General features: G+C 68.2%; 55 protein-coding genes and 2 riboswitches (1 of these 57 cut by a window edge). Of the genes, 37 read left to right on the top strand and 18 right to left on the bottom strand.

Features of this window, described 5'->3' with window-relative positions; all coding sequences use genetic code 11:
* From FBQ73_RS03865 to FBQ73_RS03840, 6 genes are all read left to right on the top strand, one after another.
* Positions 1-279 carry the final stretch of an ABC transporter substrate-binding protein gene (locus FBQ73_RS03865; protein ID WP_138398200.1) on the top strand. The gene continues 906 nt to the left of window position 1, outside the view, so only the last 279 of its 1,185 coding nucleotides appear in the window; its start codon lies off the left edge, out of view; its stop codon occupies positions 277-279.
* 320 nt (positions 280-599) lie between these two features.
* On the top strand, positions 600-1,472 hold the full coding sequence (locus FBQ73_RS03860; protein ID WP_138398199.1) for a branched-chain amino acid ABC transporter permease: 873 nt from the start codon (positions 600-602) through the stop codon (positions 1,470-1,472).
* Positions 1,472-2,434 (top strand): branched-chain amino acid ABC transporter permease, encoded by a 963-nt coding sequence (locus tag FBQ73_RS03855; protein WP_138398198.1) that lies wholly within the window; start codon positions 1,472-1,474, stop codon positions 2,432-2,434. Before FBQ73_RS03860 ends, FBQ73_RS03855 begins: the two co-directional genes overlap by 1 nt.
* Positions 2,431-3,219, top strand: coding sequence for an ABC transporter ATP-binding protein (locus FBQ73_RS03850; RefSeq protein WP_138398197.1), 789 nt, complete (start codon positions 2,431-2,433; stop codon positions 3,217-3,219). The genes FBQ73_RS03855 and FBQ73_RS03850 overlap by 4 nt, the downstream gene beginning before the upstream one ends.
* Complete coding sequence (locus FBQ73_RS03845; protein ID WP_138398196.1) at positions 3,206-3,907, top strand: ABC transporter ATP-binding protein; 702 nt, start codon at positions 3,206-3,208, stop codon at positions 3,905-3,907. Before FBQ73_RS03850 ends, FBQ73_RS03845 begins: the two co-directional genes overlap by 14 nt.
* Before the next feature lie 394 nt (positions 3,908-4,301).
* Positions 4,302-5,033: a type 1 glutamine amidotransferase gene (locus tag FBQ73_RS03840; RefSeq protein ID WP_246089552.1), complete on the top strand. Its 732-nt coding sequence runs from the start codon at positions 4,302-4,304 to the stop codon at positions 5,031-5,033.
* On the opposite strand, the gene FBQ73_RS03835 is transcribed toward FBQ73_RS03840, so the two are convergent.
* Complete coding sequence (locus FBQ73_RS03835) at positions 5,015-6,394, bottom strand: glutamine synthetase family protein (RefSeq protein WP_138398194.1); 1,380 nt, start codon at positions 6,392-6,394, stop codon at positions 5,015-5,017. The genes FBQ73_RS03840 and FBQ73_RS03835 overlap by 19 nt on opposite strands.
* A gap of 192 nt (positions 6,395-6,586) precedes the next feature.
* Positions 6,587-6,784, top strand: a riboswitch (cobalamin riboswitch).
* 106 nt (positions 6,785-6,890) lie between these two features.
* On the opposite strand from FBQ73_RS03835, the gene FBQ73_RS03830 reads away from it, so the two are divergent.
* From FBQ73_RS03830 to FBQ73_RS03810, 5 genes are read left to right on the top strand one after another with little or no spacing between them, the layout of a single operon-like run.
* On the top strand, positions 6,891-8,921 hold the full coding sequence (locus FBQ73_RS03830; RefSeq protein WP_138398193.1) for a TonB-dependent receptor plug domain-containing protein: 2,031 nt from the start codon (positions 6,891-6,893) through the stop codon (positions 8,919-8,921).
* Between the two features lie 7 nt (positions 8,922-8,928).
* Positions 8,929-9,849 carry an ABC transporter substrate-binding protein gene (locus FBQ73_RS03825; RefSeq protein WP_138398192.1) on the top strand — a complete coding sequence of 307 codons (921 nt, stop codon included), beginning with the start codon at positions 8,929-8,931 and terminating at the stop codon, positions 9,847-9,849.
* A complete protein-coding gene (locus tag FBQ73_RS03820) occupies positions 9,846-10,850 on the top strand; it encodes a FecCD family ABC transporter permease (RefSeq protein WP_138398191.1) in 1,005 nt (334 codons plus the stop codon). The genes FBQ73_RS03825 and FBQ73_RS03820 overlap by 4 nt, the downstream gene beginning before the upstream one ends.
* Positions 10,847-11,632, top strand: a complete 786-nt coding sequence (locus FBQ73_RS03815) for an ABC transporter ATP-binding protein (protein ID WP_138398190.1) — start codon at positions 10,847-10,849, stop codon at positions 11,630-11,632. The genes FBQ73_RS03820 and FBQ73_RS03815 overlap by 4 nt, the downstream gene beginning before the upstream one ends.
* Positions 11,629-12,351 (top strand): DUF6925 family protein, encoded by a 723-nt coding sequence (locus tag FBQ73_RS03810; protein WP_138398189.1) that lies wholly within the window; start codon positions 11,629-11,631, stop codon positions 12,349-12,351. Before FBQ73_RS03815 ends, FBQ73_RS03810 begins: the two co-directional genes overlap by 4 nt.
* Before the next feature lie 100 nt (positions 12,352-12,451).
* On the opposite strand, the gene FBQ73_RS03805 is transcribed toward FBQ73_RS03810, so the two are convergent.
* The 4 genes from FBQ73_RS03805 to FBQ73_RS03790 form a co-directional block, all read right to left on the bottom strand.
* The gene (locus FBQ73_RS03805; protein WP_138398188.1) at positions 12,452-14,695 is read right to left on the bottom strand and encodes a TonB-dependent receptor; all 2,244 of its coding nucleotides are present in this window, start codon (positions 14,693-14,695) and stop codon (positions 12,452-12,454) included.
* A 221-nt stretch (positions 14,696-14,916) separates the two neighbouring features.
* Positions 14,917-15,303, bottom strand: a complete 387-nt coding sequence (locus tag FBQ73_RS03800) for a DUF2946 family protein (RefSeq protein ID WP_138398187.1) — start codon at positions 15,301-15,303, stop codon at positions 14,917-14,919.
* Positions 15,304-15,461: 158 nt separating this feature from the next.
* On the bottom strand, positions 15,462-16,139 hold the full coding sequence (locus FBQ73_RS03795; protein ID WP_138398186.1) for an energy-coupling factor ABC transporter permease: 678 nt from the start codon (positions 16,137-16,139) through the stop codon (positions 15,462-15,464).
* 36 nt (positions 16,140-16,175) lie between these two features.
* A riboswitch (cobalamin riboswitch) is annotated at positions 16,176-16,404 on the bottom strand.
* An 80-nt stretch (positions 16,405-16,484) separates the two neighbouring features.
* Positions 16,485-18,092, bottom strand: coding sequence for a copper resistance CopC/CopD family protein (locus tag FBQ73_RS03790; RefSeq protein ID WP_246089551.1), 1,608 nt, complete (start codon positions 18,090-18,092; stop codon positions 16,485-16,487).
* A 271-nt stretch (positions 18,093-18,363) separates the two neighbouring features.
* Between FBQ73_RS03790 and FBQ73_RS03785 the strand changes: the two genes are divergently transcribed.
* Positions 18,364-19,575: an ABC transporter substrate-binding protein gene (locus FBQ73_RS03785; protein ID WP_138398184.1), complete on the top strand. Its 1,212-nt coding sequence runs from the start codon at positions 18,364-18,366 to the stop codon at positions 19,573-19,575.
* A 269-nt stretch (positions 19,576-19,844) separates the two neighbouring features.
* Entirely contained in the window at positions 19,845-20,348 is a 504-nt protein-coding gene (locus tag FBQ73_RS03780) for a copper chaperone PCu(A)C (protein ID WP_138398183.1), read from the top strand.
* A gap of 37 nt (positions 20,349-20,385) precedes the next feature.
* Here the strand turns inward: FBQ73_RS03780 and FBQ73_RS03775 are convergent, their stop codons facing one another.
* From FBQ73_RS03775 to FBQ73_RS03765, 3 genes are all read right to left on the bottom strand, one after another.
* The gene (locus FBQ73_RS03775) at positions 20,386-21,048 is read right to left on the bottom strand and encodes a response regulator (RefSeq protein ID WP_138398182.1); all 663 of its coding nucleotides are present in this window, start codon (positions 21,046-21,048) and stop codon (positions 20,386-20,388) included.
* Between the two features lie 132 nt (positions 21,049-21,180).
* Positions 21,181-22,659 carry an ATP-binding protein gene (locus FBQ73_RS03770; RefSeq protein WP_138398181.1) on the bottom strand — a complete coding sequence of 493 codons (1,479 nt, stop codon included), beginning with the start codon at positions 22,657-22,659 and terminating at the stop codon, positions 21,181-21,183.
* Positions 22,656-23,105, bottom strand: a complete 450-nt coding sequence (locus tag FBQ73_RS03765) for a hypothetical protein (RefSeq protein WP_138398180.1) — start codon at positions 23,103-23,105, stop codon at positions 22,656-22,658. The genes FBQ73_RS03770 and FBQ73_RS03765 overlap by 4 nt, the downstream gene beginning before the upstream one ends.
* A gap of 748 nt (positions 23,106-23,853) precedes the next feature.
* Here FBQ73_RS03765 and FBQ73_RS03760 point away from each other — a divergent pair.
* The 13 genes from FBQ73_RS03760 (at position 23,854) to FBQ73_RS03700 (ending at position 35,565) form a co-directional block, all read left to right on the top strand.
* The gene (locus FBQ73_RS03760) at positions 23,854-25,740 is read left to right on the top strand and encodes a methanol/ethanol family PQQ-dependent dehydrogenase (protein WP_138398179.1); all 1,887 of its coding nucleotides are present in this window, start codon (positions 23,854-23,856) and stop codon (positions 25,738-25,740) included.
* Positions 25,741-25,903: 163 nt separating this feature from the next.
* Positions 25,904-26,821 carry a methanol oxidation system protein MoxJ gene (gene moxJ / locus FBQ73_RS03755; RefSeq protein ID WP_138398178.1) on the top strand — a complete coding sequence of 306 codons (918 nt, stop codon included), beginning with the start codon at positions 25,904-25,906 and terminating at the stop codon, positions 26,819-26,821.
* A gap of 50 nt (positions 26,822-26,871) precedes the next feature.
* A complete protein-coding gene (moxG, locus tag FBQ73_RS03750) occupies positions 26,872-27,474 on the top strand; it encodes a cytochrome c(L), periplasmic (protein ID WP_138398177.1) in 603 nt (200 codons plus the stop codon).
* A 17-nt stretch (positions 27,475-27,491) separates the two neighbouring features.
* Positions 27,492-27,812: a methanol dehydrogenase [cytochrome c] subunit gene (locus tag FBQ73_RS03745; protein ID WP_138398176.1), complete on the top strand. Its 321-nt coding sequence runs from the start codon at positions 27,492-27,494 to the stop codon at positions 27,810-27,812.
* Between the two features lie 187 nt (positions 27,813-27,999).
* Entirely contained in the window at positions 28,000-29,031 is a 1,032-nt protein-coding gene (locus FBQ73_RS03740) for an AAA family ATPase (protein WP_138398175.1), read from the top strand.
* Positions 29,028-29,906 (top strand): DUF58 domain-containing protein, encoded by an 879-nt coding sequence (locus FBQ73_RS03735; RefSeq protein WP_246089550.1) that lies wholly within the window; start codon positions 29,028-29,030, stop codon positions 29,904-29,906. Before FBQ73_RS03740 ends, FBQ73_RS03735 begins: the two co-directional genes overlap by 4 nt.
* Positions 29,875-30,855, top strand: coding sequence for a nonribosomal peptide synthetase MxaA (locus tag FBQ73_RS03730; RefSeq protein ID WP_138398174.1), 981 nt, complete (start codon positions 29,875-29,877; stop codon positions 30,853-30,855). Before FBQ73_RS03735 ends, FBQ73_RS03730 begins: the two co-directional genes overlap by 32 nt.
* A complete protein-coding gene (locus FBQ73_RS03725; protein ID WP_138398173.1) occupies positions 30,852-31,898 on the top strand; it encodes a vWA domain-containing protein in 1,047 nt (348 codons plus the stop codon). The genes FBQ73_RS03730 and FBQ73_RS03725 overlap by 4 nt, the downstream gene beginning before the upstream one ends.
* The gene (locus tag FBQ73_RS03720; RefSeq protein WP_138398172.1) at positions 31,895-32,488 is read left to right on the top strand and encodes a hypothetical protein; all 594 of its coding nucleotides are present in this window, start codon (positions 31,895-31,897) and stop codon (positions 32,486-32,488) included. The genes FBQ73_RS03725 and FBQ73_RS03720 overlap by 4 nt, the downstream gene beginning before the upstream one ends.
* The gene (locus FBQ73_RS03715; RefSeq protein WP_138398213.1) at positions 32,488-33,465 is read left to right on the top strand and encodes a vWA domain-containing protein; all 978 of its coding nucleotides are present in this window, start codon (positions 32,488-32,490) and stop codon (positions 33,463-33,465) included. Before FBQ73_RS03720 ends, FBQ73_RS03715 begins: the two co-directional genes overlap by 1 nt.
* Entirely contained in the window at positions 33,462-33,989 is a 528-nt protein-coding gene (locus tag FBQ73_RS03710) for an SRPBCC family protein (RefSeq protein ID WP_138398171.1), read from the top strand. The genes FBQ73_RS03715 and FBQ73_RS03710 overlap by 4 nt, the downstream gene beginning before the upstream one ends.
* Complete coding sequence (locus FBQ73_RS03705; RefSeq protein WP_138398170.1) at positions 33,986-34,951, top strand: YncE family protein; 966 nt, start codon at positions 33,986-33,988, stop codon at positions 34,949-34,951. Before FBQ73_RS03710 ends, FBQ73_RS03705 begins: the two co-directional genes overlap by 4 nt.
* A gap of 203 nt (positions 34,952-35,154) precedes the next feature.
* A complete protein-coding gene (locus tag FBQ73_RS03700; RefSeq protein WP_138398169.1) occupies positions 35,155-35,565 on the top strand; it encodes a DUF983 domain-containing protein in 411 nt (136 codons plus the stop codon).
* 39 nt (positions 35,566-35,604) lie between these two features.
* On the opposite strand, the gene FBQ73_RS03695 is transcribed toward FBQ73_RS03700, so the two are convergent.
* Positions 35,605-36,969: an aminotransferase-like domain-containing protein gene (locus FBQ73_RS03695; protein WP_246089549.1), complete on the bottom strand. Its 1,365-nt coding sequence runs from the start codon at positions 36,967-36,969 to the stop codon at positions 35,605-35,607.
* A gap of 287 nt (positions 36,970-37,256) precedes the next feature.
* Here FBQ73_RS03695 and FBQ73_RS03690 point away from each other — a divergent pair, with 287 nt between their 5' ends.
* Together FBQ73_RS03690 and FBQ73_RS03685 are read left to right on the top strand one after the other, a co-directional pair.
* Positions 37,257-38,324: a catalase family peroxidase gene (locus tag FBQ73_RS03690; protein ID WP_138398212.1), complete on the top strand. Its 1,068-nt coding sequence runs from the start codon at positions 37,257-37,259 to the stop codon at positions 38,322-38,324.
* The gene (locus FBQ73_RS03685; RefSeq protein ID WP_138398167.1) at positions 38,321-38,899 is read left to right on the top strand and encodes a cytochrome b; all 579 of its coding nucleotides are present in this window, start codon (positions 38,321-38,323) and stop codon (positions 38,897-38,899) included. Before FBQ73_RS03690 ends, FBQ73_RS03685 begins: the two co-directional genes overlap by 4 nt.
* A 368-nt stretch (positions 38,900-39,267) precedes the next feature.
* On the opposite strand, the gene FBQ73_RS03680 is transcribed toward FBQ73_RS03685, so the two are convergent.
* On the bottom strand, positions 39,268-39,555 hold the full coding sequence (locus tag FBQ73_RS03680) for a hypothetical protein (protein ID WP_138398166.1): 288 nt from the start codon (positions 39,553-39,555) through the stop codon (positions 39,268-39,270).
* Between the two features lie 265 nt (positions 39,556-39,820).
* Here FBQ73_RS03680 and FBQ73_RS03675 point away from each other — a divergent pair, with 265 nt between their 5' ends.
* Positions 39,821-40,699 carry a YoaK family protein gene (locus FBQ73_RS03675; RefSeq protein WP_170218736.1) on the top strand — a complete coding sequence of 293 codons (879 nt, stop codon included), beginning with the start codon at positions 39,821-39,823 and terminating at the stop codon, positions 40,697-40,699.
* Between the two features lie 14 nt (positions 40,700-40,713).
* Here FBQ73_RS03675 and FBQ73_RS03670 read toward each other — a convergent pair whose 3' ends face one another.
* The 7 genes from FBQ73_RS03670 to FBQ73_RS03640 form a co-directional block, all read right to left on the bottom strand.
* A complete protein-coding gene (locus FBQ73_RS03670) occupies positions 40,714-41,247 on the bottom strand; it encodes an HPP family protein (RefSeq protein ID WP_138398164.1) in 534 nt (177 codons plus the stop codon).
* Positions 41,248-41,553: 306 nt separating this feature from the next.
* Positions 41,554-42,780, bottom strand: coding sequence for an ABC transporter substrate-binding protein (locus FBQ73_RS03665; RefSeq protein WP_170218735.1), 1,227 nt, complete (start codon positions 42,778-42,780; stop codon positions 41,554-41,556).
* A 5-nt stretch (positions 42,781-42,785) separates the two neighbouring features.
* Complete coding sequence (locus FBQ73_RS03660) at positions 42,786-43,715, bottom strand: branched-chain amino acid ABC transporter permease (RefSeq protein ID WP_138398162.1); 930 nt, start codon at positions 43,713-43,715, stop codon at positions 42,786-42,788.
* Between the two features lie 5 nt (positions 43,716-43,720).
* A complete protein-coding gene (locus FBQ73_RS03655; RefSeq protein ID WP_138398161.1) occupies positions 43,721-44,578 on the bottom strand; it encodes a branched-chain amino acid ABC transporter permease in 858 nt (285 codons plus the stop codon).
* Complete coding sequence (locus tag FBQ73_RS03650; RefSeq protein ID WP_138398160.1) at positions 44,578-45,288, bottom strand: ABC transporter ATP-binding protein; 711 nt, start codon at positions 45,286-45,288, stop codon at positions 44,578-44,580. The genes FBQ73_RS03655 and FBQ73_RS03650 overlap by 1 nt, the downstream gene beginning before the upstream one ends.
* Positions 45,285-46,073: an ABC transporter ATP-binding protein gene (locus FBQ73_RS03645; RefSeq protein ID WP_138398159.1), complete on the bottom strand. Its 789-nt coding sequence runs from the start codon at positions 46,071-46,073 to the stop codon at positions 45,285-45,287. Before FBQ73_RS03645 ends, FBQ73_RS03650 begins: the two co-directional genes overlap by 4 nt.
* Positions 46,070-46,759 (bottom strand): TetR/AcrR family transcriptional regulator, encoded by a 690-nt coding sequence (locus tag FBQ73_RS03640; RefSeq protein WP_138398158.1) that lies wholly within the window; start codon positions 46,757-46,759, stop codon positions 46,070-46,072. The genes FBQ73_RS03645 and FBQ73_RS03640 overlap by 4 nt, the downstream gene beginning before the upstream one ends.
* A gap of 395 nt (positions 46,760-47,154) precedes the next feature.
* Here FBQ73_RS03640 and hutI point away from each other — a divergent pair, with 395 nt between their 5' ends.
* Complete coding sequence (gene hutI / locus FBQ73_RS03635; RefSeq protein ID WP_170218734.1) at positions 47,155-48,456, top strand: imidazolonepropionase; 1,302 nt, start codon at positions 47,155-47,157, stop codon at positions 48,454-48,456.
* Entirely contained in the window at positions 48,453-49,349 is an 897-nt protein-coding gene (locus tag FBQ73_RS03630) for an MBL fold metallo-hydrolase (protein ID WP_138398156.1), read from the top strand. The genes hutI and FBQ73_RS03630 overlap by 4 nt, the downstream gene beginning before the upstream one ends.
* Here the strand turns inward: FBQ73_RS03630 and FBQ73_RS03625 are convergent, their stop codons facing one another.
* On the bottom strand, positions 49,350-50,249 hold the full coding sequence (locus FBQ73_RS03625; RefSeq protein ID WP_138398155.1) for a LysR family transcriptional regulator: 900 nt from the start codon (positions 50,247-50,249) through the stop codon (positions 49,350-49,352). It lies immediately after the preceding gene.
* 83 nt (positions 50,250-50,332) lie between these two features.
* On the opposite strand from FBQ73_RS03625, the gene FBQ73_RS03620 reads away from it, so the two are divergent.
* The 6 genes from FBQ73_RS03620 to FBQ73_RS23490 all read left to right on the top strand — a co-directional run.
* Positions 50,333-51,502: an aminotransferase-like domain-containing protein gene (locus FBQ73_RS03620; protein ID WP_138398154.1), complete on the top strand. Its 1,170-nt coding sequence runs from the start codon at positions 50,333-50,335 to the stop codon at positions 51,500-51,502.
* 3 nt (positions 51,503-51,505) lie between these two features.
* Positions 51,506-52,411 carry an AEC family transporter gene (locus FBQ73_RS03615; protein WP_138398153.1) on the top strand — a complete coding sequence of 302 codons (906 nt, stop codon included), beginning with the start codon at positions 51,506-51,508 and terminating at the stop codon, positions 52,409-52,411.
* Between the two features lie 556 nt (positions 52,412-52,967).
* Positions 52,968-53,486 (top strand): TOBE domain-containing protein, encoded by a 519-nt coding sequence (locus FBQ73_RS03605; RefSeq protein WP_138398152.1) that lies wholly within the window; start codon positions 52,968-52,970, stop codon positions 53,484-53,486.
* A gap of 120 nt (positions 53,487-53,606) precedes the next feature.
* A complete protein-coding gene (locus FBQ73_RS03600; protein WP_170218733.1) occupies positions 53,607-53,831 on the top strand; it encodes a hypothetical protein in 225 nt (74 codons plus the stop codon).
* The gene (locus FBQ73_RS03595) at positions 53,825-54,571 is read left to right on the top strand and encodes a flavin reductase family protein (RefSeq protein WP_170218732.1); all 747 of its coding nucleotides are present in this window, start codon (positions 53,825-53,827) and stop codon (positions 54,569-54,571) included. The genes FBQ73_RS03600 and FBQ73_RS03595 overlap by 7 nt, the downstream gene beginning before the upstream one ends.
* Positions 54,572-54,710: 139 nt before the next feature.
* Positions 54,711-54,883: GCG_CRPN prefix-to-repeats domain-containing protein (locus FBQ73_RS23490; protein WP_392567220.1), on the top strand; the 173-nt coding region annotated here is incomplete at its 3' end.

The following is a 54,883-nucleotide window of genomic DNA, read 5'->3' as shown; positions in this document are numbered from 1 at the left end:
GCCTACAAGGCGTCCTACGAGAAGGCCACGGGCCAGAGCGTCTCCACCTTCGGCGGCTACGGCTTCGACGGCATCCAGCTGGTGACGCAGGCCATCGACAAGGCGAAGTCCGCCGAGCCGAAAAAGATCCGCGACGCGCTGGAAGCCACCAAGACTTACGTGGGCGTGACCGGCGTCTACAGCTTCTCGCCCACCGACCATCTGGGCCTCGGCACGGATTCCTTCCGCATGCTGGAGATCCGCGGCGGTGACTGGACGCTGGACGCCCCCACGCGCTGAGGCGCCGCTCTCGCAGGTGCTTTTATCACCGTCATGGCCGGGCGTGTCCCGGAAGTCGGCTGTTGCCGACTTCCGCCCTTGCGAACGGAACCCGCAAGCATGCGGGTTCCGGCCATCCACGCGGGAAGGCTGGGACTGACTTCCGTACGCCCTCCCAAGCGGTTCGGCGTGGATGCCGGAACTCGGGTGTTCCCGAGTTCCGCTTCCGGGGAGCCGAAGCCGGCAACAGCCGACTTCGGGGACAAGCCCGGGCATGACGGAAGTGATTGCGATTATCCCCTTTTGATCTTCCAGACAGGCGCTAAAGGCCAGGCCCGACCATGTCCGAATTTCTCCAGCTGGTGTTTTCCGGGCTGACGGTGGGCGCCATCTATGCGCTCATCGCCCTCGGCTTCACCCTCATCTACAACGCCTCCGACGTGATCAACTTCGCCCAGGGCGATTTCGTCATGATCGGCGGCATGGCCACCGTGTTCCTCATGTCGGCCGGCCTCGCATTGCCGGTGGCGGCCTTCATCGCGGTGGTGGCGTCCGTGGGGGTGGGGCTGCTGCTTCACCGCCTCGCCATCGAGCCGGCACGCGGCGCCTCGCCGGTGACGCTGATCATGATCACCATCGGCGCCTCCATCTTCATCAAGGGGGTGGCGCAGATCGTGTTCGACAAGCAGTTCCATTCCCTGCCCGCCTTCTCGGGCGACACCCCCATCCCGGTGGGCGGCGCCACCCTGCTGCCGCAGAGCCTGTGGGTGCTGGGCACCACGCTCGGCCTCGTGGTGGCGCTCTATCTCTTTCTTGAGCACACACTGTCGGGCAAGGCGCTGCTCGCCACCGCCGCCAACCGGCTCGCGGCGCGCCTCGTGGGCATCAACGTCACGCTCATCCTCGCCATGGCGTTCGGCCTGTCGGCGGCCATCGGCGCGCTGGCCGGCGTGGTGGCCACCCCCATCACCCTGACCCGCTACGACATCGGCACTCTGTTCGCACTGAAGGGCTTTGCCGCCGCCATGCTGGGCGGCATGGGCAATCCGGTGGGCGCGGTGGTGGGGGGCCTCCTCATCGGCCTGCTGGAGACCTTCGGCGCCGGCTATGTCTCCTCCACCTACAAGGACGCGGTGGCCTTCCTGATGATCCTGTTCGTGCTGTTCTTCCTGCCGCGCGGCCTGTTCGGCGGCCGCAGCGTGGAGCGCGTGTGATGGCCGCGACGGCAACCCTCGCCCGCGTGCTGCGGGCCCGCTTCACCCCGCTCATTGTGCTTGCCGCGCTGATGGTGTTGGTGCCGGTGCTGGCGCCCTCCTCCTTCCACCTGCGGGTGGCGGCATTGGTGTGGATCTTCGCGCTGGCCGCCCTCGGCCTCACCATCCTCATGGGCTATGCGGGACAAGTGAGCCTCGGGCACGCCGGCTTCGTCGGCATCGGTGCCTATGCGGTGGCTATCGGGCCGGCGCGGCTGGGGCTCGATCCCCTGCTGTGCCTCGTGCTCGGCGCGGTTCTGGCGGGCGCCATCGCCTATGGGGTGGGCCGGCCCATCCTGAAGCTGAAGGGCTATTACCTCGCCATCGCCACCTTGGGCTTCGGCGTCATCGTGGCCCTGGTGCTGCACAGCGAGGCCGAGATCACCGGCGGGCCGGACGGCATGGCGGTGTCGCGCCTCTCCCTGTTCGGCTGGCGGGTGACGGGTGCGCTCAACTGGTACTGGGTCACGTCCGGTGCGCTGCTGATCGGCGCCCTGCTGGCCCTCAACATCGCGGCGAGCCCCACCGGCCGGGCGCTGCGAGCGCTCCACGACAGCGAGGTGGCCGCCGCCGGCACCGGCATCGATGTGGGCGCCAAGAAGCTCGCCGCTTTCGTGGTGGCGGCGGTCTACGGCGCGGTGGCGGGCGGGCTGCTTGCTGCCATGAACGGGCTGATCACGCCGGAAGCGGCGCGCTTCTCCCATTCCATCGAGCTGGTGGCCATGGTGATCATCGGCGGCCTCGGCTCGGTGTTCGGCACCGTGGTGGGCGCGGCCTTCCTGGTGGTGCTGCCCCAGATGCTCACCGCGCTGCAGGAGTACGAGCAGGCGGTGCTGGGCCTGCTCATCATGGTGTTCATGATCTTCCTGCCCCAGGGCATCGTGCCGTCCATCCGCGCCTATTTCCTGGAGCGCCTGCCATGAGCCTCCTTGAAGTCCGCGACATGGGCATCTCCTTCGGCGGCCTGAGGGCGGTGGACGGCGTGTCCTTCTCCGTGGAAGCCGGACAGGTGTTCTCCATCATCGGGCCGAACGGGGCGGGCAAAACCACCCTGTTCAACCTCGTCACCGGCATCTACCGCCCCTCGCGGGGGAACGTGACGCTGGCCGGCGAGGACATGACCGGCCTTGCCCCGCACCTTCTGGTGCGCCGGGGCATGGCGCGCACCTTCCAGAACCTGCAGGTGTTCTTCCGCATGACCGCGGTGGAGAACGTGATGGTGGGCTGCCACCTCGCCGAGCGCACCTCCTTCCTCGCCGACCTGCTGGGCCTGCCGGCCGTGGCGCGGCAGAACAAGGTGACGCGGGAGCACGCGCTCGGACTGCTCGGCCGGGTGGGCCTTGCCCATCTGGCGGATGCGTCCGCCGGCGCCCTGCCCTATGGCGCGCTGAAGCGGCTGGAGATCGCCCGCGCGCTGGCGGCTAACCCCAAGGTGCTGCTCCTCGACGAGCCCGCCGCCGGCTGCAACGCGGTGGAGACCGAAGCCATCGACCATCTCATCGCCGACATCGCCAAGGGCGGCGTCGGCGTGGTCCTCATCGAACACGACATGAAGCTGGTGATGAAGATTTCCGACCGGGTGCTGGTGCTGGCCCAGGGCCGCCCGCTCGCGGAAGGCGCGCCGCGCGCGGTGCGCGAGAACCCTCAGGTCATCGCCGCCTATCTCGGCGACCACGGCGCGCGGGAGGCCGATCGTGCTCACGGTTGAAGCCATCACCTCCGCCTATGGCCGCATCAACGTGCTGCACGAGGTGTGGCTTGAGGTGAAGGCCGGCGAGATCGTCGCCCTGGTGGGCTCCAACGGCGCCGGCAAGACCACCTTGCTGCGCACCCTCTCCGGCGTGCAGCCGGCGCGCTCGGGCCGAATCGTGTTCGAGGGCGAGGCCATCGAGCGGCTGGAGCCCCACCAGCGGGTGGTGCGCGGCATCTCCCAGTCGCCGGAGGGCCGGCAGGTGTTCGGGCCGCTGAGCGTGGAGGACAATCTGCGGCTCGGCGCCTACCGCCGGCAGGATGCGGGCATGCGGGCGCGTCTCGATCACGTCTTCGCCCTGTTCCCGGTGCTGGCGGAAAAGCGCAGGATCGCGGCCATGAGCCTGTCCGGCGGCCAGCAGCAGATGCTGGCCATCGGCCGCGCGCTGATGGCCGCCCCCAAGCTGCTGCTGCTGGACGAGCCCTCGCTCGGACTTGCCCCGCTGCTGGTGGACCAGATCCTCGCCGCCGTGCGCGCGCTGCGGGCGGAGGGCATCACCGTGCTGCTGGTGGAGCAGAACGCCTCGGCGGCGCTGGCCATCGCCGACCGCGGCTATGTGCTGGAGACCGGCCGGGTGGTGATGGAAGGCACCGGCGCCGCCCTGCTCGACGACCCCAAGGTCCGCACCGCCTATCTCGGCCTGTGAACCGCGCCGGGGCTGGGTCGCAGTTTGAAAGAAGCGCGCCCTGCTCTCATCCCGACGCAGGCCCGCCCCCTCTCCCGCTTGCGGGGGAGGGCTGGGGAGGGGGCACGGCACCGGGGCAGAACACCAACTGGCGGGAAGGCGGAGATATCCCGCCCCCTCCCTGCCCTCCCCCGCCCGAACTCGGCTCTTGCCGAGTTCGGCTCCCCAGAGCTGAAGCCGGAAACATCCGGCTTCAGTGCGGGAGAGGGTTCCGCAGCGCGCCCGGTCAAAGCCGCACATCTTCAAACGGAGACGCCGCCGGGGCGGGTTGCCCCGGACATTTCTTTTGTCGCATGGTCCTTGCGCGTTTCCATGCCCATCTAGATAGGGAATAGCGCAAGCTGAGGACCGCGGCATGAAGATCGGCATCCTGCAAACCGGGCGCGCGCCGGAGGATCTGCACGAGCAGCACGGCGACTATGACGCCATGTTCCGGCGCCTGCTCGCCGGGCGGGGGTTCGAATTCGTCACCTATCCGGTGCTCGACGGCGTCTTTCCCGACAGCGTGAACGATGCCGAGGGCTGGCTGATCACCGGCTCGCGCTTCGGCGTCTATGAGCCCCATCCGTGGATCGCGCCTCTGGAAGACTTCCTGCGCCGCGCCTATGCGGCCGGCGTGCCTCTAGTGGGCATCTGCTTCGGCCACCAGATTTTGGCGCAGGCGCTGGGCGGCAAGGTGGAGAAATTCGCCGGCGGCTGGTCCGTGGGCGTCGAGCGCTATGCGGTGGAAGGCCTGCTGGACGACGCGCGCCTCGTGGCATGGCACCAGGACCAGGTGGTGGAGAAGCCGGCCGATGCCGAAGTCATCGCCACCTCGCCCTTCTGCCGGTTCGCGGCGCTGGCCTATGGCGACAAGGCGCTGTCGTTCCAGCCCCATCCGGAATTCACCCCGGCCTTCGGCGCCGATCTTCTGAAGGCACGCGGCAAGGCGCTGCCTGAGGAGCTCGCCGCGAAGGCCGCCGAAAGCCTTGAGGGCGAGACCTCCACCCCGGCCATCGCCGACATGATCGACGCCTTCCTGCGGCGCGGGCAGCCGGGCAAGGCTGCGGCTGAGGTGGAGCCTGCCGCTCAAACCGTGAAGCCGTAAAGCTCCCACTCGGCGTCGGACACGTCCAGCGCGAGGCGCAGCCACTCCGCGCGCTTGATGGCGGCGAAGCTGTGGTGCAGGTCCGTCCCCAGAGCCTCTTTCGCGAAGGCCGATTGCGCGAAGCAGTCGATGGCGTCCAGCCAGCTGCGCGGCAGATGGGCCGCCCGCGCGCCCGCATAGGAATTGCCCACCGCCGGCGGGCCGGGATCGCGCCGCTGGGCGATGCCGTCGAGCGCGCCGGCCAGCGTCACCGCCGCCACCAGATAGGGGTTCGCATCCACCCCCGCCACCCGGTGCTCGAAATGCCGGCCCTTGGCGCTACCCGAGGGCACGCGCACCGCCACCGTGCGGTTCTCCACGCCCCAGGTGTCCGAGACCGGGGAATAGACCACGGAGGCAAAGCGCCGCCAGGAATTCAGGAACGGCGCCAGCACCAGCATGGTATCGGCGATGGTGGCGCGGATGCCGCCGATGGCGTGGAGCATGAGCGGGCTCAGCTCGCCCGAGGGCAGGTCGGCGAACAGGTTGGCGCCGCCCTCCCCGGCCAGCGACAGATGCAGGTGCATGCCCGAGCCGGAGCGATCGCCGAAGGGCTTGGCCATGAAGCAGGCTTCCATTCCGAAGCGGCGCGCGGTGGCGCGGATGAGCCGCTTGGCGATGATCACGTCGTCGGCCGCCCGCGTGAGGTCGCGATAGCGGATGGTCAGCTCATACTGGCCCGGCGCATATTCGGAGATGAGCGATTCCAGCGGCACGCCCAGCTCCGCCGCGCCGGCATAGATGGCGTCGAACAGGGGCGACATCTCGTCCAGCTCGTCCACCGACATGGTGTTGGTGGCAAGCGACCGCCGCCCGGTGAGGGCATAGCGCGCCGGCTGGTATCGCCCGCCGGCATCCCTCTCACGGTCCACCAGATAGAATTCCAGCTCCAGCGCCCCCATGGGCTCAAAGCCGGCGGCGCGGGCGCGGGCCACCTGCCGGCCCAGGGCGTGGCGCGGCTCGACGGCGAGGGGCGTGCCGTCGGCGCCGTACATGCTCACCAGCACCTGGCCCCGCCCGGTGGCGGGCATGAGGCCGAGGGTGCCGGGGATGGGCCAGCAGACCTGGTCGCCGCCGCCATCGGTGAGGATGAGGCCGCTCTCCTCCACGTCGTCGCCGGCCACATCCTGCCCGAACAAAGAAGCGGGCATGCCCCGGCCGGTGCTGTAGAGCGCCTCCAGCTCATGGCGCCGGATGGTCTTGCCGCGGCCGATGCCGTGGTAGTCGGTCAGGATGATGTCGATGGCCTTCAGATCCGGATGGCGCGCAAGGAAAGCCTTGGCTTCATCGAGATCCGAGCCGCTGGGAGAAGCCGTGCCCATTCCTGTTCCTGACGCTGGAGCGCGAGCCCGGCAGAGGGGCGTCATATGTCCGATGAATCGCGCTCGCAATTCAACAAGGTGCTGATTTAGCCGATGATCGCGGGCCTTGAGAACCGCATTGTGGGCGCCCGGCCGTCCCGGACGACGCGCCTTAAGCCCAAGTTACCGGTTGACGCCTCCGGAGCGCGCACGCTAGCGTTTGCGGTGACGGTTCCCGCAAGGGATCAAAAGGGAACGCGGTGAGTCGGGCAACCGGCGATGCCGCGGCTGCCCCCGCAACTGTAAGCGGCGAGTCCTCTGCCATCAGCCACTGGGCCTCACGGTCTGGGAAGGCGGCAGAAAGGACAATGACCCGTGAGCCAGGAGACCTGCCGTCAGCCGTGGTCACGCGCGAGCACATTGGGCGGGGTGTCCTGATGGTGGTTGATCCTTGAGGCCTTGCGGCCGCGAGGATGCCTCGTTCGCGGTGACGGACCACTCGTCCCGCCGAGGCCTTATGCCTGCCGCCTTCCCGTTCCCGATTGCCGGCGCCACGCGCGCCGTTCGCATCCCTTTGCGCCGCGCCAAGCTGCGCCGCGCCGCCGCTCGCCTCGCTCCCGCGCTTTTGCTGCTCGCCGGCGCGGGCGCTCCCGCCCTGGCCCAGTCCACCGACGACCAGAACGCCGTCGACCTGCCGGAGCTGGTGGTCAGCGCCACCGGCATTCCGACCCCGGAGAAGGAGGTCGCAAGCTCGGTCAGCATCGTCACCGCCGAGGATATCGAGCGCCGCCAGCAGCGCACCCTGCCCGACGTGCTCCAGTCCCTGCCCGGGCTCAACGTGGTGCAAACCGGCGGGCCGGGCGGGCAGACCTCGGTGTTCATCCGGGGCACCAATTCCAACCATGTGAAGGTGCTGATCGACGGCATAGAGGCCGGCAATCCCTCCACGCCCAATGGCGCCTTTGATTTCGGCCAGTTGCTGGCCACCGACCTGGCCCGCGTGGAGGTGCTGCGCGGCCCCCAGAGCGGCCTCTACGGCTCCGATGCCATCGGCGGCGTCATCTCGGTCACCACCAAGAAGGGCGACGGGCCGGCCAAGGTCATGGGCTATGTGGAGGGTGGTGCGCTCGGCACCTTCAACCAGGCGGCGGCGCTCTCGGGGTCCACGGAGAAGCTCGCCTATTCCTTCAACGTCACCCATTTCGCGTCCACCGACATCCCGGTGACGCCGCAAAATCTGGTGCCGTTCGGCTACCCCATCAATGGCAACGCCTACGACAACTGGACCTATTCCACCCGCCTCGACTACCAGGCGACGGAGGCGCTCGCGGTCAATTTCATCGCCCGCTACATCGACAGCCGCCTCGCCTTCACGCCGGATACCTATCCGCCGCCCACCTACGAGGGCATCCCGGCGGCGCAGACCTCCACCAGCCTTGCCAGCATGTTCTTCACCAAGGGCGAGGGGGTGTGGAACGCGTTCGACGATCGCCTCGTCACCACCTTCGGCGTCAGCGCCATGACCACGTCGAACCCCACCTATGGTCCCAACCCCGCGGTGAACGGGCAATATGAGGGCGACCGGCAGATCTATTACCTGCACTCGAACCTTGCCCTCGCGCCCGGCCAGAACCTGCTCATGGGCCTCGAGCGGCGCAACGAGGCGATGACCTCCGAGACCGCCTACAGCGAGGTGGACGCCTCCACCGGCGACACCGGCGTCTATGGCGAATTCCAAGGCTCCATCGGCGAGCGCTTCTTCGGCGTGGCCAACATCCGCTACGACGATGACGACACCTTCGGCGACCACACCACCTTCCGCCTCGCCCCGGCCATCCTGTTCCCGGAGACGGGGACCAAGCTGAAGGCAAGCTACGGCACCGGCTTCAAGGCGCCCTCGCTCTACCAGCTCTATGCGCCCTATTATGGCAACGCGGACCTGAAGCCCGAGGAGAGCACCGGCTACGATGCCGGCTTCGAGCAGGAGCTGTGGGGCGGGCGCGTGACCTTCGGCGCCACCTACTTCCACAATGATATCACCAACCTCATCAGCTACGATCCGGCGACGTACCAGAACGTCAACATCTCGAGCGCCACCACCCAGGGCGCGGAGACCTTCGTCGCTGTGGCGGTGACCGACCGCATCGACGTGCGGGTCGACTACACTTATACTTACGTGGTGGGCAACATGCCGGTGGGCCAGCCGTTTGGCGCCGCCTGCGCGCCCATCGACGCCACCTCCTGCACCCCGCTGCGCCGCCCAAACAACAAGGTGAGCCTGACGCTGGGCTGGCGGCCCACGGACGAACTCGACCTCTCGGCGAGCCTCGTCTATGCCTCGTCATGGTGGGATATCGTGCGGCTCACCTCGAACTACATCGACCAGCCGGGCTATACGGTGGTCAATGTCGCCGCCAACTACAAGCTCAACACCAATGCCACGGTGTTCGCGCGCATCAACAACCTGTTCGACCAGACCTACGAGAACCCCAACGGCTTCCTCGCTCCGGGCTTCGGCGCCTATGGCGGACTGCGGCTCACCTATTGAGGACGGCATGAAACAGCTGGCGGTGGCGCTGGTCGCCCTTCTGTTCTGCGCCGGGGCCACGCAGGCCAAGCCCGCCCGCGTCGCCTCGCTCAACCTGTGCGCGGACGAGCTGGTGCTGCGCCTTGCGGACCCGGGACAGGTGGCATCCGTCACCTTTCTCGCCCGCGATCCCCGCAGCTCCAACGTGGCGGCGCTGGCGCGGCAGGTTCCGGTGAACCGGGGCCTTGCGGAGGAAATCGTGCCGCTGGCGCCCGATCTCGTCATCGTCGGCGCCTACACCACCCGCACCACCACCGCTCTGCTGCGCCGGCTGGGCCTTGAGGTTCTGGAACTGGGCGTGCCGCAGACCCTGGATGAGGCCTATGACCAGATCCGGCTCGTCGCCGCGCGCCTCGGTACGCCGGAGCGCGGCGCGGCGCTGGTGGACGAGATGGAGGCGGCATTCGCCCACCTGCCCGCGCCGGCGGCGCAACCGCCATCGGCCATCGTGCTGCGGCCCAACGGCTTCACCGCCGGCCGCGGCTCCCTGCCCGGCGAAGTGATGGCGCGGGCCGGCCTCGACAATCTGGCGGCGCGGCTCGCCACCGACCGCCTCGGCCAGCTTGCGCTGGAGGAGGTGGTCTGGGCTCAGCCCGACGTTCTCGTGGTGAACGCCGCGCCCGACGCGCCGCCTTCGCTGGCCGACGATCTGCTCACCCACCCCGCCCTCGCCGCCTTCCGCAGCTCGGGACGGTCCGTGTCCCTGCCCATCCGCCTGTGGACCTGCGTGGGGCCGCAACTGGCAGAAGCGGCGGCCCGGCTGGCGGCGGCGGCCGACACCGTCGCGAAAGCCGCGACAGAAACGGCGGCCCCGCCGCCCGGCGGCCCCCCGTCAGCCCCTTCCCGCATCCAGACTGCCCTGCCCACCACGGGGGAGGCGGCCCGATGACCGCCTCTCCCTTGTCCCACAAAGCGCTGATCGCGACCCTCTGCGTCGGCGTCGCTGTGCTGCTCATCGCCTCCGTGGCGGTGGGCTATGCGCCCCTCGACCTCGGTGCGGCGATCGCCGACCTCGCCGCCGGGCGGCAGACCCTGCCCGCCCTCGTGCTGGCCGAACTGCGGCTGCCCCGCGCCATCCTGGGGGCGGCGGTGGGCTTCAGCCTCGGCATCACCGGCGCGGCGCTGCAAGGGCTCATGCGCAACCCGCTGGCCGATCCCGGCGTGGTGGGCGTCTCGGGCGCGGCGGCGCTGGGCGCGGTGGTGGCCTTCTATTTCGGCTTCTCCTCCGCCTTCGCCCTGGCTTTGCCGCTGGGCGGCCTAATCGGCGCGGGGCTGTCGACCGCCTTCCTGCTGACACTGGCCGGGCGCGGCGCCGGCACCGCCACGCTCATCCTCGCCGGCGTGGCGCTGAGCAGCCTGTCCGGCGCCCTCACCGCGCTGGCATTGAACCTCGCCCCCAGTCCCTATGCGGCGCTGGAGGTGGTGTTCTGGCTCATGGGCTCCCTATCGGATCGCAGCCTCGCCCATGTGGCGCTGGCCCTACCCTTCATGGCGGTGGGCTGGGCACTGGTGCTCACCACCGGCCGCGCCCTCGATGCGCTGACCCTCGGCGAGGATGCGGCGGCGAGCCTCGGCTTTCCCCTGCGCCGGGTGCGGCTCCTTGTCATCGGCGGCACGGCGATGGCTGTGGGGGCGAGTGTAGCGGTGGCAGGCGCCATCGGCTTCGTGGGCCTCGTGGTGCCGCACCTCATGCGACCCTTCGTGGGCCATCGGCCCGGGCGCCTGCTGCTGGCGAGCGGGCTGGCCGGCGCGGCGCTGACGCTGGGGGCTGACATCGCGGTGAGGCTCATCCCGACCCGGCCGGAGCTGAAGCTCGGGGTGGTCACCGCCCTCATCGGCGCGCCCTTCTTCCTCGCCCTGCTGCGACACCTGAAGGTGGACGGCGAATGATGCTGGAGGCGCGCCACATCAGCGTGAACCGGGGCGGCACCCTGGTGGTGCGGGACCTCTCCCTCGCCGCGCGGCCGGGTGAGATGCTCGGCCTCATCGGCCCCAATGGCGCCGGCAAGACCAGCGTGCTGCGCGCCCTTGCCGGCCTCGATCCGATCGCCGCCGGCACCATCACCTATGGCGGACGCACGGCGGACGAGATCGGGCGCAGGGTGCTGGGCCGCACCCTCGCCTATTTGCCGCAGAACGGTCGCATCCACTGGCCCCTGCCGGTGGAGGAGGTGGTGGCTCTAGGCCGGCTGCCCCATGGCGCCGCCAGCGTGGATGACGCCGTCGAACGCGCCATGGATGCCGTGGAACTGGCGCCTCTGCGGCGGCGCTCCGCCGGCACCCTGTCCGGCGGCGAGCGCGCCCGCCTGCTGCTCGCCCGCGCGCTGGCCGTGGAAGCCCCGGCGCTGCTCGCCGACGAGCCGGTGGCGGCCCTCGACCCCTACCACCAGCTCCAGGTGATGGAACTACTGCGCGCCACCGCCCGCGCTGGCACCGCGGTGGTGGCGGTGCTGCATGACCTCACCCTCGCCGCCCGCTTCTGCGACCGTATCGCCCTGATGAAGGACGGCAGACTCATCGCCGAGGGTCCGCCCGCTGCCGTGCTGACGGCGGACCGGGTCGGCGAGGCCTATGGCGTCACGGTGGAGCGCGGCGAAATCGGCGGCGAACCTTTCATTCTGCCCTGGCGGCGCCACGACCGGGCGCCCGACCGCAAGGAGCCCGAGGCATGACCCAAGACGCCACTCAAGACACGGCTCAAGATCCCTTCGACGCCCTGAAGATCCACGCGCGCGATCCGCACACCGGCTGGAGCCTCGGCATCTTCGGCGCCATCGCCGAGTTCATGCGCGACCCGGAGGAGCCGGCCGCCATGGGGGCCGGCGCCGAAGCGCTGACGGTGGTCACGGCGCGCGGCGGCCTTGCGGTGCGGCACCATCCCGCCACGGTCCTCGTCGATTACGAGATGCCTTCGCGCCACGCAGAGCGGCGGATCCGCGCCCGGGCGGCCTGCCTGCCGGAGACCGCCGCCGCCCGCGCCGGACGCGCCGTGGTGACGCAGATCGGCCCCGACAGGGACGCCCTGCGGGATGAGGATCGCGACGGCCTGCTGTTCGATCTGGGCATCGGCCTTGGGAGCGTGGAGGCCTGCGTGCGCACCCGCGCCCCGGCGCTCATCGCCGCCCTGCGCGCGGCCGAAGGGATGCCCGCCTTCCTGGCGCCCGGCCTCATGGCGGCGATGGTGGAGCACAGCCCGCACCGCGTGTTCACCTCCGCCCTCGGGCGCATCGAGGTGTTCCAGCCCATTCCACCGCCCGGCGGCGTGAGCCCGGATGGCCCGCACACCCATGTGCTGCCGAAGCTCATCGCCCACCAGCGCACCCACGCGGCGAGCGTGCCCATCCCCGACGGGCTGGTGCCGTGCCTGTCCATCCACCCGCCGCAGGGATAATGCAGCCACGCGGCGGCGCGATAGAACCAATGTCCCGACGGCCGCGGTGGGAAAGGCAGCGCCGGCGCAAACGGCGCTGCCTTTCAAGGTGTTGCGCGCTCTAGAACCTCACCGTTACCCGGGTGTTGAAGGAGCGGCCCATGCCAGCGACCGGATAGCCCCACGCGGCGGACGATCCCATCATGCTCGCCACCTGGTAGTTCACCAAGTTTGCACCACCCAGGGGCAGGTCGTAGTTGGTGTCGAAGATATTATCGACGCCGAAATCCACCTTCACCATGTCCAGCTCGTAGCTGGTGCGGAAGTTGAGCAGGGCATAGGCCGAAGTCTCAAGCTCGTTGCGCACCTGGCTCACCAGCGTCTTCGATGACACCAGCTGGAGTTCCAGGCTGGAGGACCAGTGGCCGAGGGTATGGTCGATGGCCACGACCCCGTTCAGCGGCATCATGTGGTAGAGGTTGACGCCGTCGGTCCTCTGGCCCTGCACGAAGTTCAGGCTGCCGCGAAACGCGCCCTGCCCATAGGCAGCGTCATCCCACAGCGCCAGCTTGCCGTCGATGTTGACGCCATAGAGCCAGGCATCGTGGTTGGCGAACTGCAGGTAGACGAAGTTGTTGGTGGTGGTCAGGTTGCTGGGCAGGTTGGGGCAGGTGGACAGGGCGCAGCGGTCGGCATCGATATAGTCCACCACATAGCTGTAATAGGGCGAGACCCGCAGCTCCCACACCTTTTTCGCCGGATCGTGCCAGGTGGCGGTGAAGCTCACCGTATGGGCTGCCTCCGGCACCAGATCGAGATTGCCCACATAGCCGTTGCCGTCGCCGAACCAACCGATCATGCTCATGGCCATGGCATTGGTGGACCAGGCATAGCGCTCGTAAAAGTTGGGCGAGCGCGTCTTGCGGGCAAGGCCCAGCTCGTAAAGGCTGGAGGTGTTGGCCTCGTAGCGCAGGATCGCCGAGGCATCCACGTTGAAGTCGGTGCGGGCATGGTCCTGCGCATTGAAGAGCGCGGCATTCTGCCCATACATCATTTCGTTGTAGCCCTGCACGTCGCCGGTATTCATCCAGACGATGTCGTTGCGCAGGCCGAACACCGCAGTCCACTTGTCGTCGATGTGTCGCTCCCACTCGCCGAAGGTTCCGAGGCGCAGCCGCTGGCCGTTGTTGATATTGATGAAGGTGTCAGGCCCCATCATCATGGAGCCCTCCACCGGCGGCCACCAGTCGTCGAGGTTGTTGTAGTAAAGCTCATTGCCGAGGCGGACGATGTCGTGGGCCGATACCCCGAACGTCCCCTTCACCGCATAGCCGAGATCGGTGGTGCGCGTATCCATGGGCATGTCGCCGCTCTTGTCCGGCTCGATGAAGCCCATGGTGTGCCGCACCCGATTGGCGAACACGGTTGCCTCCAGCTTGCCCCAGTCGAACAGGCCCTCGTAGCGGGCGTTACCGTAGATGCTCTTGTTGTCCACCAGGTCCATGTACTGGTTGACGTAGCCCTCCGAGGGAATGAACTGCCCGCCGATCTGGAAGGTGAAGAGCTGGTCCTGCAGCTTCTTCGAGACGCTCAGGGCATGGTTCTGCGTCTCATACATGGTGGACTTGATGGTGGTGCCATCGCCCGCCGTATAGTCGCTCGCCCGCGCCCAGCCGCCGGTGTAGGTCACGCTGGTGTCCTCGTTGGACACGGTGACGTTGGCATCCATGCCATAGCCGTCGCCGTTGCTGCGGTAGAAGCCGGACACGCTGCCATGGGTCGTCAGCGCCTGGCCCGGCGTGAACTGCGCCGGGGCGACGGACACATCCACCTTCGCGCCCGTGTAGTCGCCGCCGACGCTCACCGGCGCGGTGCCCATATAGACCCGCGCCCCGGCGATCATCGCCGGGTTGACGAAGGACAGGGGCGGATTCATCTCGTTGGGGCAGGCGAGGCCAAACAGCATGCCGTTGATGGAGACCTGCACCCGGTCCGCCCCCATGCCGTTGACCGCCGGCAGGCTCGACACGCCGCCGGCGCCCCAGGCCGCGCCGCCCGGAATCCGGCTGATCAGCGAGCCCGAATCGCTGGTGGAAAGGGTCGCGCCCTGGGCCTCCTCGCCCGAGATGGTCGCGGTGTCGGCCGGGGTGAACGGACCGTCGGCGGCACCTCGGACGGTGCTCGAGGGAGCATCGGAGCGGACCACGACCGTGGGCAGCTCCGGCACGGTCTGCGCCCTGGCCGCCGACGTCGCGAGCGGAGCCACGCACAGGGGCGCCACACACAGCGCGGCGATCGAAGGACGCACCAGCGCGCTCGTCAGTTGCAGGGCGCGGCGCAGGGTGTTTCGGGAATGGATCGGCATTGTAATATCCAGACTGCCGACGGCAAGACGTGCGGCGGCGCTGGCTGCCATGAGCCGCGCTCACGCCGTGTCTTCCGACGTCTTCGGCGATACGGTGATGAATTGAATATTGCGCGCGGCATGCGCGCGACGGTCCCGGAACACTGGCCCATGGGGCAATGCGCCCGTGTCCGATGGAGCGGCGGATCGATCAGGCTGATGTCGCCTGACTCAATCCAGCTCTAGGCCAGGGACGGAGGCGCGCGGGGCTGGAACGGGAGGCCGAAAGACTGGCCCTGAAGGGAACTGCGCAGAACCGCCCGGAAATGCAGTTCGATCGCGACGCGGTCGGTCAACGCCACCATGACCGGCGGCGTCAGCACCGCCACATCGGTCCGGGACAGGCAGAGCGGGCAATGAACAATGGAACTGGAGGTCTTGCCCCCCTCGTCCGCGTGCGCGTCCGCTGACGCGCCGGAGAGGCAAAGCGGGGTCGCTGCATCGGCGCCGACGGTCGAGACAGATGCCAGGAGGGCGCTGGTCAGGACGATCTGGAAGACAAGGGCGTATGCCGCTGCGAACGCAGCGATCCAGCCGATCGCCCATTTCCGATCCCGCCGCCCGACCATCTGATCCCACCCCCCAGTGGAAGATCTAACATAGCACCTGCCGGAAGGAAACGACGAGACCCGCGCCCGATCAAGCAGGGGCGACGCGAACCCGGCTCAGCACGCGCGATGCGGCGATATCACGAGGGATGCCGCCGCATCGCGGGACTGAACAGTGATCAGGCGGCGTCGAAGAGCCGGCGCTCGAACAGGGGGCTGCCCTTCAGGCCATTCAGCGCCTTGGCGGCCGCGAGCACGGCGAGATCCACCAGCGGCTCGACGATGATGACGAGCAGGTAGGCACCGCCGAACGAGGCGATCGAGGCGGCATTCTCGGCGGTGAAGCCCTGGCCGTAGAACGCCCAGAACGCCACCCAGGCGACGATTCCGGCCTGGTAGGTGGTGGAGAGCGCGAGGGCCTGGCGATACTTCAGGTCCACATAGGCGGTGTTCGGCGCGATGACCCGGGGCGCCAGCGCCGTGAGCGCGAACAGCGGCACCAGAAGGGTGGTCACGTTCATGCCGAACTGCGGCAGGTCGAAGGGCGCAAAGAACAGGCCCTGGACCAGCAGGCCGAGGGCAAGGCCGAAGGCGGCGGGCGCGGCCCCGAGAATCAGGAACAGGGTCGATCCGAGGATGAGATGCACCTCGGAGACGCCGACCGGATAGTGCGGCAGCACCTCGAAGAAGGAGAAGACCAGCGCGGTCGCCACGGCGCTGCGCGACAGCAGGGACACGGCGCCGCGCTCGCGCAGCGAGTCGAAGGCGAGCTTCAGCGTGTAGCCGCCGGCACCGGCCGCCGTCACATAGCTCAGCCAGATCTTTCCGCTGTCCACAAGGCCGGGTTCGATATGCATGGAAGACTCCGTTGCCGTCTCACCCGACGGCCTGAGGGTGAACATATGCCCATGGTCGGTCTCCTGACTTGCGGGTCGTCGCAACCATCCGCCTTCCCAGACCCGGCCTCGAAAGGCAAAGGTCCAGTGGCATCGTGGAAGGCCACTCGCCGCTCACAGTCGCGGGGGCGGTCGGGGCTTCGGGCGGTCAGGCCCTACCCCATTCCCTTATCCATCGGAACGCGTCACCGCGCGCCGATGGAAAACCATGTGCAGGTGCAGCAGCGGGCAATCGGCGCCTCCTGTCAAGCCTGATCGCGGCGGCAGGCCCGCGCGGCGGGCGTCCCGAGGGCCTGCCGTCATGGGTCAGGGGCGGATATCGATCTCGCCGGCCAGCTCGCTGGGCGCGCCATCCGGGCCGAGGATCTCCATGCCGACGGACCAGCGGCCGGCTTGGGGAAGGGTGAGGCCGTCCACGCGCCAGGTGCCGTCGCCGGGCTTTGTCGCCGGCCACCGGATCGGCCCGATGCCGGCCGCGGGATTGGACAGGATGAGCGTCACCCCCTTGGCATCGAGGGGGCCGAACTCCCCGGTCATGATGACGATGGAGGCGCTGACGGGTCCGGCGCGGCCCGGCGAGATGGACAGATCCACCATGGCCGCGCTGGTGTGGATGTGCACCGAGGCCGGCTCCGCCCCGATCACCGCCAGCACGCGCGGCGGCGGCGTGAAGCGCCACACGGCGGCCACGGCGAAAATCACGAGAATGAGGGCCATCTCGGCGCGGATGGAGCAGCGCAGCTTCGCGATAGCCCTCGCCTCTCCCCGCTCGGCCGGTGCCGTCAGCCTGATCCGGTTGACGACGGCGAGCCCGAACAGCGGAACCAGAAGGGCAAGCTTCACCAGGAGCACCGCGCCATAGGCGGTGGTCCAAAGCGCTTGGAGGCTCTCCAGCTGGATAACCGCCAGCAGCAGGCCCGCCACCCCCAGGGGCAGCACCGCAAATGGCGCAAGGACCGAGAATCGACGCAACGCCACCGCCGCGTCGGACGATCGGGACGCGAACGCGGTGCCCAGGGGAACGAGCGCGCCGGCCCAGAACGCGATCCCCACGGCGTGCAGGGCTACGGCCGGCCGGGTCAATGTCTGCGGAGGCGCCGCGCCGGCATGGCCGCTGGCGGCGAGCGCGCATCCCATCAGGATCAGCGCGGCCAGCGACAGCAGCCGCCCCGCGATGCCCTTCAGGCCGAAGGCGCCCAGCCCCATGGCAAGGGCGGCCAGCGCCAGTTGCGCGGCAAGACCGTAGCTGGTTGCGAAGCCGGTTCGCCACACCACAAGCTCCGGCAGGTTGCGCAGCGTCGCGCCGAGGGCATCAAGCCCCTGGAAGCTGACCGAAACCGGCACCGCGACAAGGCCCGCGAGGATCAGGCCCATGCCAAGGCGCGCGGCCGACCTCGACCGCCCGCCGATCCAGTTCATGAAGAAGGCCCCGCCAATTCCCAGAAACAGCGCGGCATAGATGACGAGCCGCGCGCTCCAGATGGCGGTGCGCACCGGCCAGTCGATGATCTCCACGGCGGCGGCGGAAACGCCGGGGCTCGGCGCTCCGATGGAAAACACCACCGCGCCCCCGACCGGGTGGCCGTCGTCCGAGACGACGCGCCAGGTCAGCACATGAGTTCCGGTTTTGAGTCCCGCCGGCGCGGCGATATCGAGGGTGGGTCCCCGCTGTACGTAACGGTCGAGGGTGACGGCGGTCCCGTCCGGCGCCACCAGCCGCAGCACCAACGGCGCGATGGGCTCGCTGAAAGTCAGGGAGAAGGCGTCGGGTTGGCTGGCAACCATGGCGCCGTCGGCGGGCGAGGTGCGAATGAGTGTGGCATGGGCGAAGGCGTCGGTGGCGCACAGCAGCACGCCGGCCATGACCAGCACGGCTTGCAGAATGCGGCGTGACCAGTCGGTCAAGGCAGGCATCTTGATCATCCCCAGGCGGATCCTTTGCGCTCAAGGCCAGCAGTCCGCGTGTGAAGACTCAGGATCGGGCGAACGGCTGCCCTTGAATGCCAGATCGGACACCGCGCCGGCCATGGGAGCGAAGGCCAATGCCATCTGCCAACGCGAGTCCACGGCCACCATAAACCACATATATTATACGTATAATGTTATTATTATCAAAATTATGTGTTTTATAGATTGATCCACAGTACAGTATCGGGTAAGTGAGGCTGCCCTTATGGAGATCCCCATGCGCCTCGCCCTTGCCCTTGCGGCCGTTGTACTCGCTGGCGGCGTGGTCCGCGCCGACGAAAAGCCGCTGCGGATCGGCGTCCTCAACGACCAGTCCGGCATCTATGCCGACATGGCCGGCCCCGGCTCCGTGATCGCGGCGAAGATGGCGGTGGAGGATTTCGGCGGCACGGTGCTCGGGCGGCCCGTCGAGATCATCGCCGGCGACCACCAGAACAAGCCGGATGTGGGCTCCGCCCTCGTCAACCGCTGGATCGACGAGGACGGCGTGGACGTCATCACCGACATCCCCACCTCCTCCGTGCTGCTGGCGGTGCAGGAGATCGGCCGCAAGAAAAACAAGCTGGTGCTGGCTTCCACCGGCGGCTCGTCCGACTTCACTGGCAAGGCCTGCGCGCCCACCGGCATCCACTGGACCTACGACACCTATGCCCTGGCCGCCGGCACCGGCAAATCCCTGGCGAAGGACGGGCCGTGGTTCTTCATCACCGCCGACTACGCCTTCGGCGCCGCGCTGGAGCGCGACACCTCGAAGGCCGTGGAACAGAGCGGCGGCAAGATCGTGGGCGCCGTGAAGCATCCCCAGGGCACCACCGATTTCTCCTCCTACCTGCTCCAGGCCCAGGGCGCGGGGGCAAAGCTCATCGCCTTCGCCAATTCCGGCGCCGACCAGGTGAACGCCATCAAGCAGGCGAACGAGTTCGGCATTCCCCAGTCGGGCATCAAGCTCGCCGGGCTCTACCTGCACATCACAGACATCCACGCCATCGGCCTGCCCACTGCCCAGGGGCTGATCCTCACCCAGGGCTTCTACTGGGACCTGAACGACGAAACGCGCGCCTGGTCCAAGCGCTTCTACGAGCGCCACAAGGCCATGCCCACCATGGGGCAGGCCGGAACCTATTCGTCGATCCTGCACTATCTGAAGGCGGTGAAGGCGACCGGCGCCACCGACACCGCCAAGGTTGTGGTCGAGATGAAGGCCACGCCGGTGGACGATTTCTTCTCCCACGGCGGGCGCATTCGCGAGGACGGGCGCATGGTCCACGACCTCTATCTGCTGCAGGTGAAGGCGCCGGCCGAACAGAAGTATCCGTGGGATTACCTGAAGCTGATCCGCGTCATCCCCGGCGACGAAGCCTTCCGCCCGCTCAACGAGGGGGATTGCCCCCTGGTGACCAAGGAGGCGGCCAACCGGACCGCCCAATAGGGCGCCCAGATCGGGACGCCCGTCAGGGACGCTCACAAGCCTGCCGCTCCACCAGCCGAAGGGCCATCCGCTGCCCGGCTCTCCGCCGCAGGTGCGCGGCGAGAGCTGTGCGCCGACGCAGCCACCGGTCGTATCCCCTGTGGAGAGCGGGCGCATCACCGCTCCATGGGCCATCCGTCCCGCTCACCCCATTTTCGCCCACACCCCGGTGTTACCCCTGTGTTCGTCGGCGCCGGAATACCGGCGGCGGCCAACCTGAGGAGTTTTCCATGTCCACCAGCTTTCCATCCCGGCGCGGCGTCCTGACTGCGGCGGCGCTGGCTGTCGGCGCGCTCATGCTCACCGCTCAGGCGCCCATGGCCCATGAGTTCAAGGCCGGCGCCATCGAGGTCGACCATCCCTGGTCCCGCGCCACGCCCGGCGGCGCCACCGTGGCGGCAGGCTACCTGACGCTCAAGAACACCGGCGCGACGCCGGACAAGCTGATTTCGGCCACTGCCCCCTTCGCCGGCAAAGTGGAGATCCACGAGATGGCGGTGAAGGACGGCGTGATGACCATGCGCGCCCTGCCGGACGGCCTTGCCATTCCCGCCGGCGGCTCCGTGGCCCTGAAGCCCGGCTCCTACCACATCATGTTCCTCAACCTGAAGGAACCGCTGAAGGAAGGCACCAAGGTGGACGGCACCCTGACCTTCGAGAAGGCCGGAACCGTCGCCGTCCAGTATCAGGTGGAAGGCGTCGGCGCCTCCAACAGCGGGCATAAAAGCCACTAAACCGCCGAGAAGGCCGGGCAGCCCCCGACCTTCCGGCCTATGCCAGGCTGCTGTTCTTGCCTCCGGCGGGCGAGCCGGCCACATATTGGATGGCGCGGTGGATCAGCTCGGCGAGGTTTGTCGCCCCGAGCTTGGTCTTGAGGTGGGAACAGGTGTTCGCCACCGTCTTGTAGCTGACGCCCAGCTCTTCCGCGATCTGCCCGTAGGCCTTGCCCTCGGCCAGCAGCGCCAGCGCCTGCAGCTCCCGCTGTGTCAGGTCGGCAAGCATGCCGGTCCGCCCGCGCGTCCCCAGCAGCGCCACCTCCAGCGCCAGGTCATGGCTGATGTAGGACTGGCCGCGCCGCACCTTCTCGAAGGCATCGATGAGATCGGCCGCCGACGTGTCCTTGACCAGATAGCCGGTCGCCCCGGCCTCCAGCGCTCGGCTCGCGATCACCGGGTCGGCATGCATGCTGAAGACGAGAATCGGCATGCGCGCGGCATGCACCCTGAGCCGCCGCACCAGAGAGAGACCGGCAAGGCCGTTGCCGTTGAGCGCCAGGTCCACGATCACCATGTCTGGCCGCTGGCGACGGAACTGGCGATAGCCCGCCACGGCGGTCTGCGCTTCGATCAGCTCGCACGCCCCCGTATCCTCCAGCAGGTGCCGGCAGCCCTGGAGCACGATGGGGTGATCGTCGATGATGAGGACACGGGTCATTCGTCTGTGTTTGCCTTCCTGCAAGGGCACCCGCTGGTCAGCCAGCATGGCGACTTGACCAGATAACGCCTCACTTTCCTAAAGGTTTGGTGGCCGATCCGATGAGATCGCTTCGCTCTCCCCGGCTCCGTCCTAGCTCGGGGGCGGCACGGAAATCTCGGCCACGAAACGGGCGCCCCCCTTGGGTCCCCGCTCGAAGCGGAAGGTGCCGCCAAGCGCCCGCACCCGCTCGCGCATCCCGGCAAGGCCGAGCCCTTCGACGATGCGATCGGGCGGACCCGGCCCATCATCGGTGACCACGAGGCGAAGCAGCACCCCCCCTTCGGGCCCGGCCGCCCCGGCAACCTCGCCGATTTCGACCTCGATGGCGCGCGCGTCCCCATGCTTCAGGGCATTGGTCACCGCCTCCTGCACACACCGATAGAGCGTTGCGTCGCGGGCGGCGCAATAGTGGGCGGCGAGGGGCCCGGCGGCCAGAAGAAAGGTGCGCGAGGGATCGTGCTGGCGGAAATCGGCAAGAAGGCTCGAAATGGCTTCCCGCAACGACAGGAGATCGAGGGCAGCGGGGCGGATGCGCCGCAGCAGCCGGCGATTGGTGGCCTGCATGCGCTCGACGATGCCCACGAGGCCGTGGGTGCGATCCGCGATCCGCGCCTTGGCCGGCCCTTCCGCCTCCGCGGCGGCGCGCGCCAGCGATTCGGCTCCGGCCTTGAGGCCGAACATCAACGGCCCGAGCTCGTCATGCAGCTCGCTGGCGATCTGCCGCCGCTCGTCCTCCTGGAGGGTGACGAGATGGGCGTTGAGGCGATCATTCTCAGCACGGGCGGCGGCGAGCGCCGCGGCAAGCTCATTGAAGCGTTCGGCCACTTCCGCCAGTTCGCGGGTGCGCGGCAGGTCGACCCGACAGGAGAAGCGGTTTTGCTCCAGTTCGCCGAGCGCGTTGCGGAAGCGACCGAGGTCCGAACGTACGCGGCCGAGCGCGACATAAAGCGCGAGCAGAATGGCCGCATTCACCGCGATGGCGACGACGGCGAAGTCGCTCACGTCCTCCCAGACCTCGTCCACCTCGTCGTCGGGCACGCCGGCGACGCGCACCCGCCCGAACCGAGCGCCGTTGATGCGAACCTCGATGTCGCGGGCTACTTCGCTCACGCCCACGAGATGCGCGAACCACGCGGGGGCGCCGGCGTCACCGTCGTCCTGCTCCCTCGAGCCGGATGGCTTGAGCGGGATGGGACGGCCTTGCGCGTCCTCAATGACGATCCGCACGTGGCGCAGGTGCCGCAGGTGGACCGGCCAGTTGGCGAGCTCCCCGGCTGCCGGACCGCCGGCTTCCGGGGCCTCCGCCATGCGCTCCGCGGTCTCGCGCACCATGCGCTCGGCCATCTCGACGGAGGCCGTCATCTCCCGCTCTGCGGCCACACGCGCGTTGTGGACCACCACGGTGCCGGCGACCACGGCGGCTGCGGCATTGATGGCGACCACCACGCCGAGGACCCGGACCCGCAACGACGCCCGCCGTCCGACGGTCGCGGAGGGTTGCGCCGGAGGCGCCGGGCGCGACACCGGCCGGGGCTGGAGCGGAGATGGCAGGGCATCCGGCAAGCTCATGGCGCACGGCTCTCCTGCCCGGCCCGCGCCAGCGCGAGAGCCTCCAGCGCGGCACCACGGCCAAGCCCCGCCGCCCTGAGATTGAAATAATGCTGGCAGAGATCGCCGAATCCGAATCGGCCACGGGTGCGGCCGTCCTCACGGGCGAGGCGGATGAAGTCCTCGAGCAGATCCTGCGGGGCCTCCATCAGTGCCTTTTCGGCGAGCATGCGCTGGAGCTGTGCGGTGCGGTTGGCCAGCATGCGCGGAGTTTCGTCGAACAGGGTGTCCGCCTCCTTCAGGAGCGCCGCCATGCGGGCGGGATCCGCCGGCGGGGTGGAGCGGGCGGCGAGCCAGGCCTCTGGTGCCACCCCATCGGCCCGCTCCAGCCAGTCGCGGGTGGGCCTCGGCCGCGTGGCGGAGGCCTGGGACGCGGGCGCCCCGGATGCGGTCTCGATCGCGGCCACGGGCTTGCGCGCCGGAGCCTCGTCCTCCCCGCAGGCAGAAAGCACGGCGAGGCAGGGACCAAGAAGTAGCGTGGCTCGCCCTGCCCGGACACGTCCCGGCATGCTGCAACGCGATACACCTTGGCCGCCGCGCCCGTTGTTTCCTGAGAAACGTCTTATGATCTTTTTCATATGTGGATCTGAACTCGCGATGTTCCGATTATACGTCGCGAATTCTGGATAAGAAGCTGCGATTGCGGCTCCGGCCGGCATCTCCGTCACCCCACCCTTAAGTCTGTATTTTTGTTTTAAACCAACGATATAGGACTATGACCCACGATATTTTACCAAATCTTCCCGCATCAAATTGCATAAATACCGCGAGACAAGGCAGCGTGGAAGCATTCATCTGTATAGACCAAATGCAAAAGCATAAGAGAATAATAAGAAATAAGAAATTCAGGTCGCAATCGGAGGACGACCGGCACTTACAATCTGATCACCGACGCGCGGGCGCGCGCGCCTTTTCACCGACCGCCTGAAGGCGGACGGCCGAAGGCCACGCCCGACGGGGCTTCCCGTCGGCCGCCCGACGCACGCACGCCAGACCCCAGTAGGGCGGCGCGGCGGCCGGCGCCGGAACCCCCGAACGAGAGCGGGAAAACCGCTCCGAAGGTGCATGGACAGGTCCAGCACCTCGGCGAAAGGGTCCGCCGAACCTCGTCCAAGACAAAGACTTGAACTTGAGGAAACCCCGAGGAAGCGCCAAATGACAAGACTGTTCTCTTCCGTTTCCCTGTGTGCCGTGACGCTTGCCCTAGCGGCGGGCTCCGCCGCCATGTCCGTGCCGGCGCACGCCAACGACAAGCTCGTCGAGATCGCCAAAAGCGATGAAAACTGGCCCATGACGGGCAAGAACTACGACGCCAACAACTTCAGCCCGCAGAAGCAGATCAACAAGCAGAACGTGAAAGACCTGAAGGCATCCTGGTCATTTTCCACCGGCGTGCTTTCCGGACACGAGGGAACGCCCCTCGTCGTCAACAACGTGATGTATATCCACTCGCCCTTCCCCAACACCACCTTTGCCGTGGGGCTGGACGACCCGGGCCGCATCCTGTGGCAGCACAAGCCCAAGCAGAACCCCACCGCCCGCGCGGTCGCCTGCTGCGACGTGGTGAACCGCGGCCTCGCCTACTGGCCCGGCGACGGCAAGACCCCGCCTCTCATCCTCAAGACCCAGCTCGACGGCCACATCGTGGCGCTGAAAGCGGATACCGGTGAGGAATTCTGGAAGCTCGAGAATTCCGACATCAAGGTCGGATCCACCCTGACCATCGCCCCTTATGTGGTGAAGGACACGGTGCTGGTGGGTTCCTCGGGCGCCGAGCTGGGCGTGCGCGGCTACGTGACCGCCTATGACGTGAAGACCGGTGCCCAGAAGTGGCGCGCCTACGCCACCGGTCCCGACGACCAGGTGAAGCTCGCCGACGACTTCAACAAGGCCAACCCGCACTACGGCCAGAAGGGCCTCGGCACCCAGACCTGGGAAGGCGATGCCTGGAAGATCGGCGGCGGCACCAACTGGGGCTGGTACGCCTTCGATCCGACCACCAACATGGTCTATTACGGCTCCGGCAACCCGGCGCCGTGGAACGAGACCATGCGTCCCGGCGACAACAAGTGGACCATGACCATCTGGGGTCGCGACATCGACACCGGCGAGGCCAAGTTCGGCTACCAGAAGACGCCCCACGACGAATGGGATTATGCCGGCGTCAACGTGATGATGCTGTCCGAACAGAAGGACAAGACGGGTAAGATGCGCAAGCTTCTGACCCATCCGGACCGCAACGGCATTGTCTACACCCTCGACCGCACCGACGGCACCCTCGTCTCCGCCGACAAGATCGACGACACGGTCAACTGGGTGAAGCAGGTGGACCTGAAGACCGGTCTGCCGCGGCGCGATCCGGAATTCGGCACCCGCATGAACCATGTGGGCCGCGACATCTGTCCCTCGGCCATGGGCTACCACAACCAGGGCCACGACAGCTACGACCCGGAACGCAAGTCGTTCTTCATGGGCATCAACCACATCTGCATGGATTGGGAGCCCTTCATGCTGCCCTACCGGGCAGGTCAGTTCTTCGTTGGCGCGACGCTGAACATGTATCCCGGCCCCAAGGGTGACCGGCAGAACTATGTCGGCCTCGGCCAGGTGAAGGCCTATGACGCCATCAACAACAAGTACAAGTGGGAAGTGATGGAGCGTTTCGCGGCCTGGGGCGGCACCCTCGCCACCGCCGGCGGCGTGATGTTCTACGGAACGCTGGACGGCTTCATCAAGGCCCGCGACAGCGACACCGGCCAGTTGCTCTGGAAGTTCAAGCTGCCGTCCGGCGTCATCGGCCATCCCATGACCTACACCCACAAGGGCGTGCAGTACGTCGCCATCTACTACGGTGTCGGCGGCTGGCCGGGCGTGGGCCTGGTGTTCGACCTGAACGATCCCACCGCCGGCCTCGGTGCCGTGGGCGCGTTCAAGCAGCTCCAGCATTACACCCAGCAGGGTGGCGGCGTGATGGTCTTCTCGCTCGACGGGAAGGGTCCCTACGACGATCCGAACGTGGGCGAGTTCGCTTCCGGCGGCTGATCGTACAGGAGCGCGATCCGATCAGGTTGAAGCAACCTGATCGGCGCGGCCTCGAACCTGGGAGGATGACGTCCGTCACTTCCCTTCCGGCCGCCGCCCCCTCACGGCGGCCGGCACTTTCCCGCACCGCCCGCAACGCGGGCCTTCCCATCGGGAGCGCAGGATGACCCATTCCGGACCCACCACCCGCCGGCTGCTTCTCGCCAGCCTCCTCCTGTCGCTTGGCGCCGTGCCGGCCATGGCTCAGTCACCCGCCGCAACGGCCCAGACCGCGGCCGCAGCGCCCGTCGCCGCCCCCGCCGACCCCGGCGTGCTGCGCGTGTGCGCCTCCGAGGTGGAAGCCCCGTTCTCCCTAAAGGAGGGCAAGACCGGCGAGAAGCTCGGTTTCGAGAACCGCATCGCCGAGGTGCTCGCCACCGCAATGGGGCGGAAGGTCCAGTTCGTCTGGACCTCCAAGCCGGCCATCTACCAGGTGCGCGACCAGCTCGATCCCAAGCTCTGCGACGTGGTGATGGGCGTGGATACCGGTGACGAGCGCATGCTCACCTCCAAGCCCTATTATCGCACGTCCTACGTGCTGGTGACGCGCGCCGACCGCACCATCACCGCCACCGATTGGCAGGACCCGCAGGTCAAGGCGCTCGGCGGCCACTTCGCCATCCGCTTCTATTCCCCTGGCGAGACCATGCTGAAGCGCCTCGGCAAGTATGAAGACAATGCGGCCTATCTCTACGGGCTCGTGAACTTCAAGTCGCCGCGCAACCAGTATGTGCAGATCCCCGGCGACCGCATCGTCTCCGAAGTGGCCAACGGAGAAGCCGACATCGCCTTCGCCTTCGCGCCGGAAGTCGCGCGTTATGTGAAGGCCTCGCAGGTGCCGCTGCGCATGTCGCTGGCCGGGACCTCCATCACCCGCTTCGACGGCACGGTCGTGCCGCTGCACTACGACCAGTCGGTCGGCGTGCGGCGCGACGACGCCGCCCTTCTCGCTGAGATCGACGCGGCGCTGGTGAAGGCGCGGCCGCAGATCGACGAGATCCTCGTCGAGGAAGGCATTCCCCTTCTCAAGCCCAACAGCTGAGCCGCGCGCCCCCGCGCTCCATTGCCAAACGAACATTCCGGCAGGTCCTGATGCAGAAGAGTTTCCGTTCACGCGCCCTGAAGGGCCTCGTCGCCATTGCCCTCGCCTCCGGCTTCACGCTGGCGGCCCATGCGGCGCTGACCTTCACGAATACAGTGACCGGCCAGCCGCTCGACCTGTCCGAGGCGATGGAGGAGGGGCGTGACACCGAGGCGGTGAAGAAGTTCCTCGCCACCGGTGTCAACCTCTACGTGGAAAACCCCACCTGCCTGCCCAAGGGCATGGACCTGTTCCTGTCGACCTGCTCGGGCTGCCATGGCCATTACGGCGAGGGCAAGATCGGCCCAGGCCTCAACGACAGTTACTGGACCTACCCGAAGAACATGACCGACCAGGGCCTGTTCGAGACCATCTTCGGAGGGGCGCAGGGCCAGATGGGGCCCATGTACGGGGCCCTCACCCTCGACGACATGCTTCTCGTGATGGCGTGGATCCGCCACATCTACAAGGACGACCCGAAGGAAGCCGTGTGGCTGACCCCGGCCCAGCGCGCCGCCTTCAAGCCCTTCCAAGAGAAGGAGGATCACACGCCGCCTGTGGATCAGGCGCCGGTGTGCAAGGTGTCGACCGCCAGTGCGGCCGGCCTCAAGTGAAAATGGGAGGAAACCACATGACCCGTTATGACCGCACCCGCCGCCGGATCGCCGTGTTTACCGCCGCAGCCGTTTCGGCCGCAGGCCTTCTCGCCGCCTCGGGCGCCCTCGCCTACGACGGCACCAACTGCCGCGCGCCGGGCAATTGCTGGGAGCCGAAGCCCGGCTTCCCGGAACAGGTGGCCGGCTCCAAGTTCGACCCCAAGCACAATCCGGCCGAGGTCGCCAAGCAGTCACAGTCCATCACCGCGATGGAGGAGCGCAACCAGAAGCGCGTCGCGTATTTCCAGAAGACCGGCCAGTTCGTCTATGACGTGAGCAAGATTCCGTCCAACTGACGACAGCTTCACCCGATCCCACCAGCAGGGCAGAACTCCGCTATTTCTGCCGGGCAATCCTCCGATGGATGGTGGGCCAACTGGCGCGGCCTGCCGGGATGCGACGGGAGCCTCCATAAGGGTCTCCCCGCACCGGTCGGCTGCGCCATTCTTTAGAGTCTTGGGTGCAGAGACAGGACACCTCGCCATGCAGGTCCTCGCCGGCTCGGACCCCTCGCTCGCGGACTGGCGCGCCCGCGCGCTCGCCTTCGAACGCGAGGTGGCGAAGGTGGTGCTGGGGCAGGAGCGGGTCATCCGCCTCCTCACCATCGCCGTGTTCGCGCGCGGCCACGTGCTGCTGGAAGGCGACGTGGGCGTGGGCAAGACGACCCTGCTGCGGGCCATGGCCCGCGCCATCGGCGGCACCTATGAGCGGGTCGAGGGCACCATCGACCTGATGCCCACAGACCTCGTCTATGACGCCCGTATCGGCGACGACGGCCGGCCCCGGGTGGACCCCGGCCCGCTCCTTCGGCGCGGCGACGACCTCTCCATCTTCTTCTTCAACGAGATCAATCGGGCGCGCCCGCAGGTCCACGCCCTCTTGCTGCGCCTGATGGCCGAGGGCACCGTTTCCGCCTTCGGGCGCGAGTATCATTTCCCCCATCTCCAGGTATTCGCCGATCGCAACCGCGTGGAGCGGGAAGAGACCTTCGAACTGCCCGCTGCCGCCCGCGACCGCTTCTTCATGGAAGTGCAGGTGAAGGCCCCCGCCGATGCGGCGAGCCGGCGCGCGCTCATCTTCGATCCGCGTTTCCACCACATGGACCGTCTGGTCGCGGGGGTCGCGGAAGGCGTGATCGACCACACCCGCCTCGATCAGATCGCCCGTGCCATCCAGGATGGCGTCCACGCCAGCGAGGCCATCGCCGCCTATACGCTCGCCCTGTGGGACGCGGTGCGCGCACCCGATGCCGCCGGCATCACCCTGCCCGGGGTGCGCATGGATCGGCTGGTGCAGGGCGGGGCGAGCCCGCGCGGCATGTCCTTCCTGGTGCGGGCGGCGCGCGTGCGGGCCTGGCTGGAAGGCCGCGACATGATCGTGCCGGAAGACCTGCGCGCCGTGTTCCCGGAAGTGATGGCCCACCGCATCTTCTTCGATCCGGTCTATGAGATGCGGCGCGAGGAGATCGTCGGCGCCCTCTGCCGCGCCGCCTTCGAGACGGTGCCCGCGCCATGAGCCCGCGCGAGGCGGACGCGCCGTCCGATCCAGCGACCGAGATGCCGCCCGCCCTGCCCTACCGGCTGCGGTGGCGTCCACGCGGCGAGCGGCCGGGCGCCCATCCTGCCCTCGGCGAGGGCGGCGATGGCACCTTCCGGGGCCTGCTGCCCCTCATCGCCCGGCCAGATCCCCGCCGCATCGACCTGCGCGCCTCCCTGCGCGATCCGTTCGAGACGATCCATGTACGCAACTTCGCGCCCCGTCGCGCCATGACGGTGGCGGTGCTCGCGGACGTGTCCGCCTCCATGGCGTTCGACGGCGTGCGCGAGGCCGCGGCCGAGCTGGCCGCGACACTGGCCGCGTCCGCCATTGCCGGTGGCGACGCCTTCGCGCTGCTTGCCGCCGACGATGAGGTGCGGGATGACATCGATCTGCCCGCCTCGCGCCGCCGGGGCCTGGCGCAGGAGGTGCGCGCGCGACTGCGCGATGCCCCCTTCACCGGCCGCTCCGCGGGCGGGCTGGCGGAGGCGGCCGTGCGGCTGCCACAACGCCGCTGCCTTGTCTTCCTCGTCTCCGATTTCCTGCTACCCGCCAGCGACCTCGCCGCACTGCTCGATGCCCTGTGGCGGCACGATGTGGTGCCCGTGGTGTTGCGCGACAGCCGCGCCGAGGGCGATCTGCCGGCGTTCGGGCTGATCGAGGCGCGGGATGCGGAAACCGGCGGGCGCCGCCTCGTCCTCATGCGCCCGTCCCTGCGCGAACGCTGGCGGGCGCAGGCGAAGAGCCGCATCGCCGCGCTTGACGACCTCTTCGCCGGGCGTGGCCTCGGCGCCTTTCATCTCTCCGACCGGTTTGATGCCGATGCCCTCGCGGACTTTCTGGCGCACCGTTAGGCGCAGCCTTCTCCAGGCGATTCTGCTCGGCGCAGCCATCTGCGTCGCCGCGCCGGCGCGCGCGGCGACGGTGGAGCTGTTCGCCCCGCGCCCGTTCGGCTATTTCCTCGGTGACGTGATCACCCTTGAAGCCGCCGTCACGCTGGATCCCGGCTTCAAGCTGGAGCCGGGCAGTCTGCCTCGTCCGCGCCCCGTCACCTACTGGCTCGACCTGCGCAGCGCCGATCTCACTGAGCTGCCAGCGGTCCATGGCGCCCGGCGCTATCGCCTCCTCCTCTCTTACCAGACCTTCTACGCGCCGCTGGAGACCCGGGGGCTCGACATCCCGGCCGTTCCGCTCACCGCCCGCGACGGCGACCAGGTGCTGAACCTCTCGGTGCCGTCCTGGAACTTCGCAGCCTCGCCGCTGCGGTCCCTCGTCGCCGGTGGGGCCGCCAATCCCATGGCGCTCCAACCGGATATCGCCCCCCTGCCCCATCCGCTCCGCGCCGACCTGAGGCGCGTCGCCGGGGCAACAGCTGTCGGGCTCGCGAGCATTCTCGGCCTCGCCATCCTGCGCGGCTGGGGACCGTTCGGCCGACTGCGTCCGCCGTTTTCAGCCGCCGCGCGGGACATCCGGCGCATCCTCGCGGCACCATCGGCGGAAGCCTATTCCAAGGCGCTGCTGCGTCTCCACCGCGCCTTCGATGCCGCCGCCGGCCATCGTCTTTTCGCCGATGACGTTCCCGCCTTCCTCGCCGGCTGCCCCCACCTCGCCACGGAGGCGGACATCATGGCGCACTTCTTCCACGCCTCGCGGATCGCCTTCTTCGGCAAGGGCGCTGACGCGGCCATGGTGGAGATGACACCGGACGCGCTGCTCTCCCTCGCCCGGCGGCTGGCCGTGGCCGAGCGCAAGGGCGCGGCGCGGCCGGTAGCTGCTCCGACACAACGAGAGGCGACGGCATGAGTATGGCCGTCGATCAGCCTCTGCTGCTGGCGCTGCTGGTGTTCTGCCTGCTGCCCCTTGTGGCGCGGGCGCTTTCGGGCACGCCCGTGCCCGGCCTCGTGGCGGTGCCGCGCGATGGCCTCTCCCGCGCGCTGGATGTGGCGCTGAAGACTGCCGGCGTCGTCGCCATCGCCGCGCTGGTGCTGGGCCTCGCGGGCCTCCACCTGACGTCGCAGAGCGTGACGCGGGTGGGATCGGGCGCGCATCTGGTGTTGCTGTTCGACCGTTCCGCCAGCATGGACAACACCTTCGCTGACCGCCAGCCGGGACAGGGGGAGGAATCCAAATCCGCCGCCGCCAAGCGGCTCATCACCGAATTTCTCGCCCGCCGGCCTCGCGACCGCATCGGCGTCACCGCCTTCTCCACGTCGCCCATGCCGGTGCTGCCGCTGACCGACCACCACGACGCGGTGGCGGCGGCGGTGGCCGCCATCGACCGGCCGGGCCTCGCCCTCACCGACGTGGGCCGGGGTCTGGCGCTGGCCTTCTCCACCTTCGACCGGGACGGCTCCGGCGCGGCGCGGGCGGTGCTGCTGGTCTCCGACGGGGCGGCGGTCATCGATCTTCGGGTCCAGGCGGCGTTGCGGGATGCGGTGAAACGCAGCCCGGTGCGTATCTACTGGCTGTTCCTGCGCACCGCCGGCTCGGCCGGCATCTACGACAAACCCCGCGAACCGGGCGAGGACACCCCCCAGGCCATGCCGGAACGCCACCTCAACCTGTTCCTCGGCAGCCTCGGCGTGCCTTATCGCGCCTTCGAGGCGGGGAGCCCGCAGGCGGTGGCCGACGCCATCGCCGAGATCGACCGGCAGGAGACCGCGCCGCTCACCTATGTGGAGCGCATCCCGCGCCGCGACCTCGCCCGCCCCGCCTATGCCCTTGCCACTCTGGCGACGGCGCTCCTCCTCATCGCTCGCCTGGCCGAGCGCGGGCTCGGGGCGCAGCCGGCGTCCCGCCCTCGGGACGCCGCACGGGCTCCGGCGCACATCAGGAGGGCGGCATGAAATGGGTTGCGCGGGCGTGGTCCACCAAATGGCCCATCCGCCGGCTGGCTGACCTCACGCTGGCGACCCTCGTCGTCGCCGCGCTCGGCGTGCTCGCCGCCCTCGGCGCGCGTATCGGCTGGCATGCCATGGAGAACCGCACCATCGCCGCCCTCGCCGAAGGTCGCGACGTGCCGGTGCCGGAGACCGCCGCGCCCCGGCTGCTGCTGGCGCGGGCGCATTTCCTGATGGTGCGCGACCGCCTCGACGAAGCCCAGCCTTTCGTTGACCGCCTCGCCCGTGCGGACCAGACGGAGTTGGCCGTTGCCGCCTTGTACGATCTGGCCAATGCGCGTCTTGCTCGCGCCATCAGCCATCTGGAGCAGACGCAGATCGATCCCGCCATTCCCCTGGTGCGGCTGGCCAAGGCCGGTTATCGCGCGGCGCTGGTCCGCGATCCCGGCTTTTGGGACGCGAAATACAATCTCGACATCGCCATGCGGCTCATCCGCGATTTCCCGCAAATCGAGCAGGAGGAGCATGACGACGCCCAGGAAACCCCGAAGCGGCTGTGGACCGACCTGCCAGGCCTGCCGCGGGGCCTGCCGTGATGCGTCGTCCCCGTCCGCGCACTGTCCTCCTCGCCACCGCGCTGGCGCTGGCGCTGGCGGCCGTCTTCGCGCCACGGCTGGCGACGCGCGGCACCGCCTTCCGTCTCATCGCGGTGGTGGATGTGACCGGCTCCATGAATGTGCGCGACTACACCCGCGACGGCCGGCCCGCCTCCCGCCTCGACGAGGTGAAGGCGGGGCTACGCGCGCTGGCCGCCCGCCTGCCCTGCGGCTCGGAACTCGGCCTCGGCATCTTCACCGAGCGGCGCAGCTTCCTTCTGTTCGAGCCGGTGGAGGTGTGCGCGGATTTCGCCCCCCTCGACGGCGCCATCGCCAATCTCGACTGGCGCATGGCCTGGGAGGGCGACAGCTACATCGCCGCCGGCCTTTATTCCGGCATCGCCCTCGCCCGGCCGCTCGGCGCCGACCTGCTGTTCTTCACCGATGGCCAGGAAGCACCGCCCCTGCCTGCCTCCGGCATCCCCCCCTTCGAGGAAGAAGCGGGCGTGGTGCGCGGGCTCATCGTTGGTGTCGGCGGCGCCACGCCGGTGCCCATCCCGAAATTCGATCGCGACGGCCAGGAGATCGGCTTCTACGGCATGGACGACGTGCCCCAGGAGAACCGGCACGGCTTGCCGCCCACCGGCTCCGAGGAGCGCGAGGGTTTCCACCCGCGCAATGCGCCGTGGGGTGGCGAAGCTGCCAGCGGCGAAGAGCACCTGAGCGCGGTCCGGACCGACCATCTGGAGGCGCTGGCCGCGAAGACCGGGCTCGCCTACGCCCCCCTCGCCGACGCGGCGAGCCTTGCTGCCGCCATTGCCTCCAGTGCCCGCCCGCGTCCCGTGCCGGGCACCTGGGACAGCGCCCCCCTCCCCGCCGGGCTTTCCCTGGCGTTGCTCATCGCCTTCTTCGCGGCCGAGGTGCTGCATGCCCGCCGGCCCCATCCGCATCCCACCACAAGGATCCGCGTTTCATGAGAGTACTCCTCGCCCTTGCCGTCGCCGGCCTTGCCCTTTTCGCCGTCCCGGCCACCGCTCATGGACCGACGCCGCAGAAGGCCGAGGTGCGCACCACTATCGCCGCCTCCCCGGACGCGGTGTGGAAACTGGCGGGCGACTTCGCCGGTATCGGCGCCTGGCATCCCCTGGTGAAGGCCGTGAAGGCCACCGGCGGCAACGCCCCCGGGGCTGAGCGGGTGCTGGTGCTGGAAAAGGGCGAGATCACGGACGGCCTCGACACCTACGACGACGCCGGTCGCAGCCTCAGCTGGCGGCTCAACACTGAGAATGCGGAGGCACTGCCGGTGAGCTTCTACACCACGACCCTCACAGTCTCCGGCGCCGGCGCCGGCAGCGAGGTGGTGTGGGACGCCCGCTTCTATCGCGGCGACACCAGCAATTTCCCGCCCGACGAGCTGAATGACGAGGCCGCCGTCGCCGCCATGACCGCCTTCTTCGAAACCGGCCTGAAAGGTCTCAAGGCCAAGCTGGAGGGCAAGTGAAAGGCCGGCCGGGCTGGCCATCGAGGATCGCGCGAGCGCTCCTGCCCGGCGCCCTGCTGCTGGCCACCCAGGGGGCGACGGCGCAGGGGGCGAGCCTGTTCGTGGTCTGCCAGGCCGGCGCCGAGATCAGCGTCATCGACACGGAGCACGATACGGTGGAGCGCATCGGCGTGGCCAAGGCCCCCGCCGGCATCGCCCTGTCGCCGGATGGCAAGACCGCCTACATCACCCATCCCGATGCCAGCCTTCTGACACGCATCGACACGGCAACCCGGCGGGTGATCGACACCACGCGGCTGGGCGGCCAGCCGTTCGCCGTGGTGGCCGATCCCGCCGACGGCACGCTTTATGTGAGCGACTGGTCGGCCGATACGGTCTATCGGCTTGATGCCGCGACGCTCGCCCGGACGGGAGCCTTGAAGGTGGGGCGCTCGCCGGCAGGCCTTGCCCTGGATGCGCACGCGCGCCGGCTCTACAGCGCCGACCGCGAGAGCAACGCTGTCAGCGTCATCGATCTTGCCACCTTCTCCCGCCTCGCGTCCGTGCCGGTGGGCCAGGCGCCGTACGCCTTCGACGCCGGCACCGATGCGCGCTTCATTGCCGTCGCAAATGTGCGCAGCGGCGACGTCTCGCTCATCGACAAGAGCGATCACTCGGTCACGCGCATCGCCGCGGGGCGGATGCCCTACGGCCTCGCCATCGCGCCGGACACCGGCCGCATCCTGGTGGCCAACCAGCAGTCGGGCACCGTCAGCCGGCTCGACCCGGTCGCCGGCCGCGAGACCGGCTCCGTCCGCCTCGGCGGCTCGCCGGAAAGCGTGGTCATCAGTCCCGACGGGCGGCGGGCCTACGTCACCGAATGGTTCGCGGACGCGGTGGCGGTCCTCGACCTTGAGGGCCTCAGCGTCCTCGCCCGCATCCCGGTCGGAGCCGGCCCGCGCAGCATGGCGCTGGTGCCGTAGGACGGGTGCCAGCCCCGGTCCGGAATGGGCCACGGGTGTTCTCCTTATTGAATCCAGAGGGCGGCTCACCCCGCAGATGAACCGATTTGCCCGGATCGCCCAGGGTATGCCGGACGCAGTCCAGACATGCGCACATACAATATTGATATTGTATGTGTCACGCGGTATCGTGCCGTTACCCTCAAGACGAAACGAGCCCCGTCATGTCCAGCGCCCACTGGCCCCCGCTCTCTCCCCTTCAAACTGGCCTTCGCGGCCGCTGCCCCCGGTGTGGCCAGGGGCATTTGTTCAACGGGTTCCTCACCCTGCGTCCCTCCTGCGAAGTGTGCGGGCTGGACTATGGCTTTGCCGATCCCGCGGACGGCCCTGCGTTTTTCGTGATGATGTTCGTCTGCATCCCGGCGGTGATCTTCGGCCTGTGGCTGGAAATGGCCTATGAGCCGCCCATGTGGGTGCATTTCGTCACCACCCTGCCGCTCATTCTTCTGAGCTGCATCCCGCCCCTGCGTCCGCTCAAGGGGTGGCTCGTGGCCTCGCAGTTCTTCTACAAGGCGGAGGAAGGCCAGCGCGTGACCACCAAGGACGAAGCCGCCGCGCCCCGGCCGCTGCCCTGACAGACGTTCACGCCGGACAGGACGAAGCGCCCGGTAGCCTCACACCACGCCATCCTGATAGCGCGCGTGCAGGGTGCTCATGATGGCGGCGAGTTTCTCCAGCGCCGCCTTGAGCCTTGCCCGGTCGGGCACGCCGCCGATGGAGATGCGCACCGCATCCGGCGCGCGGGCCTCGACGCTGAACGCGTCCGATGCCGTGACCCCCAGCCCCTCGCGCCGCGCCGCCTCCACCAGGCGATAGCGATCCCAATGCGCCGGCAGGGGCTGCCACAGGTGCAATCCGTTGGGGTGCGACCGCGCCGAAGGAAACAGGTGCCGGGCGATCTCCTGCCGGGCGGCGGCCTCCTCGCGCACGCCCTCAAGCAACTGGGCAGCCTCGCCGCTGCGGATCCAGTCCGTCGCCAGCGCCGTCATGAGGGGGGCCGGCATCAACACATGAGCCCTCAGGGCGCCGACCAATGCATCCGGCGCGGTGCCGTCCGGCACCACCACGAAGGCCGTACGCAGGCCGGGCGTCAGCACCTTCGACAAAGTGGAGACATAATAGGTGCGCTCCGGCGCCAGGGTGGCGACGGGCGGCGGCGCCTCCGGTGCCAGCAGAGCGTAGGGGTCATCCTCGATGAGGATGAGATCGAGCGCCGACGCCACGCGGGCGAGCGCCGCCCGCCGCGCCGGGGAAAGGGTCACCGCGGTGGGGTTCTGGATGGTGGGGGTCAGGCAGAACACCCGTGCCCCATGGCTCCGCGCCGCCTGTTCGAGACCATCCGGCAAAGGCCCATCCGCGTCCGCCGGCACGGCAACGGGGCGCACCTGCCAGTGTCGCGCCGCCGCCAGCAGGCCGGGATAGGCGAGCGGCTCGGTGAGGATGACGCCCGCGCGCCCGACCAGACTTCCGATGAGGGCGGACAAGGCCGATTGCGCACCGGGGGCCACCACCAGCCGCTGGGGATCCACCACACCCAGCAGCGGTTCAAGCCACGCTGCGGCGGCCATCCGATCCGCCAGGGAGCCGGCACCCACGTGATAGCTCATGAGCAGGTTGGAGTCGGCCCGCGCCAGCACCGAGTTGATCCCCCGCTGCATGAGGTCCGCCAGCCGGATCCCCCTGGGGGCCGGCGGAATGTTCATGCTGAGGTCCATCAGCGGCCCGCCCGGCTCCCGCCGGACCGCAATGAAGGAGCCGCGCCCGGTCACCGCGTCGATCAGGTTGCGGCGCCGCGCCTCGGCATAGGCGCGGGTGACGGTGGTCAGGTCCACGCCCAATTGGTCGGCCAGCTTGCGCTGGGGCGGCAGGCGATCCCCCGGACGAAGCCGGCCGGAGGCGACGGCCGCGGCGACGAGATCAACGATCTGCAGGTAGCGAAGACCGCCAGCCGGATCGAGCGGACGGATCCACGGCGCCATCCTGTCTCCGCCCGCCATACCGCGCCCCCAAATCCATACAATCAAGAATATTGTCTTTAAACGATAACCCTGCACGCCTTACGGGGCAATGGCTGGACGCGTCGGGCCTGGGGGAGAGGCCGTCCGAATGGGGCCCGATGCCCGCGCACGCCCGAGCGTGCAATCCGGACATTGGCGCCCGGACGAGAAAGCACCGCACCCATTCCTGTCCTAGGGGTTTGATGATGAGAGAAGGATGCCGGCTGTTCCGGTGGCCCCTCAGCTCGAAAGCGGGCGGAAGGCGCGTCATGACCCAACCAGATCCACACTCCCCCGCGCGAACGATCGGCTACCTCGCGGTGATCGCAGGCGTCGTCGTTCTCGGCGCGGGATCTTTCGCTTATGCGGCGGGCTGGCTCTCACCCAGCCGCCTCACGCCGACGAAACTCGTCTCGGCGCTGGCGCCGACGTCAGGGCCAGCGCTGGGGCATCGCCGCAACCATGCCAAGGGCGTCTGCTTCAGCGGGGTGTTCGAAGCCAACGGAACCGGGACCGAGGTCTCTCGCGCTGGTGTTTTCGCGCGCGGAACCTATCCAGTCCTTGGCCGCTTCAACCTGGGCACGCCCGACCCGGACGCACCCGATGCCACGGTGCGGGTGCGGGGCATGGGCCTCCAGATCACCGCGCCGGACGGTGCGGTCTGGCGCACGGCGATGATCAATTTGCCGTTCTTCCCGGTGGCCACGCCCATGGCCTTCTATGATCTTCTCAAGGCCTCCCACAGTACCGATCCGGGGGCGATGGCGAGTTTCACCCAGGCGCACCCGGAATTCGCGCGGTTCGGCGGCTGGGCGAAGTCCGCGCCCTGGACCACGAGCTATGCCGAGGAGGCTTACAATAGCCTTGATGCCTTCCTGTTCGTGGACGCCAGCGGCGCCCGGCATCCCGTGCGCTGGTCTCTGCTGCCGCAGGCGCCGGTCTCGCCGGTGACGAATGCGGAACTGACCCGGCTCGGCCCCAACCATCTTGAACCGGAGATCACCGCGCGTGTCGGCCAGGCCCCGCAGCGCTGGACATTCAACATCACCCTCGCCAATCCAGGCGACGAGACCGATGATCCCAGCAAGGCATGGGGACCGGACCGGCGCATGCTGACGGTGGGCACGCTCATCGTCAGCAAGATCGAGCCGGAGCGCGACGGACCCTGCCGCGACATCAATTTCGATCCGACCATCCTGCCCGACGGCATCGCCGTTTCCGACGATCCATTTCCGGCCGCGCGATCGGCCGCCTATGCAAGATCTTATGATCTGCGTGCGTCGGAAACCCAATACTACCCCTATCACCTGCAAACCGCGAAGAGCAGCACGCCATGACCGGACAGAGAATCCATTTCACAATGCCGCAGCGTGCCCTGCACTGGCTCATGGCCATCATGCTGCTCGCAATGCTCTTCATCGGCGTAGGCATGGTCTCCACCGTTGGGCCGAAATACCTGGCGTTGCTTGCCACACACAAGACCCTGGGCGTGGCCATCCTGGCCCTCGCCTTGATCCGGCTCGTGGTCCGCCTGTGTTCGGGGGCGCCGGCGTTGCCCGCAAACCTGCCCGGAGCGATGAAGCTTGTCGCCCACCTGTCCCACTACGCGCTCTACTTCTTCATGATCGCCATGCCTGTGCTGGGCTGGGGCATGATGTCTGCAGCCGCCTATCCAATCCTACTCTTTGGCGGCCTGCACCTTCCACCCATTCTACCGCAAAGCGCCGTCTTGCAGGCCGTACTTTGGAAGGCCCATTTCTATTTCGCCTTCGCCTTCTTCGGGCTGATCTTGCTGCACATCGCGGCGGCCCTGTTTCACGCTTTCATCCGACGCGACGGGGTATTCGAGAGCATGGCGCCCTTGCCGATCCATGACCACGCCCCTTCGGCGCAGGTCCATCCCGCCGAGTGAATGCGTGGCGCGTTGCAGGCCGGGGCGCCCCCGGCCTGCAACGCGCTTTTCTTCGCGCGAGAAACCCGCGCACCTGCGGGCCGCCAGCCCCTCTGCCTGGCACCGTTGCCCGGCCCCGCTCTGCTCAAGACTGCTCTCGCGGCTGGGGCTCGGCCCCTGGCCCTTCCGGCCTGTTTCATGCCGCCCCTCCCGGCAGCATTCAGTCCGCAAGCACCAGGGTCGCCGCGCGTCGCGCACGACCACTCGGCTCCGCTCGCGACGGGGACCAACGGCCCTGGTGCTGCCCAGTTTTGCAAGTCTGCCTCGATGATGTGGAAATAGAAAAAGGGCCGCTTGTGCGGCCCTTTTCTTTATCACGTTGGCTTTCGTTAGTTCTGGTCGGCATCCTCGGCCGGGCCCCAGTGGGGATTGCCGACCTCGAAGGGCTTCTCGGAGGCGTAATAGGGGCCAGGCGTGCCGAAGGCACTCGGGCTCTTGAGCTTCTGCTCCTCGGCGGCCACGGCCTGCCTGGAGGTCGGGATCAGGCTCTCCTGGGCGGAGACCGCGTACTGCTCCTTGTTCTCCTTCTGGATATAGGGATCGGCGAAGGCGGCACCGGCAGAAGACACGATCACGAGGGTGGCACCGGCGGCGAGCACAATGGACTTGATGGACATGACGAACACTCCGTTTCTGATGTCGTAACTGTATTTCGCGTCCGTCAGATCAACAATTCTATGATTGTTTGCTAGCAGCATACGTGCCTATGCGGTGTCGAAACGAAGGTATGGAATACGCCGGAAACGCCCGGAACGGAGCCAACCCGATCGCGTCGCGCGCCGCGGCCCGTTGCGACAGCGAGAACGCCGGCGTGGTCTGGAGCGCATGCCTTGCCGATCCCGGAGAGATGTCTCTCCCGTCCGCTGCGTCGCGGTGCGGGCCATGGCAACCATCACCGGCAGGCGATCAGGCAAGACGCGCGGCCGGCGCGGAAGACCCGACATGCCGAACAGCCCCAGGCTTGCGAGGCCCTTGTCCGGCCCGCATCACTTCTGGAGGCGGCGCCGGCGAGAGCAGACCCAGTGTGCCGAATGCATGTGGAGCCAGCCGGTGTCGAACCAGATCAGCCCCCTTCGGACCGCCCCGGCCGACACCCGGGCCGCTCCGCGCGCGCAATGGCCCGGGACAGCGTTGCGCCATCCGACCGCCTTCTGCCTGTTGCTGACGGGGCTCGCGGGGTACATGGACGCGGTGGGCTTCACCAAGCTCGACCACCTCTACGTATCGTTCATGAGCGGCAACAGCACGCATCTCGGCTTGTCGCTGGGAACCGGGCACTGGACGGATGCCGCGTGGGTTGCCCTGTTCGTTCTCGCCTTCGTCACCGGCTCATGCCTCGGCACCAGGGTGAGCGACCGGATCGGCGACACGCATATGGCCACCGTGCTCGCCATCGAGCTGGCACTGTTTCTTTCGGCGATCGTCCTTGCCCGCCTTGATCATGGCCGCGCAGGCCTTCTCATGGTCGTGGTCGCCATGGGCCTGCAAAACGTACTGCATCAGGTGGTGGCAGGCGCGGATATCGGCCGCAGCTTCATCACAGGCATGCTGTTCAATCTGGGGCAGTCGTTGGCGCGGAGCCGGCGGGACAGGGTAGAAGCCGGGAAAGCGGCGCTGAACGCCCTGTCGTGGAGCGCCTTCATCGCCGGCATCATCCTCGGAGCCCAAGCCCTGGGCACGTTCAGCCTGGCAACGTGCCTCGGCATTGCCGCGGCACTGGTCGCCGGCATGATGACATGCCTGGTCTCGGGCTGGCTCTGACGCAGTCGCCGGTCTTACCACCAGCGCAATGGCCAGCTTCCCCGCCGTGCCAGATTGTGCCAACCGAACGCATAGAAGGACAGAAGCACCGCGCCGAAACCCACTGGGACCAGCAGGAAGCCCGGCTTCATGGCCTCCATAACCACGATGATGGGATTGATGGCCGCAGGTGGATGCATGGTGCCACTGGCCCGCATGGCGACCATGGCAAGCCCCACCGCCGCCGCCGCGGCCGGTTCCGAACGCCCGAAGACGGCGAGCATGGCGAAGCCTACCAGCGTCGAGACCAGATGGCCGCCCACCAATGCGCGAGGCTGGGCGGCCTCGGCTTCCGGCATGCCCAGTACAAGGACGATGGAGGTGGCGAACGGAATGAGAGCCAGAGGCGTCTCGCCAAAATAAGCCGCGACTTCCATGACCGCGACCGCCAGCGTCCCGCCCAGCCCCTGCCAGCACCAGAGCAGTGCGCGCCCGTGCTTGTCGCGAAAGGTCTGCGCCGGGGCGCGCGTTTCCGATGAGATGCCAGGCTTTGGCGTCGAAGAAGGCATGCCTTATTTTGCACCCATGCGCGATCCATTCGCAATTGCGAACTGAAAAAACGCGACGGGGGCGAGGGACCACAGCCGTCCGGTGTACCCTCGCCGCCTGCCAAGCCTCGCCATCACCGCCTGAGCCCAGCGACCTCGGTCTTGTACGCTCAAGCGTCCGCCTGGTTGGACCAATGGCTCGCGAGTCGAGCTCACGCGCCATTGGTATCAGGCCCCGTTCCGAAGAGACCAACTGCACCGGCAGACGCACACCTTTTCAGGAGATGGGGCCTCCGACGAACTCACGGGCGGTTCGGCGCCTCCGCGTCACTGCTCGGCTTCGCTGGTGGTCGTGGTGAGGAGCACGTCCTTGTCGCCCTGGATCTCATAGAGCGCGAAATCGCGGCTCTTGAGCATGCCGTTGGGCAGGAAGTCCGCCGAGGAACTGGCTCCGTCGTAATTGATGGTTTTGCCCTCGGCGAGCAGCTTGGCGCCCTGCTCGAAAGTGGTCACGCGCTCGCCCGGGCCGTTGGCCACCTTCATGATGTGCTCGGCGATCTTGGGGCCTTCGGTGGACTTGGCGCTGGCGATGCCGAGCAGCAGCAGGTTCATCTCGTCATAGGCGGCGCAGCCATAGGAATTCTGCACCTGCCCGTTGGGCTTGAGACCCACGAGATTCAGATAGGCATCGTAGGTATCCTTGCCCACCGGCGGCACGGGCGAGCCGTGCAGGATGCCGTTGGCGGCGGTCCCCACCGCCTGCTTGAACTGCGGGCCCACGGCGAAGGACAACGCGAAGACCTTCCCCTGATAGCCACCGCGCACCAGCTCGCGATAGACAGGCGTGAGGTCGGTGACATAGCCCGCCAGGAACAGGGCCGGCGCGCCCGAGCTGATCAGGCGCTCCGCCTCGGCGCGGTAGGACACCTGGTTCGGGTTGTAGTAGAGCGGCTCGCCGACGATCTTGCCCCCCACCTTCTCCAGGGCCTTGCTGAAGCTCTCGCCCATGGAGGCAGCGAAGTCGTTCTTCGGGCCGGCAAAGGCGATCTTCAGCTCGCCCCGCTTGGCGGCGAGGTCGGCCAACGCCACGCACCAGGCCTTGTTCAGCGGCTGAAGGTTGTAGCACAGGCGCTTCTTGTCGCCGTTCGGCAGGGTGTCGGAGGAGCCGGTGAAGATCTGGACGACGTTGGCTTCCTGGCACAGGGGCATGATGCCAAGGGTCACTGAAGAGGCCCAGGTGCCGAGGATGGCGCAGACGCGGTCGGCATCGATCATCTTGCGCGCGGCGCGCACCGCGGCTTCCGGATTGGTCTCGGAATTCTCGGAGATGAGCACCACCTGGCGGCCAAGTACACCGCCCTGCTTATTCACCAGTTCCACCACCGCCTTGTGCGCCTGCGCCTTCTCCGGGCCGTAGGGTCCGCCGCCGCCGGACAGCGGCACGAGGCTGCCGACCTTGATGGGCTCGGACTGGGCAAGGCCGTGGCGCAGCAGGGCGGGCGCGGCGACGGCAAGGGTCGTTCCGGTGAGGAACAGCCTGCGAGTGAGGTCCATGGCCATTATCCTTTCAGTGCGGGGCGGCGGGTGGCGGGCACGACGGGCGTATGCTTCGGCTCGGGCAGCAACCCCTCGGGGCGGAAGCGGATGACGAGGATCAGCACCGTGCCGATGACGATGAAACGCAGGGCCGAGACCTGCTCGGCATCGAGAAAGCCGAGCCAGGGGGTGAGGAAGCGGCTGCCTTCGTAGATGGTCACCACCACCAGCGCCCCGATCACGGAGCCGAGCATGTTGCCGGGGCCGCCGACGATGACCGACATCCACACCAGGATTGCCACCGGCGTCGTGAAGTTGTCCGGCGTGATGGTCTGCACGTAGTGGGCATAGAGCGAGCCGGCGGCGGCCATGAGCACGCTGCCGATGACGAAGGACTGGAGGCGATAGACAAAGACGTTCTTGCCCAGGGTCGCGGGAACCAGCTCGTCTTCGCGGATGGCGCGCAACACGCGGCCGTAGGGTGTGCCGGCCAGACGCAGCATCAGCGCCAGTGTGAGGACGGCCCCGGTCAGGACGACGGCGAGCACCATCCACGCATTGGCCGAGCGACTGTAATCGGCGAGCACGGGGCGGGTCATGATCAGCAGGCCCTTGGGGCCGCCGGTGAGCCAGTCCTCGTTGTTGAAGATGAGCCGGATGGTCTCGGCGAAGCCCAGGGTGACAATGGCGAGGAAGTCGCCGGACAGGCGCAGGGAGAGCAGCGCCAGCAGCCCCCCGGCGACGGCGCCCGTCACCATCGCCACGCAGAGGCCGCCGACGAAGGGGGCATGGAAGCTTTCGGTGGCGATGCCGCTGGCATAGGCACCGAGGCAGAAGAAGCCCACGACGCCAAAATTGACGAGGCCGGTCAGCCCGAACTGCAAATTCAGGGCGAGCGCGAGGATGATGTAGATCCCGGCGATGGTGAGGATGGCGACGAGATAGGCATCCATGGGGCTTACTTGCGCTCCACCTTGGTGCCGAGCAGCCCCTGCGGGCGCAGCAGCAGCACGAGGGCGATCACCACGAAGCCCACGGCGCCCTTGTAGGTGGGCGAGAAGTGGGCCGCGGTCAGTTCCTCCGCGAGCCCGATGACGACGGCGCCGATGGCCGCCCCCAGCGGCGAGCCGAGGCCGCCGACGATGGCCGCGGCGATCACCGGGATGGCGATGGCCCAGTTGAGGTTGGGATCGATGGCGAGATCCACGCCCACCAGCGTCCCCGAGAGGCCGAACAGGGCCCCGGCGACGATGACCCCGAAAGCCTCCACGCCCGGCACAGGCAGGCCGCGCACATTGGCGAGGGAGGCATTGTCCGCCACCGCCCGCAGCGCCCGGCCGATGGGCGTAAAGGTTAGGAGCGCACCCACCGCCAGGGTGGCGATGAGCGAGATGGAGATGACCCAGACGGTCTCCTTGGGCACCCGCAGGCCGGCGAAGACCATGGGGCCAGTGAGCGGCAGGTCGAAGCCCTTCACCTGCGCGCCGAAGCAGAAGCGGATGATGTTCTCGATGACGAAGGACAAGGCGATGGAGACGAGCAGCAGCGTGCCGCCGCTCCGGCCGCGCAGGGGCCGGAAGACCACCCGGTCGCTGAGCGCCACCGCCCCCGCGCACACGCCCATGGCGCCGACGCCCCCGGCCCAGAGCGGCAGGCCGAGCGGCGCGTTCAGCGTCCAAGCGGCGAAGGCGCCCACGGTGACAAAGCCGCCGGCCGCGAAATTGGCGTAGCGGAACAAGGTGAAGATGAGGGTGAAGGCAACCGCTGCCGGTGCAAGGATCGCCGCCGTCGCCAGCGCATTGATGAACATCTGCATCAGGCAGCCTCCCCGAAGAAGAGCGCGCCGAAATCCGGCTCCTGCGCCAGCACCGCCGCGCTGCCCGACCGCACCACCCGGCCGTCCACCAGCACGAGCGCCCGGTCTGCCCGCTCAAGGGCCGCGCGGGCGTTCTGCTCGACGATGAGGATGCCGAGGGCGGCGGCCGCTGCGAGCTCGCGCAGCACGTCCAGCATCTCGCCCACCAGCAGGGGAGACAGTCCCGCGGTGGGCTCGTCCACCAGCAGAACGCGGGGCCGGGCCATCAGCGCCATGCCGAGCGCAACCATCTGCCGCTGGCCGCCCGACAGGCCGCCGGCCCGCTTGTGCATATAGGGGCGCATGGTGGGTAGAAGGCTCGTCACCTCCGCGCGCCGCTGTGCGATGTCGCGGCAGCCCCAGGCGCTGACGGACAGGTTCTCGGTGACGGTGAGCGTGCGGAACACGTTGCGGTCCTGCGGCATGAACACCGCGCCCGCCTGGGCGCGGGCGGCCGGGGTGAGGGGAATGAGGTTCCGCTCGTCCAGCGTCAGCGTTCCGCCGGTGACCTTGGCCACGCCGGCAATGGCCTTGAGAAGGGTGGACTTGCCGGCGCCGTTGGGCCCGACGAGGGCGACCATCTCGCCCGGCGCGACCGCAAGGTCGACGCCGTGGACGATGTCGCCGCCGCCATATCCGGCGCGCAGGTTCTGGAGGCACAGAAGCGTCATGCGGCCTGTCCCAGGTAGGATTCGACGACGGCGGGATTGGCGGAGACATGGGCAAAGCTGCCTTCCGCCAGCACGCGGCCGGCGGCCATCACCACCACGCGGGAGGCCAACGCGCGGATGAAACCGATATTGTGCTCGATGACCACGAAGGTCTTGCCGTGCTCGCGGTTGAGCCGCTGGATGAGCAGGGCGATCTCGTCCACGAGGTGCGGCGCCACCCCTGCTGCGATCTCGTCGAGGAGGATGGTGTCCGCCTCCGCCATCAGGCAGCGCGCCATCTCCAGCAGCTTCTTCTGACCGCCGGACAGGTTTGCTGCGGGCTTGGACTCGTGATCCGAGAGCGAGACCAGGGCCAGCATCTCGCGGGCCCGCTCGGTGGCCGCCCGCTCGTCGAGGCGTACCGCAGCGGGCCGGAAAAGGGCGCCGGTGAGGCTTTCGCCGGCATTTGTCCGCGCGGCGAGGAGCACGTTCTCGAGCACCGTGAGCTTGTCGAGTTCGCGGGCGAGCTGGAAGGTGCGCACCAGCCCCAGCCGGGCGAGGCGGTGGGGCGGAAGGCCGCTCGCCTCCACGCCGTTCACCACCAGGCGGCCGGCATCGGGCTTGAGCACGCCGGACATCAGGTTGAACAGGGTCGTCTTGCCGGCGCCGTTGGGGCCGATGAGGCCGAGGATCTGACCTGGCTCCACCAGGAAGGAGACGTTGTCCACGACGGTAACGCCGCTGAAGCGCTTGGTAAGCCCGTTGGCCTCGATTCGGGGCGGGGCATCGGCGCGCGGTTCGGTCATGACCGCCTCCGGGCGGAACGCGCGCGCGGCGCTGGGGTAGCCGCCGGAGCGGCGGCGCGCTCGCGATCGAGGATCACATGGACCGCATCCACCAGCATGGCGAGCACGTCCCGCACGCGGGCCTCGTCGCGATGGATGTTGTCCTGGATGCGCAGCCCGCGCAGGGTGGAGACGATGAGGGTGATGACCACGTGGATACGCTCCGGTGGCACGCCGGAGACGTCGAACGCCTTGACGCCCAGATCCTCATAGGAGCGGAACAGGTCGGTCAGGATCTCGTTCACCGCCTCGCCGACCCGCGTGTCGCGGCCGGAGACCATGAGGTCGAGCATGGTGACCAGGGCGTTGGCGCGGAACACATCCTCGTAGAGGCGGTCGACGAAGGTCGCCACGTCGGTGCGCCCGGCGCTCATATCGTCGGCGAGCGTGGCGACGATGTCGCGGGCGCGCCGCCAGAAATGAGCTGCGGTGTCGATGATCAGCTCATCGCGCGTCGGGTAATGGTGCAGCATCGCGCCGCGGGAGACCCCACATTTCTGGGCGATGGCGGCTGCGGATGCGGCGTTCACGCCCACCTCGGCGATGAGTTCCTCGGTGGCGGCGCGCAGGCGGGCGCGCATGGCGGCCCCCTTCAGCTCGCGGCCATCGACGGTCTCGCCTTCTTGTCTGAGGAGTATGGTTTCCATGCTCGAAGCCTGACATGCGCCGGCCGGGGTCGCGCGCAAAAAAGTCAGTCATGACTGCTTGTTTTATGCGCACCACCCACGGCAGATCGCCGGCGCCTGCCCCACGAACGAAGACGCATTGGCCATTTCTTGTATAAACGTCAGCCCCGCAGATTATTCCCTGTTCAATATTTATTCACTCCAGATAAGTTAATAATTTAAGAAGGTAAATACACACTTAATTATTTCGTAAATAATCCGATAGTGCGACATAAATCGCGATACACTAATTCAATTTAATATTGAAATTATTTATACAGATTTGATGCCGCGCCCCGCGCCGTGTACATCGGGTTCCAGCTTTGGCCCGCGTTCATTCCTGAAAAGTGTCACGCGTCAGGCATGGAGAGAAAAAGGTGCTCGCTCGGGAAACGCCAGTTCAGGACAAGCCCCCCACCGATACGCCCCCTGCCGACCTTGTGATCCTCGGTGCCCGGCAGGTGGTGCTATGCGACCCCGGCAAGCCCGACGGCATCGGCGTGGTGGAGGGGGGCGCCGTCGCGGTCCGGGGCGAATTGATCGCGGCCGTGGGACCTGCCTTCGCGATTATGGCGCTGATCGGCGCGCAGACGCGCATCGTCGATGCGAGAGGCGGCATCGTCGCCCCCGGGCTGGTGGACTGCCACACCCATCTCATCTTCGAGGGCGACCGCTCCAGCGAGTATTTCCACCGCACGCAAGGACTTGACGATGAGGGTCTCGTCGCCGCGGGCCTTGTCTGGGGCGTGCCCGCCTCCCGCGCCATCAATGCCGGACTGCCGGTGGAACGCCTCGCCGAAGCGGCGCTGCGGCGCGCGCGCAGCATGCTGGCCCTCGGCACCACCACCATCGAGACCAAGTCCGGCTACGGGCTCGACCATGACAGCGACCTCGCCTCCCTCGAGGCGGCCCGGTTGGTGGAGGAGGTCACCGGCGTCGAGATCGTCGGCACCTATCTCGGCGCCCATGCGCGGCCTCGCGACGGGGCGGCACGCTATCTGGACCAGATGATCGCCGACACCATTCCCGCCGTCGCCGAGCGCGGGCTCGCCGAATTCTGCGATGTCTATGTGGACCCGGACGTGTTCACGGTTGAAGAGTGCCGCCGGGTGCTCGCCGCCGCGGCCGATGTCGGGCTCGCGGCCAAGCTGCATACCGATGCGCGGGTCAATGTGGGCGGCGCGCGGCTTGCGGCCGAGATGAAGGCCGCCTCCGTCGACCACGGCAACATGCTGAGCGATGACGACCTGCGCGCGCTGGCTGATGCCGGCACCAGCGTCGCCTTCTTTCCCGGCTTCGACTGGGCGGTGGGCCATCCACGGCCGGTGAACGCCCGCCGCTTCGCCTGCTCGGGCATCAACGTGGCGCTCGCCACGGACCTCTGCCCCGTGTGCTGGCACCTGTCGCAACAGATGAGCATGGGCTTCGCCTGCCGCCTCTCCGGCATGTCGCCCGAGGAGGCGCTGCTGGGCGTCACCCTCAATGCCGCGAAGGCGATCCGGCGCGACGCCCGAATCGGCTCCATCACCCCCGGCAAGCAGGCGGACCTGGTGGTGTTCGACGTGCCGGACTTCCGCCAGTTGGCCTTCCGTTTTGGCTCCAACGCCGCGGCGGTCGTGATCAAGAAAGGCCGCGTCCTCGTGGACGCGACCAGGCTCAACCCGAGGGATGAACAATGAAGGACAGGAGCAGCGAGGGGCTGTGGGCCTGGCGGCAGCCGGAGAACCACAACCACATGATCGAGCTTCAGGAGGCCGCTCCTGCAGCCTCGGCGGACGGCGCCATCGAGCTTGCCTTCTTCGGCGGCTCGGCCTTTCGCATCACCACTCCGGCCGGGCTGACGCTGATGCTCGACCCCTGGCGCAACCCGCCTTGGGGGACGTGGGACTGGTATCTCTACGATTTCCCCGCGACGCAGGTGGACGTGGCCCTTTCCACCCACGCCCATTTCGACCATGACGGCCTGCATCAGCTCAGCGCCAACGTCATTCTCGACCGGCTGATCGGCACCTACAGCTTTGCCGATGTGACCATCACCGGCATCGCCGACAAGCATGTGAGCGACAGCCGGCACAATGCCTATGACTGGGCGGAGATGACCCGCCGACTGACCCATGTGGGCACCACGCCGCCCGACAACTGGCGCTCGTTCGACAATTGCCTGCTGATCGTCGAGGTCGCCGGCCTTCGAATCCTGCATTGGGGCGACAACCGGCCGAACCCGCCGGAGCGCGTGTGGGAGCAGTTGGGCCAGATCGACATCCTGCTGCTGCCGGTGGACGGCTCCCAGCACGTCCTGAGCTATGAACAGGCGGATGCCATCGCGGAACGGCTGAAGGCCCGCCTCATCGTCCCCCACCATTACGGGATCTGGGACGTGACGACGCGGGGCTCAACCCTGCTGCCCCCCGACTCCTGGGTAAACGCCCGCGCCGACGCCATCTGGGCGGAGACCGGCGCCATGCGGCTCGATCCGGCCTTCGTGAAGGCCCAAGCCGGCCGGGTGTTCTGCTTCGGGGAAAAGGTGGCCTTCGACAAGCCGGCCCTCAAGGCCCTGCCCAAGGGGGCCTGATCAGCGAACGAGGGCGCGCGCGGCGGCGGTGCGCCAGACGATCTCCGCCGCGTGGGAGGCAAATCCCCCCACGCGGCGGGCCAGGCATATGGTGCGGGGAAAGCTCGGCTCGAGCGGCGTCACTGTGACACCGGCATGGGTCTCCGGCACCGCGGTCTCGGCGATGATCGACACCCCCATGCCGGCCCGCACCAGAGCGAGGATGGAGGTGATCTGCTGGATCGAGTGGCGGATCACGGGGGCGTGGCCGCCGCGCGCGAACCAGGCCCGCACCAGCGGTTCACTGCCGCCCTTGGTCATGATGAAGGGCACGGCGGCCAAGGCCTGCGCATCCAGCGTCCGGTGTCGGGCCAGCGGATCTGCGGTCCGCACCAGCGCCATCAGGTGATCGTGCTTGAGCGGTAGAAGCTCCAGGTCGGGATCGTCGATTTCGACAATGGTGGCGAAGTCGACCCGGCCGTCGTGCAGCGCCTGAAGCGTAGGCTGGTCGGTGTTCTCGGTGATCTCGATCTGGAGCTTGCGGTAGCGCCGGGCCACCGCGGCCACGAGCTGCGGCAGGATGTGGGTGGAGGCCGACGCCCCGAACGAAGCGATGCGCACCAGCCCCTCCCCCTGCGCCCGGCAATCCTCCAGGCGGCGCGCCGTCAGGCGGGCAAGCTCGTCCTGCCGTTCCGCGTGTTCTGCCAGGATGCGGCCTTCCGCCGTGAGCACCATGGGCCGGCGCCCGCGCACGACGAGAGCAACGCCGCACATCTCCTCGGCGCGGACAATGGCCTTGCTCGCCGCCGGCTGGCTGACATCGAGGGCGCGCGCCGCCTCCGAGAGATTGCCGAGCCGAGCCACGAGGGGCAGCAGGCGCAAGGCGAGAAGAGGAATGGCATCGAAGGGATCGTCGGCCATCTGAATAACCAACAGTTATTGGACTATGCCCGTCCATTCTACCGAAGAATGGTATCGTCGCCACCAGAAAGTCCGGCCCGCCCGTGAGCATCACCCTCAATCCCTTCATCGCCAGCATTCCCGCCAATCCCCTGCGCGCCCTTTTCCCGTTCGCGGCACGGCCGGGCATGCTCAATCTCGCCAGCGGGCATCCCTCCCGCGACGCCTATGACCATGAGGGCCTGGCCGAAGCACTGACGCGCGCAGGCGCCGACTTTCCGTCCTGGACCTACGGTCCGAGTGCCGGCGATCCGCTGCTCCTGACGGTGCTTCAGGAGCACATGGTCGAGGTGCCGGCCGGTCATCGCCTTCTCGTCACCTCCGGCGCGCAGCAGGGCATAGACCTCGCCATCCGCACCCTGGCGCCGCCCGGCTCCACCATACTGGTCCCCGAGCCGGTCTATCCGGCAGTGCTCTCCGCCTGCGCGGCGGTAGGCGTGCGAGCGGTCGGCTATGGCGCGGCGGCCTCCGACACCGCCATGGCGGGGCTTGCGGAAGCGCTCGATGCGGCACCTGATGCGCGCGCCGTCTATGCCTTGCCGACCTTCGGCAACCCCACCGGAGAGACGCTCTCGCAAGCCCAACGGCTGGCCATGCTTGCCTTGTGCGCGGAGCGCATGATCGCCATCATCGAGGATGATCCCTACCGTGCCCTGTGGTTCCGCGCCCCGCCGCCGCCCAGCCTGATGGCGTTGGCGCCCCAGGTGCCCGGCGCGGTGGTGATCCATCTCGGCAGCCTGTCCAAGATGATCTCGCCCGGTCTGCGCCTCGGCTGGGCCATCGCGCCGGATGCCATTGCCGCGCCCATGCAGGAGGCGCGGCAGGCGAGCGACCTCCAGCCCAATTCTCTGGCCCAACGGGTGGCGCTGCACTACCTGCGCCTCGGCCGGCTCGACGCTCATGTGGCGCGGGTGCGCGGCCTCTATGCGGCGCGCCACGACGCTCTCGTCGGACGCCTCGCGGCGGCGGGCTTCCGTGTGCCACCAGTGGACGGCGGAATGTTCGTATTCGTCGGGCTGCCGGAAGGCACGGTGCGCGAGGGCCTGTTCGAGCGGGCCATTGCTGGTGGCGTGATGTACGCACCGGGGCCGGCCTTCGCGCTCAAGCCGGGACATGCGGCCTTCGCGGACCTGATGCGGCTGTGTTTCGTGGGGCTTTCCGATGCCGATGTGCCGGTGGCCGCAGATCGTCTCATCGCGGCGCTGCGGGGCTGAGCCATGTTCCAGATCCTGCTCGCCCTGCTGCCCGACTTCAGCCTGATCGTCCTCGGCGGTGTGCTGCGCGTGACCTTGTCGCCGGATGCCTGGAAGGCCATCGACAGACTCAATTTCCAGGTCCTGTTCCCGGCCCTGATCTTCACCGCGGCGCTGAGCAAGGCCCCCAATGCGGGCGACGTGCTGGTGGTGGGCGTCGGCGTCTGGCTCATCATCGGCCTCGGCTTCTGCCTCGCCTGGCCGCTGCGGCGGCTCGGCCCCGAGCGCTTCCTCGACTTTGCCGGCCTGTGGCAGACCGCCTGGCGCTTCAACACGGCGCTCGCCTTCGTCGCGGTGCAGACCCTGCCGGAGACGCACCGCGCCCTCATGTCCATCGCCATCGGCATGGCGGTGCCGCTTGCCAATGTGCTGGCCATCGGCGCGCTGTCGCGCGGGCACGCTTTGTCCCTATCGAAGATGATCCGCCAGATCGTGACCAATCCCTTCTTTGTCGCCAGCGTCGCGGGCATGACGCTTTCGATGCTGCGGGTGGAGATCAATCCCCTGATGCTCAAGCCGGTGCGGATGCTGGCCACGGCGGCGGTGCCCATCGCGCTCCTGTCCATCGGCGCTTCGCTCAACTGGCGTGCGCTGGCGCGGGTTGATCGCTTCTCCGCAGCCCTCAATGCCATCAAGCTGGTGATCCTGCCGGGGACCACCTGGGCACTGGCCACGGCCATCGGCGTCGACCCGGTCCGCACTGCGGTGCTGACCCTGTTCGCCGCATTGCCGACGGCCTCCGCGGCCCACGTCCTCGCCTCGGTCTTCGGCGCCGACCGGGAGGCGGTCGCCACCCTCATCGCCCAGTCGACGCTGATCGGGTGCGTCAGCCTGCCCCTGTGGCTCGCGTTCCTGAACAGCTTCGCGTAACGGGCCATTGCCAGTCGAGCGGTCGCATGGCTCGGCTGCTGTCGACGCCTTGCACAGAACAGGAAAGGACAACATTGAGGGGGCGACGGTCTTCATCGACCGACGCCGTCTGCCGCTCCAGTCCTGCCCGTGAGGAAATGCCGTGAAGCCGCATCTTGTCGCGGAGCGCCATGGCCATTTCGGTGAGCAGGGCATTTTCGGCGGCGCCGATGAAGGCCTGATGGAAGTTGCGGCCCCTTCCAGATAGCCGTAGAGGTCGTCTTCCCTCACTGCTGGCCGGGCTCATCGTTCCGCTCGCCCTCATGGCCCGCGTCAGCCCGGCCCATTTCGAGCCGACATCGCCCGATCTCAGCGGCCTGACCTTCGAAAACTGCCTCCGGTTCCTTGGCGAGCCGTTCTACCTGACGATCCTCGGCCGCACACTGCTGGTGGCGCTGAGCTGCACAGCGGGCTGGATGGTGCTGCTCGCCGACAAGGGGGGCTCATCAACTCCCCGCTCCTGTATGCCGACCTCATCGGCGAGCCGGTCCGCATCCTCTACACCGGCTCGGCGGTGGTGATCGGCCTCACCACCATCTTCGCCACCCATAACCGGGACGGGGCCCTCTGCGTCGCCGACCGAATCGTTGTGATGGCGGCGGGTCGTGTCGAGCAGGTGGGAACGCCCCGTGAGATCTACCAGCGGCCGACGACGCGCTTCGTCACCGAGTTCATTGGTCTCACCAATATGTTCACGGGTGGCCTTGAGGCGCCGGGCTCGTCCCGCACACAGGCCGGAGAGCGTTTCGCGGTCCCGCCCGCCTGCTCGGAGCCCGGCGCATCGGTGCTCGCCATCCGTCCCGAACATGTCCGGCTGAAGCGGGCGGCCGCGATGACCGGCACCGAGGACTCTTTGGAGGCGACCGTGGAGGATGCGGGATTTCGCGGCGCGCTGACCAAACTGATCGTGCGCACCGCCTCGGGGGCAAGACTGGCGGCACACCTGCAGAATGCCGACACCGGCCGCGACGACGAGTTGCGGCCGGGGGACCGCGTGGTGGCATCCTGGCCAGCCGACGCGCCCATGCTGTTTTGAGCCTGCGCCGCGTCTCCCTGGGGAGGCTTGCCGCCCGAAGCCCTCACCCCCATGCACGATCGCTCCCGGAGGAGCGGCCCGCACAGCCGCGCGCTCGCGATACGCGCGAGAGACGGATCAATGGCTGAACGACACGAAGGCTACTGCACGCTGTGCCACTCGCGCTGCGGCTCGATCACGCTGGTGGAGAACGCGCGCATGTTCGGCGTCGAGCCGCACACTGGTCATCCTACCGGAGGCGCGCTCTGCGCCAAGGGCCGCCCGGCGGACACCCAGATGCGGGCGCTGGAGTTGGTGGCGACCGATGGCGGTCCCCTGCCGGCCAGACTGGGGACGAGGTGCTGATCGAGGCGCCCTCGGGCGTGTTTACCCCGCCGGTGGATGGCGCGCGCCCGGTTCCGCTCATCGCCAATGGAATCGGCATCACGCCCTTCGTCTGGTATCCGGAGGCGGTCGCGGCGGCGCCATCCGGAAGGGCGGCTCCGATCTACCTGTTGCACGGCTGTCGCGGCAGACACGACCACCCCCTCTCCGATCGCGTGGACAGGCTTGCCCGCAACATCGCCGGGCTGCGCCGGATCACGGCCTATTCCCGTCCCGAAGCGCACGACCTTGAGGCGCAGCGTTTCGACGTGGAAGGCCGCATCGACATCGACGCCCTGCGTGCCGGTGGCCTGTTGCCGTACGTTACCCCGGGGCGGCCGCTCGCCTCTATCTGCGGCTCCGCGGGCTTCATCGCCGCCATGCAGGGCGCGCTTGCCCGATGGGGCCTGCCGCGCTTCGACATCTTCACCGAAGCCTTATTCCTGCGTGGCGGAAGCGCCCCCGCACTTGAAGCCCTGCGCCATCACCATCGCCGGCACCGGGCGATCCTTTGGATGGCCCCCGCTCCCGGCTCCATTCTGGACGCGGCGCTGACGGCGGGCGGCGCGCTCCGGAGTGGATGCCGGGTAGGCCAGTGCGAAAGCTGTATCGTCGAAGTCCACGAGGTCCAGTTCGCCCATCGCGTCCCGTTCGAGGGGGACCCCGGATCGTGCCGCGCCTGCCAGGCTGTGCCGCTTACCGATCTGACGATCGCCCCATGATCCGCCGGCCAGTCCCTCGCCGTCACATCGGCTTGACAACCGGCGCACGCCCACCATCGTCACCAATGCGCCGAGGATCCGCCCGGCGTCCGTCAGCAACCGATACCCCAGGTCGGGTATCCCAGCGGAGTCACGCGTCATGAGATCTTGCCTCGGTGTCCTCTCGGGCCTCAGCATCGCTGCATTGGCGGCGTTGCCGGCCTCGGCCCTGCCGCTTGCGCCATCGCCCGTGCCCGAGACCGCCTCGGTCCTTCCCGTCGCGCAGGGCTGCGGCCCGGGCTGGTGGCGCGGGCCGTGGGGCCATTGCCGCGA

Source organism: Xanthobacter autotrophicus, from assembly GCF_005871085.1.
Taxonomy (GTDB): Bacteria; Pseudomonadota; Alphaproteobacteria; order Rhizobiales; family Xanthobacteraceae; genus Xanthobacter; species Xanthobacter autotrophicus.
The sequence above is the reverse complement of the archived record's forward strand: the minus strand, read 5'-3'. Positions and strand labels throughout refer to the sequence as shown.

What these genes read in the sequence shown, in the direction of transcription:
- FBQ73_RS03650 (WP_138398160.1), bottom strand. Translation starts at nt 45,288, where the DNA reads ATGACGCTTCTGTGCCTCCAGAACCTGCGCGCCGGATATGGCGGCGGC.
- FBQ73_RS03815 (WP_138398190.1), top strand. Translation starts at nt 10,847, where the DNA reads ATGATGCTGGAGGCGCGCCACATCAGCGTGAACCGGGGCGGCACCCTG.
- FBQ73_RS03780 (WP_138398183.1), top strand. Translation starts at nt 19,845, where the DNA reads ATGTCCACCAGCTTTCCATCCCGGCGCGGCGTCCTGACTGCGGCGGCG.
- FBQ73_RS03860 (WP_138398199.1), top strand. Translation starts at nt 600, where the DNA reads ATGTCCGAATTTCTCCAGCTGGTGTTTTCCGGGCTGACGGTGGGCGCC.
- FBQ73_RS03795 (WP_138398186.1), bottom strand. Translation starts at nt 16,139, where the DNA reads ATGCATATCGAACCCGGCCTTGTGGACAGCGGAAAGATCTGGCTGAGC.
- FBQ73_RS03700 (WP_138398169.1), top strand. Translation starts at nt 35,155, where the DNA reads ATGTCCAGCGCCCACTGGCCCCCGCTCTCTCCCCTTCAAACTGGCCTT.
- FBQ73_RS03645 (WP_138398159.1), bottom strand. Translation starts at nt 46,073, where the DNA reads ATGACCGAACCGCGCGCCGATGCCCCGCCCCGAATCGAGGCCAACGGG.
- FBQ73_RS03630 (WP_138398156.1), top strand. Translation starts at nt 48,453, where the DNA reads ATGAAGGACAGGAGCAGCGAGGGGCTGTGGGCCTGGCGGCAGCCGGAG.
- FBQ73_RS03745 (WP_138398176.1), top strand. Translation starts at nt 27,492, where the DNA reads ATGACCCGTTATGACCGCACCCGCCGCCGGATCGCCGTGTTTACCGCC.
- FBQ73_RS03760 (WP_138398179.1), top strand. Translation starts at nt 23,854, where the DNA reads ATGACAAGACTGTTCTCTTCCGTTTCCCTGTGTGCCGTGACGCTTGCC.
- FBQ73_RS03805 (WP_138398188.1), bottom strand. Translation starts at nt 14,695, where the DNA reads ATGCCGATCCATTCCCGAAACACCCTGCGCCGCGCCCTGCAACTGACG.
- FBQ73_RS03655 (WP_138398161.1), bottom strand. Translation starts at nt 44,578, where the DNA reads ATGCAGATGTTCATCAATGCGCTGGCGACGGCGGCGATCCTTGCACCG.
- FBQ73_RS03665 (WP_170218735.1), bottom strand. Translation starts at nt 42,780, where the DNA reads ATGGACCTCACTCGCAGGCTGTTCCTCACCGGAACGACCCTTGCCGTC.
- FBQ73_RS03675 (WP_170218736.1), top strand. Translation starts at nt 39,821, where the DNA reads ATGGCAACCATCACCGGCAGGCGATCAGGCAAGACGCGCGGCCGGCGC.
- FBQ73_RS03850 (WP_138398197.1), top strand. Translation starts at nt 2,431, where the DNA reads ATGAGCCTCCTTGAAGTCCGCGACATGGGCATCTCCTTCGGCGGCCTG.
- FBQ73_RS03725 (WP_138398173.1), top strand. Translation starts at nt 30,852, where the DNA reads ATGAGTATGGCCGTCGATCAGCCTCTGCTGCTGGCGCTGCTGGTGTTC.
- FBQ73_RS03660 (WP_138398162.1), bottom strand. Translation starts at nt 43,715, where the DNA reads ATGGATGCCTATCTCGTCGCCATCCTCACCATCGCCGGGATCTACATC.
- FBQ73_RS03600 (WP_170218733.1), top strand. Translation starts at nt 53,607, where the DNA reads ATGGCTGAACGACACGAAGGCTACTGCACGCTGTGCCACTCGCGCTGC.
- moxG (WP_138398177.1), top strand. Translation starts at nt 26,872, where the DNA reads ATGCAGAAGAGTTTCCGTTCACGCGCCCTGAAGGGCCTCGTCGCCATT.
- FBQ73_RS03720 (WP_138398172.1), top strand. Translation starts at nt 31,895, where the DNA reads ATGAAATGGGTTGCGCGGGCGTGGTCCACCAAATGGCCCATCCGCCGG.
- FBQ73_RS03735 (WP_246089550.1), top strand. Translation starts at nt 29,028, where the DNA reads ATGAGCCCGCGCGAGGCGGACGCGCCGTCCGATCCAGCGACCGAGATG.
- FBQ73_RS03680 (WP_138398166.1), bottom strand. Translation starts at nt 39,555, where the DNA reads ATGTCCATCAAGTCCATTGTGCTCGCCGCCGGTGCCACCCTCGTGATC.
- FBQ73_RS03695 (WP_246089549.1), bottom strand. Translation starts at nt 36,969, where the DNA reads ATGGCGCCGTGGATCCGTCCGCTCGATCCGGCTGGCGGTCTTCGCTAC.
- FBQ73_RS03840 (WP_246089552.1), top strand. Translation starts at nt 4,302, where the DNA reads ATGAAGATCGGCATCCTGCAAACCGGGCGCGCGCCGGAGGATCTGCAC.
- FBQ73_RS03730 (WP_138398174.1), top strand. Translation starts at nt 29,875, where the DNA reads ATGCCCTCGCGGACTTTCTGGCGCACCGTTAGGCGCAGCCTTCTCCAG.
- FBQ73_RS03825 (WP_138398192.1), top strand. Translation starts at nt 8,929, where the DNA reads ATGAAACAGCTGGCGGTGGCGCTGGTCGCCCTTCTGTTCTGCGCCGGG.
- FBQ73_RS03790 (WP_246089551.1), bottom strand. Translation starts at nt 18,092, where the DNA reads ATGCCTGCCTTGACCGACTGGTCACGCCGCATTCTGCAAGCCGTGCTG.
- FBQ73_RS03690 (WP_138398212.1), top strand. Translation starts at nt 37,257, where the DNA reads ATGACCCAACCAGATCCACACTCCCCCGCGCGAACGATCGGCTACCTC.
- FBQ73_RS03820 (WP_138398191.1), top strand. Translation starts at nt 9,846, where the DNA reads ATGACCGCCTCTCCCTTGTCCCACAAAGCGCTGATCGCGACCCTCTGC.
- FBQ73_RS03640 (WP_138398158.1), bottom strand. Translation starts at nt 46,759, where the DNA reads ATGGAAACCATACTCCTCAGACAAGAAGGCGAGACCGTCGATGGCCGC.
- FBQ73_RS03685 (WP_138398167.1), top strand. Translation starts at nt 38,321, where the DNA reads ATGACCGGACAGAGAATCCATTTCACAATGCCGCAGCGTGCCCTGCAC.
- FBQ73_RS03775 (WP_138398182.1), bottom strand. Translation starts at nt 21,048, where the DNA reads ATGACCCGTGTCCTCATCATCGACGATCACCCCATCGTGCTCCAGGGC.
- FBQ73_RS03710 (WP_138398171.1), top strand. Translation starts at nt 33,462, where the DNA reads ATGAGAGTACTCCTCGCCCTTGCCGTCGCCGGCCTTGCCCTTTTCGCC.
- FBQ73_RS03810 (WP_138398189.1), top strand. Translation starts at nt 11,629, where the DNA reads ATGACCCAAGACGCCACTCAAGACACGGCTCAAGATCCCTTCGACGCC.
- FBQ73_RS03785 (WP_138398184.1), top strand. Translation starts at nt 18,364, where the DNA reads ATGCGCCTCGCCCTTGCCCTTGCGGCCGTTGTACTCGCTGGCGGCGTG.
- FBQ73_RS03800 (WP_138398187.1), bottom strand. Translation starts at nt 15,303, where the DNA reads ATGGTCGGGCGGCGGGATCGGAAATGGGCGATCGGCTGGATCGCTGCG.
- FBQ73_RS03830 (WP_138398193.1), top strand. Translation starts at nt 6,891, where the DNA reads ATGCCTGCCGCCTTCCCGTTCCCGATTGCCGGCGCCACGCGCGCCGTT.
- FBQ73_RS03770 (WP_138398181.1), bottom strand. Translation starts at nt 22,659, where the DNA reads ATGAGCTTGCCGGATGCCCTGCCATCTCCGCTCCAGCCCCGGCCGGTG.
- moxJ (WP_138398178.1), top strand. Translation starts at nt 25,904, where the DNA reads ATGACCCATTCCGGACCCACCACCCGCCGGCTGCTTCTCGCCAGCCTC.
- FBQ73_RS03835 (WP_138398194.1), bottom strand. Translation starts at nt 6,394, where the DNA reads ATGGGCACGGCTTCTCCCAGCGGCTCGGATCTCGATGAAGCCAAGGCT.
- FBQ73_RS03855 (WP_138398198.1), top strand. Translation starts at nt 1,472, where the DNA reads ATGGCCGCGACGGCAACCCTCGCCCGCGTGCTGCGGGCCCGCTTCACC.
- FBQ73_RS03715 (WP_138398213.1), top strand. Translation starts at nt 32,488, where the DNA reads ATGCGTCGTCCCCGTCCGCGCACTGTCCTCCTCGCCACCGCGCTGGCG.
- FBQ73_RS03625 (WP_138398155.1), bottom strand. Translation starts at nt 50,249, where the DNA reads ATGGCCGACGATCCCTTCGATGCCATTCCTCTTCTCGCCTTGCGCCTG.
- FBQ73_RS03740 (WP_138398175.1), top strand. Translation starts at nt 28,000, where the DNA reads ATGCAGGTCCTCGCCGGCTCGGACCCCTCGCTCGCGGACTGGCGCGCC.
- FBQ73_RS03670 (WP_138398164.1), bottom strand. Translation starts at nt 41,247, where the DNA reads ATGCCTTCTTCGACGCCAAAGCCTGGCATCTCATCGGAAACGCGCGCC.
- FBQ73_RS03615 (WP_138398153.1), top strand. Translation starts at nt 51,506, where the DNA reads ATGTTCCAGATCCTGCTCGCCCTGCTGCCCGACTTCAGCCTGATCGTC.